The sequence below is a fragment of the Mesorhizobium sp. P2_D5 genome, assembly GCF_056404355.1.
The window spans coordinates 1,066,106-1,122,359 of record NZ_JBFUEE010000001.1 but is presented as its reverse complement, the minus strand read 5'-3'; the positions used below and the strand labels follow the sequence as shown (position 1 = coordinate 1,122,359).

The window sequence follows — 56,254 nt, the reverse complement described above, 5'->3', positions numbered from 1 at the left end:
ACGGTGGCCAGCGACACCGGCACGCCGGCCGCGACCGCCTCCTCGTGCAGTTCCTCGGCCGACAGATGGCGGTCGCCCTTGGCGAAAAGCAGATCGGCCAGCGCAATGCGCTGGCGCGTCGGCCTCAGGCCGGCTTCACGGACCCGCTTGTCCACAGCGACATTTTCCTTCCGACCGTCCAGGCCCATCTTCTCGTCGAACCCCACAGTTCCGCCCTAAGACACGCCCAGAATGGCAAAAAAATGAATGTCTGCCGAAACCGGACCCCTGCTGACATATATTCTGTCGCCTGAAAGCGATCAATAGCGCGCATTGACCCGAGCAGACGAGCAGGTTAAGCGCAAACGCCGGTTTCCGGCCTGAAACAGATTGTGTTAGGAAACCAACGACAAGGGCGCCCGATAGCCCGGAACGATGTGGGGACGAAATTGATGGCGGGTTCGAAATCCAGCTACGACTACGACGAATTGCTGGCCTGCGCCCGCGGCGAACTTTTCGGACCGGGCAATGCCCAGCTTCCCTATCCGCCCATGCTGATGTTCGACCGCATCACCGAGATCAGCCAGACAGGCGGCGCCTTCGACAAGGGCTTCATCCGCGCGGAATTCGACATCAAGCCGGACCTGTGGTTCTTTGCCTGCCATTTCATCGGCAATCCGATCATGCCCGGATGCCTCGGCCTCGACGCGATGTGGCAATTGACGGGCTTCTATCTCGGCTGGCTCGGCGAACCCGGCAAGGGAATGGCGTTGTCGACAGGCGAGGTAAAATTCAAGGGCATGGTGACGCCCTCGGTGAAAAAGGTCGAGTACGGGATCGACTTCAAGCGCGTGATGCGCGGCCGGCTGGTACTCGGCATCGCCGATGGCTGGCTGAAGGCGGATGGCGAACCCATATACGCGGCAACGGATTTGAAGGTCGGTCTGTCCAAGCAGTCGGCGGTCGGCTGACCGGCATCACCGGCTGACCCCTGGAAGGAGTTGCGAATGAGACGTGTCGTAGTCACAGGCCTCGGCATCGTGTCGTCGATCGGCAACAATGCCAACGAGGTTCAGACCTCGCTGCATGACGCCAGATCCGGCATCAGCTTCTCCGATTCCTTCGCCGAGCATGGTTTTCGCTGCCATGTCTGGGGAGCGCCGACGCTCGATCCATCCGCCATGATCGATCGTCGTGCAATGCGCTTCCTGTCGAAGGGTGCCGCCTGGAACCACGTCGCCATGGATCAGGCGATCGCGGATGCCGGCCTCAGCGAGAGCGACATCACCAATGAGCGCACCGGCATCGTCATGGGATCGGGCGGACCATCCACCAGCACCATCGTCGAGGCGGCGGAGATCACGCTGAAGAACGGCAGCCCCAAGCGCATCGGTCCGTTCGCGGTGCCGAAAGCGATGTCGTCGACCGCATCGGCAACGCTTGCCACCTGGTTCAAGATCCACGGCGTCAACTACTCGATCTCGTCGGCCTGCTCGACCTCGGCGCATTGCATCGGCAATGGCTACGAACTGATCCAGTGGGGCAAGCAGGACATGGTCTTTGCCGGCGGCCACGAGGACCTCGACTGGACGATGTCCGACCTGTTCGACGCCATGGGCGCCATGTCGTCGAAATTCAACGACCGTGCATCCGCCGCCTCGCGCGCCTATGACGCCAATCGCGACGGCTTCGTCATCGCCGGCGGCGCCGGCGTGCTGGTGCTGGAAGAGCTGGAACATGCCAAGGCGCGCGGCGCCAAGATCTATGCCGAGATCGTCGGTTACGGCGCGACCTCGGACGGCTTCGACATGGTGGCGCCATCCGGCGAAGGCGCGGTCCGCTGCATGCGCCAGGCAATGGCGACGGTTTCCACACCGGTCGACTACATCAACACCCATGGCACGTCGACGCCGGTGGGAGATTCCAAGGAAATGGCCGCGATCCGCGAGGTTTTCGGCCAAGAGATGCCATACATCACGTCGACGAAATCGTTGACCGGCCATTCGCTGGGCGCGGCCGGCGTGCAGGAGTCCATCTACTCGATCCTGATGATGCAGGGCGGTTTTATCGGCGAAAGCGCCCATATCGAGACCCTCGACCCCGAATTCGAGGGCATGCCAATCGTGCGAAAGCGCATCGACAACGCCAAGATCGACACTGTTTTGTCAAATTCGTTCGGCTTCGGTGGCACCAACGCAACGCTCATTTTCCAGCGCTATTCCGCATAAGGCCAGCGTTGTTTTCATAAGGATTGGCGGCCATGGACGGATTGATGAAGGGCAAGCGCGGGCTCGTCATGGGTGTCGCCAACGATCATTCGATCGCCTGGGGCATCGCTCGGAAATTGTCCGAACATGGAGCGGACCTTGCCTTCACCTATCAGGGTGACGCCTTCGGGCGCCGGGTCAAGCCACTCGCCGACAAGCTCGGCGCCTCGCTGGTCGTGCCGTGCGACGTCGAGGACAGCGCTTCGGTCGCCGCCACGTTCGAGACCCTGGGCAATACCTGGGGCGGGCTTGATTTCGTCGTCCACGCCATCGGCTTTTCCGACAAGAACGAACTGAAGGGCCTCTACGCCGACACCAGCCGGGACAATTTCGTCCGCACCATGGTGATCTCCTGCTATTCCTTCACCGAGATCGCCCGCCATGCAGCCGCCTTGATGAAGGACGGCGGATCGATGATCACGCTGACCTATGCGGGCTCGGTCCGTGTCATGCCGAACTACAATGTCATGGGCGTCGCTAAGGCCGGACTTGAGGCCAGTGTGCGTTACCTCGCCAACGACTACGGTCCGCGCGGCATCCGGGTGAACGGCATATCGGCTGGACCGGTGCGCACGCTCGCCGGCGCCGGGATTTCCGATGCGCGCCACATGTTCTCCTACCAGCAGCGCAACTCGCCGCTGCGCCGCACCGTGACCATCGACGAGGTCGGCGGTTCCGCGCTCTACCTGTTGTCCGATTTGTCTTCTGGCGTTACCGGCGAAATCCACTATGTCGATTCCGGCTATCACATCGTTTCAATGCCGACGCTCGATGAATTGAAGCAGACCGATGGCGGGCGAGATTAATACCTAGCTCCCAAAAGTGCGCAGCGGTTTTGGGACGGCGACGCGTATAAAACAAAAGCTTAAGATGCGCCGACGAAATCCGTTTCAACGCGACGCGCTTTAGTCCGCACATGAAATACTTCCGGTCCAATAAAATTGGACGCATTCGCGGAAACTCATTTTAAGGACATATCCGCTAGAAAGCCCTGTACTCTGGGGACCTTTCAATGTCGGCCGTCAGCAACCCGAAGCGAACACCTGTGTTCCGGCTGCTCACCATAGCAAGCTCGGGTATCGGCAGTTTTGTCCTCGGACTCTGGGGCCTGAAGCATGGTCTCAGCGATAGTTTTGCCGGGATATCGGCGGACATGATGGTCGCGATGATGGCCGCCCTGTGCGCACTGGCGGCGTCGGTGGCCGCGATGTCCTTCTTCGCCGGCGTCGATGAATCAGCGGATTTCGTCTTCGAGGAGACCCATTTCGACAAGTTGACCGGCCTGCTGGCACGTCCGGCGATGGTCGGCAAGATCGCCGAGGCGGCATGCGCGACGAGCCGGACCGGCGAGCCGGTGTTCCTCATCGACATCGACATCGATCGGTTCAAGCAGATCAACGACGCCATCGGCTACAGCCAGGGCGACGAGTTGATCCGTGAGTTCACCAAGCGATTGAAGACTTGCCTGCCGCAACGCGCGGTGATCGGACGTATCGGCGCCGGTGAATTCGCAATCCTCCTCCCCGACAATCAGGTGTCAGGGTCACTGGAAAGTGCCATCGAGAGGCTCATCGACGAGATGATGGAGCCCTATGAGCTCAGCACGCACATGCAATCGGTCAGCCTGTCGGTGGGCATCGTGGCGATGCCAAAGGACGGTGTCGATCCCGTCCTCATCCTGCGCCGCTCCAATCTGGCACTGCAGAATGCGCGCGCCAGCGGCCTCGGCAACTGGTCGGTCTTCCACGCAGAAATGGGCAGGGTCGCCGACCATCGCCAGTGGGTCGAATCCGAGTTGAACGTTGCCTTCGAGCGGGGCGACTTCGACCTTCACTACCAGCCGCAGCTCGATCTCCCGACCGGCCGCATCGTCGGCTATGAAGCGCTGATCCGCTGGCGGCATCCCGAACGCGGCATGATCCCGCCGATGGAGTTCATTCCGATCGCCGAGGAAACCGGCATGATCGGTCCGATCGGAGAATGGGTGCTGCGCAAGGCCTGCAGCGACGCGCGCCATCTGCCCGAAGACTGCTTCGTCGCCGTCAACATCTCGCCCGTGCAGTTCATGACCAAGGACTTCGTCGGTATCGTGCGCGACACCATGACCAGCACCGGCATCAAGCCGTCGCGGCTGGAACTGGAAGTGACTGAGACGGCGATGATGCAGGACCGCGACCGCGCCGCCACCATCCTGAAGGAGTTGGCGGACATGGGCATCTCGGTTGCGGTCGACGATTTCGGCACCGGTTATTCCAATCTGAGCTACCTGATCGACTTCTCGTTCGGCAAGCTGAAGATCGATCGCTCGTTCGTCAGCCGCCTCGACACGGACTCCAGCTCCGGCGCAGTCGTTTCGACCATCGTCGGGCTTTCGCGCGCACTTGGCGTCAGCATCATCGCCGAAGGCGTCGAAACCGAAAGCCAGGCGACGCTGCTTAGGGCAGCCGGCTGCGAAGTGGTGCAAGGCTACCTGTTCGGCAGGCCGGCGCCACTCAGGTTCAGGGTCGGTGACGCTCACGTTACCGACGAGACGCGGCGCGTCGCCAATCTGCATTGAACGCGGCGCCGCATCTGCTCTCTCGAGCATGATCTTTTTCGAAAACCGGTTCCCACTTTTCGGGATCAAGCTTTAACGACGCGCGACAAGCACCTTGAACATGCCGTCGCGGGCGAGCTCTGCATGGCTCGAAAAAGCAGCCGACAGCACCAGCTCATAGGGAAGCTGGCGGTTGGCAACCATCAACAGCCGCCCGCCGGGCTTCAGGGCCTTGGCCGCGGCGCGGATCATGCCGGCGCCGATCTCCGGCTCGGCCGCGCGGCTGCGGTGAAAGGGCGGGTTCATGGCGATCGCGTCATAGCGCTTCTCGACCGGCTCCTTCAGCAGATCAGTCCAGAAGAATTCCCTGGTGATCGACTGGCCAACCCCTGCCAGATTGAGCTTTGCGGCTTCGAGCGAGGCGAAGTCCGCCTCATAGAGGTCGAGCGCCGAGATGCCCGGCGCCCGGGCGGCCATCTCGGCAGCCACATATCCCCAACCGGCGCAGAAATCGGCAACGCTCCCACGCAGGTCATCGGGCAGGTTCTCGACCAGCAATCTCGAGCCTGTATCGATCCGGTCGAACGAAAACATGCCGGGCGCGGTGCGAAACCGGCCTTCAACCAGCAGAGCGGGATTGGCGGCGCGCAGGTTTTGCGCAGCGGCCAAATCGGCAGGACGGCGAAACCAGAAGGCAATGCCGTGATACTTCGGCAGATGCCCCTTGAGCGGCACCAGTTCGCCGACGCGCTTGCGCAGGCTGGCGATACCGTCGTCCTTGCCGCCCGCAACGACGATAGTGCCGCCAGGCGCCACCCGCTCGAGCGCCTCGGCGAGGCGCAATTCGTTCAGGCCGCGATGCCGGCCGGCAAGCACAAGTGCCATGTCGAAGCCACCACCTTCGGCCTGCGCGGTGACGATGAGCCCAGACGCCTGCAACGCGCGAAAATGCGGCCGGAAGCCCTGTACCAGGCGAAGCTCGGCCTCGAAGCCTTCGGGGCAGCGAAAGCCCGGTTCAGCGCCGAGAAACAAGGCGCGATCGCCCTTTCCCGGCAAAGGAACAGCCTCGGCCTCGAAGGGATGAAAAAGCGTCTTCAGCGGCTCGGCGGACATTGTTCGATCTCGAAACGAGGCCTGTCTTGACAATCTGAGGATGAAAAGACGGGCTGAGAATGAAAAGACGGGCTGAAAATGAAAACGGGCGCGACATAAGCCGCGCCCGCTTCGATTTACGATTTCAGGCCAATCAGGCGGCGTTTTCTTCGCCTTCGGTCTTCTTGTCGCGGGCGAGTTCCTTGCCGGTGGCCTGGTCGACGACCTTCATCGACAGGCGGACCTTGCCGCGCTCGTCGAAGCCCATCAGCTTGACCCAGACCTTGTCGCCTTCCTTGACGACGTCCGAGGTCTTGGCGACCCGGTCGTTGGCAAGCTGCGAGATGTGGACGAGACCGTCACGCGGACCGAAGAAGTTGACGAAAGCGCCGAAGTCGGCGGTCTTGACGACCGTACCTTCGTAGATCTCGCCGACTTCCGGCTCCGCGACGATGGTGTGAATCCACTTCTTCGCCGCCTCGATCTCCTTGGCGTTCGACGAAGCGATCTTGACCGTGCCGTCGTCCTCGATGTTGATCTTGGCGCCGGTCTTTTCGACGATCTCGCGGATGACCTTGCCGCCCGAGCCGATAACGTCGCGGATCTTGTCGGTCGGGATGTGCATGACTTCGATGCGCGGCGCGAACTCACCGAGTTCCGAACGAGCGCCGGAGAGCGCGTGGCCCATTTCGCCGAGGATATGCAGGCGGCCGTCCTTGGCCTGGCCAAGCGCGATCTGCATGATCTCCTCGGTGATGCCGTCGATCTTGATGTCCATCTGCAGCGAGGTGATGCCGTTGGCGGTGCCGGCGACCTTGAAGTCCATGTCGCCGAGGTGATCCTCGTCGCCAAGGATGTCGGAGAGAACGGCGAAACGCTCGCCTTCCTTGATCAGGCCCATCGCGATACCGGCAACTGGCTTGGCCAGCGGCACGCCGGCATCCATCAGCGCCAGCGAGGTGCCGCAGACGGTCGCCATCGACGACGAGCCGTTGGACTCGGTGATCTCCGAAACGACGCGCAGCGTGTAGGGGAACTGGTCAGCGCTCGGTAGCATCGGGCGGATGGCGCGCCAGGCGAGCTTGCCATGGCCGATCTCGCGGCGGCCCGGCGAACCCATGCGGCCGGTTTCACCGACGGAGTAGGGAGGGAAGTTGTAGTGAAGGAGGAACTTCTCCTTGTACATGCCGGTCAGCGAATCGACATACTGCTCGTCCTCGCCGGTGCCGAGCGTGGCAACGACCAGCGCCTGGGTCTCGCCGCGGGTGAACAGCGCCGAACCGTGGGTGCGCGGCAGGACGCCGACTTCGGAGACGATCTTGCGGACCGTCTTGAGGTCGCGGCCATCGATGCGCGAGCCGGTGTCGAGGATGTTCCAGCGCACGACCTTGGCCTGGAGTTCCTTGAACACGGCGCCGATCTGCTCGGACGTGTACTTGGCGTCTTCGCCTTCAGCCGGAGCAAACGCGGCCTTGACCTTCGCCTTGACGGCGTCGACGGCGGCGTAGCGCTTCTGCTTGTCGATGTTCTTGTAGGCATCGCGAAGCTCGCCTTCGACGATCTTCAGCATTTCGGCTTCGAGCGCGGAATAGTCCGGCGCGGTGAAGTCGCGCGGCTCCTTGGCGGCGACTTCGGCCAGCTTGATGATGGCGTCGATGACCGGCTGGAAGCCCTTGTGGCCGAACATGACGGCGCCGAGCATCAGCTCTTCGCCAAGTTCCTTGGCTTCGGACTCGACCATCAGAACGGCGTCGGTGGTGCCGGCGACGACGAGGTCGAGCTTGGATTCCTGCATCTCGTCGACATGCGGGTTGAGCACGTATTCGCCGTTGATGTAGCCGACGCGAGCGCCGCCGATCGGACCCATGAAGGGAACGCCCGAAAGGGTCAGGGCCGCCGAGGTGGCGACGATCGACAGAATGTCGGGATCGTTCTCGAGATCATGCTGGACGACGGTGACGACGATCTGGGTGTCGTTCTTGTAGCCGGCGGCGAAAAGCGGGCGGATCGGGCGGTCGATGAGGCGGGAAACCAGCGTTTCTTTTTCGCTCGGACGGCCTTCGCGCTTGAAATAGCCGCCTGGGATCTTGCCGGCGGCGTAGGTCTTTTCCTGGTAGTTGACGGTCAGCGGGAAGAAATCGAGACCTGGCTTCGGCTCCTTCATCGAAACGACGGTGGCGAGAACCTTGGTCTCGCCGTATGTCGCGAGCACCGCGCCGTCGGCCTGGCGCGCGATCTTGCCGGTTTCGAGGATGAGCGGACGACCGCCCCATTCGATTTCCACTTTGTGGTGATTGAACATATCTTGTCCTTAATAAGCGGAAAGGGCCGCGCCGTTTCACGGTGCGCGGATGCCCTTTCCCTGGCTTCCTTTCTCGGGCAGCCACGGGCAAGACAACGGGAAGCTCGGGTGATTTCAGCGCGGCGAGCGCGCGAGCGTCCTGCAATCCTGCCCCATGACCGTCCATGGGCGGTTTCGAGTGGCCCTCTGCACGCTCGAAACCGGGTCTGGCCAGTCGATACGACTGGCAGAATGCGCGACCGGCGGGCCCTCCGAAGAAAGCCCGCCGGTCAATTCGTCAACGGCGCAGACCGAGCTTCTCGATCAGCGTCTGGTAGCGCGCGTCGTCCTTGCGCTTGAGATAATCAAGCAGGCTGCGGCGCTGGGAGACGAGAGCGAGCAGACCACGGCGGGAATGGTTATCCTTCTTGTGGTCTTTGAAATGGTCGGTCAGGTTCTTGATGCGCTCGGAAAGGATGGCCACCTGGACTTCCGGAGACCCGGTATCGCCCTTGGCGGTTGCGAATTCACCCATCAATTCCTGTTTGCGCTCGGCAGTAATCGACATCGTGTTTTTCCTTATCTGTTTGAGGAAACGGGTCGCCCTCAGCCGGGATGTCGTCCAGCAGGGGCCGGTGCAAGCAAAGCGTCATAGCGCTATGCTGCGGCGCGTATAGTGCAATTCCCGAGAAAACACCAGCCCAATTCACAAGCCGGCTTTTCAGCCCAAAATGACAGGTTTTATCCTTGTTATAGCCATTTCTTCCATTTGAAGAAGGCGATCAGCCCAAACGCGACAAGCGCCATGAACAGCAACGATGCCGGATAGCCATAATAGGCTTTCAGCTCCGGCATGTTCCAGGGCGAAGACTCCGGATCGAAATTCATGCCCCAGATGCCGACCAGGAAGGTGAGCGGCATGAAGATGACCGAGACGATGGTGAGGTAGCTGATGACGTCGTTGGTGCGCGCCTGGCTCAGCGACAGATGCATCTCGATCAGGCCGGTCAGCATGTCGCGCTGGGTTTCGACCAGTTCGATCAGCCTGAGCGAATGGTCGAGCGTGTCGTTGAGAAAGATCTTGGTCTCAGCCTTCACATAGGGCACGTCGTTGCGGATCAGCGTTGCCAGCGCATCGCGCATCGGCCACAGCACCCCCTTCAGCACATTGGCATCGCGCCGCAATTCATGCAGCTGCCGCATCTGATGCTTGTGCGTCGTGTGCAGCATTTCGTCCTCGATGCCGTCGACCATGTCGCCTGCGGCCTCGATCGGCGGGAAATAGCTGTCGACGACAGCGTCGATCAGCGCGTAGGCGAGGTAGTCGGCGCCGCGCGCGCGCAACCGGTTGGGCGCCGAGCTCTCGATGCGCTTGCGCACCGGATTGAACGGATCGCCTTCACGCTCCTGGAAGGTGACGACGAAGTTGTTGCCGAAGAAGACGGCGATCTGCTCGTAGCGGTGCGACGTGACATCATCAATCATCCTGACGACGACGAAGGCATGATCCTCGAAGAAGTCGACCTTCGGCCGCTGGCCGGTGTTGACGACGTCCTCCAACGCCAGCGGATGCAGGCTGAAAATGCGGCCGATCTCCTCAATCAGCGGAATGTTGGCGAGGCCGGTGCAGTCGAGCCAGATGACCGGCCATTTGTCGCAATGGGTGTTCAGGTCGTCGATGCTGGCATTTTCGATGGTCTTGAATTTCTGCGGCGAGATGAGGGTCAGCCGCAGTTCCGAGCGCCGCGCCGCCGGATCGGCGATCAGCGTGCCAGGCGACGCCCCGACCGGCGGCCGCCGCGTCTTCACCGGCGCCCGCTTTTTCACCGCCTCGGCCTTTTCCATATGCCCCTCGAGCGTAAAGTCGACCTGAAGTTAGAACCTCGTTTTGTCGCAATTCCGGACGGAAAACCGCTCTCGCTTTTCCTGGAATAACCTTGGCCGTCAGCCGGCAAAGACCCGCTTGGGCTTGAACATGCCTTGCTCGATGGCACCGATGGCGACCAGCTTGCCGCGCGCCGTCGCGCAGGCTTCTTCGGCTTCCACCGGTGCGTCGCGGCCGCGGATGATGACCGGATTGCCGAGGCGGATTTTCGTCGCCGCGTCGTCGCTGATGGCGACCTGCGGCAGGCAGTCAAGGGCAGCGGATGTATCCACCAGAAGGGCGTCGATGGCGTCGAAGTCGATCGGCGCTGCCACCTCGTCAGCGGCTTCAACCGTGTCAGCGGCATCTGTCGCGTCCGGGTCGTCTTCACCCGGCACGCCGAAACGGGCGGCCTCCAGTTCTGCGATGGTGACGAAGTCCTCCGGCGTGAACGGCTCGACCTCGACCCGGCGCAGTTCGGAAATATGGCCGAAACAGCCGAGATCGCGGCCCATATCGCGGGCCAGCGAGCGCACATAGGTGCCCTTGCCGCATTCGACTTCGAAAACAGTATGGTCGGCATCGTGCTCGACAATATCGAGCCGGCCGATCTCGACCTCTCGTGCGGGTATGTCGACCGTCGCGCCGTCACGGGCCAGATCATAGGCGCGCTCGCCTGATATCTTGATGGCCGAGAATTGCGGCGGCGTCTGCATGATGACGCCGGTGTATTTCGGCAGCAGCGCAAGCACCTCGGCTTCCGCCGGACGCAGGTCCGAGTTCTTCGTCACCGGACCCTCGAGATCATCGGTCGAACGCTCCTGCCCCCAGGCAACGGTGAAGCGATAGATCTTGGCGCCGTCCTGCACGTAAGGCACGGTCTTGGTGGCTTCGCCAAGCGCGATCGGCAGCATGCCGGACGCTAGCGGATCGAGCGTGCCGGCGTGGCCGGCCTTTTCCGCCTGGAACAGCCATTTGATCTTGGAGACGGCTTCGGTCGAACCCATGCCGACCGGCTTGTCCAGGACCAGCCAGCCCGAGATCGGCCGGCCCTTCTTCTTTCCGCGACGCGCCACTATTCGGTGTCCTTGTTGTCGTCTTTGTCCTGGCCTTCGGAACCCAGATCGCGCGCCACTTCGGGCGACTTCAAGAGATCGTTGATCCTGGCGAAATTGTCGAAGGAGGTGTCGAGCTTGAAACGGAACTCCGGCATAAACTTCATCTGCCGCAGCGCGCCGGAGACACGGCCACGCACGAACTTCGCATGCTTGTTCAGCGCCTCCACCACCGCATCGGTATCTTTGGCGCCGAGCGGCGAGACGAAAGCGGTAGCGACCTTCAGGTCGGGCGACATGCGCACTTCCGAAACCGAAACCACGGTGTTCTCGATCAGCGGATCGATGATCTCGCCGCGCTGCAAGGTTTCGGACAAGGCATGGCGCACTTGTTCGGCGACGCGCAGCATGCGCTGGGATGGGCTGGATGTGGTTGGACGGGGCATTTTTCTCGATCCTGAAAGCGTGAGGCGCGGGATGGAACCGTGCCGCATGTCTCATATGGTCATTCTCAATAGGACCTGCTCAATAGACTTGGGGGCGGCGGTCTTTCGACCACCGCCCGGTATCGACAAGTCACTCGAACTCAGAGCGTACGGGTCACCATCTCGACGCGGAAGCACTCGATGATGTCGCCGACGCGCATGTCCTCGTAGTTCTGGAAGGCCATGCCGCACTCCTGGCCGCCGGGAACTTCCGCAACCTCGTCCTTGAAGCGCTTCAGGGTCTTCAGCGTGCCTTCGTGGATGACGACGTTGTCGCGGATCAGACGCACGCCCGCACCACGCTCGACCTTGCCTTCGGTGACACGGCAGCCGGCGATCTTGCCGACCTTGGTGATGTCGAAGATTTCGAGGATCTGCGCATTGCCGATGAAGGTCTCGCGACGCTCCGGCGACAGCAGACCCGACAGAGCCGCCTTCACGTCATCCACAAGGTTGTAGATGATCGAGTAATAGCGGATTTCGATGCCCGCGGCAGCGGCGGCAGCACGTGCCTGGACGTTGGCACGAACGTTGAAGCCGATGATCGCCGCACCCGAAGTCTCCGCCAGCGACACGTCGCTTTCGGTGATGGCACCGGCGCCGGCATGGACGATGCGCGCACGCACTTCGTCGGTGCCGAGCTTGTCGAGCGCCGCGTTGATCGCTTCGATCGAGCCCTGCACGTCGCCCTTGATGACCAACGGGAATTCCTTCAGCCCGCTCGTCTGCAACTGCGACATCATCTGCTCGAGCGAACCGCGCTGACCGGCATGCTTGGCAACCGCCTTCTCGCGCGCCAGACGCTGGCGATATTCGGTGATCTCGCGGGCACGGGCTTCGTTGTTGACCACGGCGAAGCGGTCGCCGGCCTGCGGGGTTCCCTGCAGGCCAAGCACTTCGACGGGCATCGCCGGCGGTGCTTCCTTGATCTGCCCGCCACGATCGTTGACCAGCGCGCGCACCCGGCCCCATTCGTTGCCGGCGACAAGGATGTCGCCCGGCATCAGCGTACCGGTCTGCACCAGCACGGTGGCGACGGGGCCACGGCCCTTGTCGAGTTGGGCCTCGATGACAACACCCTCGGCGGTACGGTCCGGATTGGCCTTGAGGTCGAGGATTTCGGCCTGCAGCAGGATCGCCTCGAGCAGCTTGTCGAGATTGGTGCCCTTGGTCGCCGACACTTCGACGTCCAGCACTTCACCGCCCATGGATTCGACGAAGACCTCATGGCGCAGCAGTTCGGAGCGCACCTTCTGCGGATCGGCATCATGCTTGTCGATCTTGTTGATCGCCACGATGATCGGAACGCCGGCCGCCTTGGCGTGGCTGATCGATTCGATCGTCTGCGGCATGACGCTGTCGTCGGCCGCAACCACCAGGATGGCGATGTCGGTCGCCTGGGCGCCACGAGCACGCATCGCCGTGAAGGCGGCGTGGCCGGGCGTGTCGATGAACGTGATCTTGTGACCGTTCTTCTCGACCTGGTAGGCGCCGATATGCTGGGTGATGCCACCGGCTTCGCCGGAGACGACATTGGCATTGCGGATGGCGTCGAGCAGCGAGGTCTTGCCGTGATCGACGTGGCCCATGATCGTCACGACGGGCGGACGCGTCACCAGGTCCTCGGCATTGTCGGCGATGTTGAACAGGCCTTCCTCGATGTCGGACTCGGCGACGCGGCGGACGGTGTGGCCGAATTCGGTGGCAACCAGCTCCGCCGTATCGGCGTCGATGACGTCGCCCGGCTTCAGGATCTGGCCCTGCTTCATGAAGAACTTGACCAGATCGACCGCACGCTCGGACATGCGTTGCGCAAGTTCCTGGATGGTGATGGTCTCTGGCAAGATCACTTCGCGCATAACTTTCTCGCGCGGCTCATTGTGCATCGCGCGCTTGAATTTTTCCTGGCGGCGGCGCATCGACGACAGCGAACGGGCCCGCGCGTCCTCATCGGACAATGCGGAATTCAGCGTCAGCTTGCCACGACGGCGATCTTCCTCGGCCTTGGTCGGCTTGGCCGGACGCGCCACTTCAGGCGTGACCGGACGGCGCACCGGCGCGCCAGCGCCAATCCGCTTCGGCTTGACCTCTTCCTCGTCGTCGACCGTTGCCAGTTCCGCGGCCAGCGGCGCGCGGCGACGTGCCTCTTCCTCGGCGCGACGGCGGGACTCTGCCTCAGTCTGCAACCGCGCCTCTTCCTCAGCCTGGCGGCGCGCGGATTCTTCGCGTTCGCGCTTGCGGCGCTCTTCGTCCTCGGCGCGGCGCTTGGCGTCCTCGGCAGCGCGCTGTCGGTCCTCGACCTCGCGTACCTTCGAGCCTTCGAGCGCCCTGCGGCGCGCTTCCATTTCACTGCGCGACAGTTCGTTCAGCACCATGCCGCTGCGCTCGACCGGAGGCGGCGGTGGCGCCTTCGGCGCTTCCTGTACGACGGGTGCGGCCACAACCGCCGGCTTCGGTATGAAGACGGGGGCGGCAACCGGCTCCGGCTTGTCGCCGGGCATCGAGAACTTGCGCTTCTTGGTTTCGACGACGACCTGCTTGGTGCGGCCGTGCGAGAAGTTCTGGCGCACAGTGCCCTGTTCCATACCGGGGCGCTTTAGCGTCAAGGTCTTCTTCGGCGTCACACTCAGCGTATTGTCGTCACCCGATTTCGTATCGCTCATTCCATATCCTCTGCGGCATCATCTTCGTCAGCAACAGCCGCAAGCATTGCCAGATCGTCCGGGGAACCGCCCCGATACCGGTCGAGCGCAACCATGCGCTTCTGGACCGCCCTGCCCGCGTCTCCCGCGAGAACGGCAGCATGTATCACATTTGTACCCCCCAATGCCAAGCTCAACTCGGCCTCGGAGAAAAGTTTGTAGGCAAGGATAGCCGGCCCGCCGAGATGGACTGTCGCCCGTCGCGCCTGGCTGATCTTGCGCACGCCGTCGTCGGACGCCTCGGTCGCATGGAGCACGAAAAGCGCCAATCCGCCGCGCACCGCGCTCTCGACCTTGGTGGCTCCAAGAGAAATCGCGCCTGCCTTGCGAGCAAGCCCAAGCATGCCCAGAGCGGATTTGGAAAGCAGCCCGTCGACCATGCCGCCAAGATCGGGCGGCACGACCACCTGTGCCTTGAAGGCGCGGGCAAAAAGGTTCTTTGCCGCCGCCTTGTCGATATGTAGGCGGTCGGCGGTCACCCAGCAACCACGGCCGGGCAGATTTCTCTTGATGTCGGGAACGACGGCCGAATCCGGGCCGACGACGAACCGGATCAATTCATCCGGTTCGGCCTGCCTGCGGGTGACGATGCAGGTGCGATCGTTCATCTCGTCCAAGGGCGGGTTCGGTGCGATGCGGTTTCACCTCACGCACCAACGGCTTCGTCAGCCGTTTCTTCTTCGGCTGCAAGCTCGTCTTCGGTGATCCAACCAGCCTTCAGGCGGGCGGCCAGAACCATCTGTTCGGCATCGGCGCGTGTCACGCCATGACTGGCCAGCACGCCCGGATACACTTTCGTCTCGCCGTCCTTGCGTTCCTTCCAGCCGGTCAGGTCGTCGGCGGCATAGCCGGCGAAATCCTCGATCGTCTTCACGCCGTCCTCGCCAAGCGTCACCATCATGGCGGTGGTGACGCCGGGGATTTCGCGCAATTCGTCGGAGACGCCGAGCGCCTTGCGCTTGTCGTCGTGCTCGGCTTCGATCTTCTCCAGATACTCGCGGGCGCGGGTCTGGATTTCCGAAGCGGTGTCTTCGTCGAAGCCATCGATCGAGGCGATTTCGCCGGAATCGACATAGGCGACTTCCTCGACGCTGGTGAAGCCTTCGGAGGCCAGCACCTGGCCGACCATCTCGTCGACGTCGAGGGCTTCCATGAACAGCGACGAACGCTCGACGAATTCCTTCTGGCGACGCTCGGATTCTTCGGCCTCGGTCAGGATGTCGATGTCCCAGCCGGTCAACTGCGAAGCGAGCCGCACGTTCTGGCCGCGGCGGCCGATGGCCAGCGACAGCTGGTCGTCGGGAACCACGACTTCGATGCGTTCGGCATCCTCGTCGAGCACGACCTTGGCGACTTCCGCCGGCTGCAGCGCGTTGACGATGAAGGACGCGGCCGAAGGCGACCACGGAATGATGTCGATCTTCTCGCCCTGCAATTCGCCAACGACGGCCTGGACGCGGCTGCCGCGCATGCCGACGCAGGCGCCGACCGGATCGATCGAAGAATCACGCGAGATGACGGCGATCTTGGCGCGAGAACCGGGGTCGCGGGCGACCGACTTGATTTCGATGATGCCGTCATAGATTTCCGGCACTTCCATGGTGAAGAGCTTGGCCATGAACTGCGGATGGGTGCGCGACAGGAATATCTGCGGGCCGCGCTGCTCGCGGCGCACGTCGTAGACATAGGCGCGGACGCGGTCGCCATATTTGTAGTTTTCGCGCGGGATCAGTTCGTCGCGACGGATGATCGCCTCGCCACGGCCGAGATCGACGATGACGTTGCCATATTCGACACGCTTGACGGTGCCGTTGACGATTTCGCCGATGCGGTCCTTGTATTCATCATACTGGCGGTCGCGTTCGGCCTCACGCACCTTCTGCACGATGACCTGCTTGGCCGACTGGGCGGCAATGCGGCCGAAATCCATCGGCGGCAGCTGTTCGGCGATGAAGTCGCCGAGCTGGGCGTCGGGGTTGCGCTCGCGCGCCGAGGAAATGGCGATCTGGGTGGCGTAGTCGTCGACCTTCTCGACCACTTCCATCAGCCGCTGCAGCTTCATCTCGCCGGTGTTCGGGTTGATGTCGGCGCGGATGTTGGTCTCCTGGCCGTAACGCGAACGCGCCGCCTTCTGGATCGCATCGGCCATGGCGGCGATGACGATTGACTTGTCGATCGACTTTTCGCGCGCGACCGCATCGGCGATCTGCAGCAGTTCAAGCCTGTTGGCGCTTACAACCATCGTTTTTCTCCCGAGCCTGTTCGCCGGACCTTTGCGCCCGGCAGCTCAATCATAGTTCCTGTTCGGTTTCGTTTTCCGCGCCGGCATCCGCACCCTCGGGCGCATCATCGTCCGGTTCGCCGCGGCGTTTCTTGGCTTCCTTGCGCGCCCTGTTGTCTTTCGACAGGGCATCGCGAATGAGATCGTCGGTCAGGATCAGGCGCGTTTCGGAAATCGCGTCATAGGGGACCCGCACCGTCGGCTCCTCGCCATAGGCGGCCTTTTCGCGCTCGATCAGCACATCGTTGTCACCGGCCTCGACGATCTTGCCCTTGAACCGCTTGCGGTCGGCGACGATGATCGACGTCTCCATCTTGACCAGATGGCCGGTCCAGGTCGCGAAATCCGATTTGCGGACCAGCGGCCGGTCGATGCCGGGCGAAGAGACTTCGAGGTGATAGGCCTTTTCGATCGGATCATCGACGTCGAGGGCCGGCGACACCGCGCGGCTGACCTCTTCGCAGTCCTCGACGGTCATGGTGCCGTCCTCGCGCTCGGCCATGATCTGCAGCGTCAGCCCGTTCTGGCCCGACAGATGCACCCGCACGAGGCGGAAGCCGATGCCGCGCAGAACCGGCTGGACGATCAGCGCGATGCGCGCATCGATGCCGCTTTCGCGGATGATGCGGTCGTCGCCTTCGCTTGCCGTTGCAGTCATTCGATCCCTGTCGTTCTACCCGAAGCTACCGGCAGGTAATAAAAAAGAGCGGGACCGGGTGGACCCACTCTTCGTCATACCGACCAAGAATTTGAGGCTGATATAACCGATCATGGCCGCTGTTTCAAGCCCGCCGTATCGGCACGGACAAAAGCCGTGGCAACGACAGTGTTGCGCCAGACGCATGGCCTCCATGCGGCAGTACCCCTGTGAGCCTCAACGCTGCATCACCATCTATGTTGCATCGCACAAAGATGACGACACGTCACAGCAGCGAAAGGATACGACCATGACCAACCGCAAGATTCTATCCGCCATAGGCCATCTCTTCACGACATTTGGCAGTGCAGTCGCTGCGTCGCGTTCCGTGGAAGCCGGCCGCAGGCCACGCGCGGACGACCTGCGCAAGCTCGGCATGGATCCGGCTGTCTTCAACAGGATCGGCCGTTTCTAAGGGTTTGGCGGGCTGACGACGCACGCGCTTGCCGCCGGCGAACCCCGGAGGCCGCGTGCGATCGGCCTGCTTACCTCCTGATGAAGGTAAGATAGGCGGGCCGCCGGCCCTCACGAACAGCCTTCGCCTCGTAACGGGTACCCGGCCAGCCATCGTAGGGCCGATGCCAATCCGCCGCCTCCGAAGCCTGCCACGCGAATGCACCATGCGCCCGACAGTGCAGCAAGGTCCAGTTCACATAGGTGTCGATATCGGAGGCAAAGCGGAATTTTGAACCCGGCTTCAGCACGCGCGCGAAACGGTCGAGATTGATCGGGCTGACGAAACGGCGCTTCCAGTGCTTCTTCTTCGGCCACGGATCCGGATAGAGAAGGTCGATGCCGGCGAGCGAGGCTTGCGGCAGCCAGTCGAGCAGCCGGGTGGCGTCGTCGTCATAGACCTTGAGATTGGCAAGCGGCTTTTCCCTCACCGCCATCATCATCTTGGCCATGCCGTTGACGAAGGGCTCGACGCCGATAAAGCCAATCGATGGCGCCTCGGTGGCGCGATGCAGGAGGTGCTCGCCGCCGCCGAAGCCGATTTCGAGACGAACCACCGAAACATCCGCTTCAAACAGGGTGCTGAGATCTGCCGGAGGTTCACCCGTCAGATCGAGCCGATATGTGCCAAAGCCGCTTTCCAGTGCGGCCGCCTGCTGCGGACGCATGGTCTTGCCGCGCCGGCGACCGAAGAAGGCTTCGGTCGCGCGGCTTGGTCTGTCCTTCGGGTCCATGGCAGGACTTTGCGGCGCCGCTGTCAGGCGGCGACCGCGTCCTTGAGCGCCTTGGCGAGATCGGTCTTCTCCCAGGAGAAGGACCCATCGCGGCCGGCCTTGCGGCCGAAATGGCCGTAGGACGACGTCTTGGCGTAGATCGGCTTGTTGAGATCGAGATGGCGGCGGATGCCTGACGGCGACAGATCCATCACCGTGCGCAGCGCCTCTTCAAGCTTGGCCTCGTCGACCTTGCCGGTGCCGTGCAGGTCGACATAGACCGACAGTGGCTGGGCGACGCCGATGGCGTAGGAAAGCTGAATGGTGCAGCGGTCGGCGAGTTTCGCCGCCACGACGTTCTTGGCGAGGTAGCGCGCCGCATAGGCAGCCGAACGATCGACCTTGGTGGTGTCCTTGCCCGAGAAAGCGCCGCCGCCATGCGGTGCGGCACCGCCATAGGTGTCGACGATGATCTTGCGGCCAGTCAGCCCGGCGTCGCCATCCGGCCCGCCAATGACGAACTTACCGGTCGGGTTGATGTACCACATGCAGTTGTCGGCGATCTTGAGCTCGCCCAGCGCCTCGCGGATATAGGGTTCGACGACCTTGCGGACCTTCTTCGAATCCCAACTCGCATCGAGATGCTGTGTCGACAACACGATTTGCGTCGCCTCGGCGGCCTTGCCGTCGACATAGCGGACAGTGACCTGGCTCTTGGCGTCAGGACCGAGCTTGCCGGCCTCGCCGCTGCCTTCGTGGCGGGCGGCGGCCAGCAGTTCGAGGATCTTGTGGCTGTAGTAGATCGGCGCCGGCATCAGATCCGGCGTCTCGCGGCAGGCATAGCCAAACATGATACCCTGATCGCCGGCACCTTCCTCGCCCTGACGGTCGGACGCGTTGTCGACACCCTGGCCAATATCGGGCGACTGGCCGTGCAGCAGGACCTCGATCTTCGCGTTCTTCCAGTGGAAGCCGGCCTGCTCATAGCCGATTTCACGGATCGCCTTGCGGGCTACCGACTTGAACTTCGCCGGATTGACCACCGGGTGGCCGGCGGCATCCTTGAGGATGTTGCCTTCCTTGTCCTTCTTCAGCAGCGTCTCGGGGACGCGCACCTCACCGGCGATGACGACGCGGTTGGTGGTGGCCAGCGTCTCGCAGGCGACACGGACTTTCCATGGGTCCATGCCGGCCTTCTTGGCTTCGCGATAGACCAGATCGACGATCTCGTCGGAGATCCGGTCGCAGACTTTGTCGGGATGGCCCTCGGCAACGGATTCCGAGGTAAAGAAGTAATTCTGCCGCGTCACGGGTGTCCCCTCTTGAAAAAACGATCGGCAGGCTGCCGATTTTGGCGCGCCACGTGTTAGCGGGGTGGAGCGCCGCTCGTCAAGCGGTGCTGCCGTTCTGGCATGAATGTCGATGCAGTTATCTTGTGCCACCGGCGGCAGGCTGCCGCCGGTCCAAACGGGATTGCGGATCAGTCGAGATCGTCCGTGGAGAGCGATTTGACCAGGTCAATGATCCTGCGGCGCACCTTGGCATCGGCAATCTTGACAAAGGCGCGGTTGAGCTGAAGGCCTTCGGGACTGCCGCAGAATTCGACGGCGAAAGCCATCGACGTATCTTCTGCAAAGCCACGGCCGGGCGCGGCCTCCTGGCCGGGCGCATCTTCGAAAAAGAAGGCGACTGGCACGCCGAGAATCGACGCGATCGCCTGCAGGCGGCTGGCGCCGACGCGATTGGTGCCCTTTTCATATTTCTGAATCTGTTGAAATGTGATGCCGAGATTCTCGCCCAGTTTTTCCTGGCTCATTCCCAGCATATTGCGGCGAAGCCGGATGCGACTGCCAACATGGATGTCGATCGGATTCGGTTTCTTCTTGTTGTCTTCTGTCATTTTTTCCTCGCCGAATTTTTTCGGCTTTCTCTATTTTTTTTCTTGCCCAAACGACGCCGGCGGCAACTGCCCCAACAGAACGATCCACCGACTTCGAGAAATTTTCAGGCACTTACAGTATGAGTTTCTAATGTGTGGGCTGTCAATTCACCCGTAGCCTTTGCCTTACGTTCAACAATGCGGCGGCGATGGCAAACAGCAACATGATCAGCATTCCGTTAATGCGCCTTTGGCCAGCGGATATGACCGCCTGCCCGGAAATCGGCACGCGCGCATCGATGGCGCCGCGCGCGTCGATCGCCAGCGCATCGACGACGCGCCCGCGGGGATCGACGACGGCCGAGATACCGTTGTTGGCAGCACGCAACAATGGCAATCCATTCTCCACCGCACGGATCTGGGCCTGCCTGAAATGCTGATACGGACCCGGCGTGTCACCGAACCACGCATCATTGGTAACGTTCACAATAAGCTGCGCTGACGTAGCGTCAACTGCCACCAGATCGGGAAAGATCACCTCATAACAGATAAATGGCAGCGCACGGATGCCGTCAGGCAAAGTGATGGCGTGCCGCTCGTTGCCGGCCGCAAATGTCATCGGCCCGGCAACCAGCTGCTCGATGCCGAAACGCTCAAGCAGATCGGCGAAAGGCAGATATTCGCCGAACGGCACCAGATGAACCTTGTCGACGGCGTCGGCGATTTCACCCTTGTCGTCGATCGCCACCACGGAGTTGTAGTAGCGACTGTCGGCATTCGCGGCTGAGCCGCCTTCCTCGCGGACGACGCCGGCGATCAGCATCTGGCCGGGTCCGAGCATGTCGCCCAGCGCCGTCAACGCGTCCGGACGCTCGGTAAAGAGGAACGGCACCGAGGTCTCGGGCCACAGGATCAGTTGCGGCTTTTCATGACCAGGATCCGGCGCCTTGGCCGACAGCCCCATCAAAGTTGCGAAGATGCGGTCGCGCACCGAGGCATCCCACTTTTCCGACAGATCCACGGCCGGCTGGACGATGCGGACATCCAGGCTGTGCGTCGCCGGCTTTTCGGGAGTGGCAAGCCTGACATAGCCGAAACCGATATGGGCGGCGGCGAGGACGGCAAACAGTGCCGCGCCGAGGCGCAGGTGTCGGCGCGCCACCAGCAGCGCCGGCAATGCGAAGACGAACACAGCGAGCGCGTTCATGCCGATCATGCCGGTCACCGAGACGCTCTGCATCAGCAAGGGCAGGGGCATGGCCGCATAGCCGATCGCATTCCAGGGAAAACCGGTGAACAGGAAGTCGCGCAGCCACTCCGCCAGCCCAAAACCGAAGGCAAGGGCGGCGATGCGGCCGATATCGCTGCTCCACAGCAGTCGAGCAACCATTGCCGCAAAGCCGTAGAAAAAAGCGAGTGCGAAGGGAATGCCGACCACCGCGAAGGGAAGCGCCCAGGCAAAACTGTCAGCCTCGACCAGCAGTGCCGAGCCAATCCACCAGAGGCCGGCAAGGAAATAGCCGAAGCCGAACCACCAGCCGACGGCGAAGGCAGGCCGCAGGCGACGAAACAGGCTGCCGGAGGCTTCGCCGGTGGCGCCATCGATCAGCCAGACCAGCAAGGGAAACGAGATGAAACAGGCAGCGAAGAAATCGTAAGGGGCCTGGCCAAGCACGGCAAAAGCCCCGGCGAGAAACGCCACCAGCGCGCGCCGCCAACCCCAAAGCAGAATTATCCGGCCGGCCAGGCGCTCCATGCAAACTTCCGAGTCGCGCGAATCAGGAAGCAAGATTTAACAGGCCGCGGTCCGCGCTCCAAACGCAGGATGGCTGGCTGCAATGCAAGCCCCCGCCTACCGGTGCCAGCCGTCGATGCGCACGCCGCTCAGCCGTTCGGCCTCTTCACGCGAAACAGCACGAATGGTCTGGGTGAAGGTCCAGACATGGCCTTCGGGATCACGTGCCCGATACTGCCGTTCGCCGTAGAACTGGTCGGCAGGCTCCTGGATGATCTCGGCGCCGTTTGCCCTGGCGTGCTCACAATGGGCGTCCAGGCCGTCCTTCAGCCGCACATAGACTGATTGGGTGTTCTTGCCGGAGACGGAAGCGGGGCTGGCGACGTAATCGGTCCATTCGGAATCGACGACGACGTAGCCGTCGCCGAACCGCATCTCGGAGTGGACGAGCCTTCCATCGGCGTCGCTGATCACCAGGCTGCGCTCGAAGCCGAAGGCCGTTTCCAGCCAGTCCAGCGCGGCGCGAGGGTCCCTGTAGAACACCCCGGACCCCAAGGTGGAATGCTTGAAGGGGTCTTCGACCGTCATCAGCGGGCGCTTAGGTCCTTGTTTAGTCGCATGATGTTTATCATCCTGCTTAAGCCTGCTCGGTGCGTGCGGCGCGCCGGCGCCGCTCGCCCTTCTGGCTCTGCACGATGCGCACGCGCTTGACGCGGCGCGGATCGGCATCAAGGACGTGGAATTCGAAGCCGGGGATGGCCTGCACCACCTCGCCGCGCGCCGGCACGCGGCCAAGCGTGTTGAAGATCATGCCGCCGATGGTATCGACATACTCACCATGTTCGCCGGCGGCGAAATCCTCGCCGATCATTTTGGCGACATCGTCGATCTCGGCCTTGCCGTCGACGATGAACACGCCGTCGCCGCTCTGGGTGATCATCGGCTCATCGTCGTCATGCTCGTCCTCGATGTCGCCGACCACCATCTCGACAATGTCTTCCAGCGAGGCAAGGCCATCGGTGCCGCCATACTCGTCGATGACCAGCGCCATCTGCGTGCGTGTCGTCTGCATGCGGCCCATCAGGTCGGAGGCAAGCATCGACGGCGGCACGAACAGCACCTGGCGGATCAGGTTGAGGTCGCCAATGGTGCGCGCGAGGTCGACCTGCGTGAGGTCGAGAACCGTGGCGGCAGGGGTTTTCCGTGTCGAGCGGCCCTTCTTGACGCGCGCGATCTTGGTGATGTGGGCCAGCACGTCGCGAATGTGCACCATGCCGCGCGGATCATCGAGCGTCTCGGAATAGACCGGCATGCGCGAATGGCCGGACTGCTCGAAGGTGCCCAGCAGATCGCCGAGCGTCGTCGTGATCTCGACCGCCTCGATGTCGGCGCGCGGCACCATGACGTCCTCGACGCGCACCTCGCGCAAACGCAGGATGTTGTTGAGCATGGCGCGTTCGCCGGGCGAGAAGGCGCCGGCGTCGCTCGCCGTTTCGGCAAGCGCCCCGGCGATTTCCTCACGCAGGCTGGTCCCGTTGCGCTGCCGGAACAGGCCCAGCACGCGGTCGAATAGGGAGGGACCGGCTGGCGATGTTTCGCTGGCAACGCTGCCGGTAACGGTACTCGGACTTGATCCCTCTTCCGACGTATCGGAAGCCTTGTTCGCACTGCCGGCGTCGGGGCGGGCGGCAGTCTCTGGTTTGTCGTTCATCGTCGTCCGGTCAATTGGTCAGACGTAGTTACGCGTAGGGATCGGGAATGGCAAGCCTTGCGAGCGCTGCGCGCTCGATGGCCTCCATCGCCTCGGCCTCGGCGTCGGTCTCGTGGTCATAGCCCAAAAGGTGCAGCAGGCCATGGATCACGAGATGAGTGATATGGTTCTCGACAGGCTTGTCTTCCAGTGCCGCCTCACGCGCGACCGTCTCGGCGGCGAGCACGATGTCACCCAGCATTGGCGGCAATGGAGCGCCTTGCACAAGCGGAAAAGCTGGGAAAGACAAGACGTTGGTCGGTTTGTCCTTGCCGCGCCAGCCGGCGTTGAGGGTCCGGATATGGGCGTCGTCGGAAAAAACGAGGCTGAGTTCGGAACGGCCCGACACGCCGGTTTCGGCAAAAGCAGCCGCGACAGCGCGATCGACCAGCCGTGTCAGGCTTGCCTCATCGGGCCAATTGCCCGCCTCGACTGATATATCAATTTCGACGGGGACCGGACGTGCCCCGTCGCCGGATATGTCGTCCTCAGGCATGAGGCCGCATCGTCACATCAATTCTCGGCGCCGAGGCCGCGCGCCAGTTTGGCATCCCGGTCATACGCCCTGACGATTTCCGCCACCAACGGATGGCGGACGACGTCGCCATCGTTGAAGCGCACGGTTACCGCGCCGGCCACGCCATCCAGCACGCGCAAGGCTTCGACCAGGCCCGATTTGGTGTTCGAGGGCAGGTCGATCTGGGTCGGATCGCCAGTGACGATCATGCGCGAGTTCTCGCCGAGACGGGTCAGGAACATCTTCATCTGCATCGGCGTGGTGTTCTGCGCTTCGTCAAGGATGACGGCGGCATGCGCCAGCGTGCGGCCGCGCATGAAGGCGAGCGGCGCGATCTCGATCACCTCCGCGGCAATGGCGCGCTCGACCTTGTCGGCGGGCATCATGTCGTAAAGCGCATCATAGAGAGGGCGCAGATAGGGATCGACCTTCTCCTTCATGTCGCCCGGCAGGAAGCCCAGCCGTTCGCCGGCCTCCACGGCCGGCCGCGACAGGATGATGCGTTCGACCATGCCGCGCTCAAGCAGCATCGCGGCATGCGCCACCGCCAGATAGGTCTTGCCGGTCCCGGCCGGGCCGATGCCGAACACCAGTTCCGACCGCTCCAGCGCGCGCATATAGGCGTCCTGGTTGAGCGAGCGGGCATAGATTGTCTTCTTGCGGGTGGCGATCTGGGCGGCGGAGACCTTCCCCTTGCGTTCCAACGTCGGCAAGGTCAGCTGATCGTCGGCGGCAATCGCCATGCGCACGGCGCCGTCGACGTCGGACTGGCCGATGTCGACGCCCTTCTGGAGAATGCCGTAGAGATTGTCCAAAGCCCGGCGGGCCTGCTCGGCGGCCGACGCCGAGCCCTTGATCGTCAGCTGGTTGCCGCGCGAGCGGATGTCGACGCCGAGCTTCTGCTCAAGCCTGGCCAGGTTCTCGTCGAACTGACCGTAAAGGGCGCTGGCAAGCTTGTTGTTGTCGAAAGTCAGAACGATGTGCGCCATGTCAGAAGCCCCAGACGCCGGTGCCGGGGGCAGGCTCTTCACTTCTGCAGCGCTCAACCGTCTCTCCTCATCTGCCGAGACCCTCAGGCCAATTCGGCGAACAGGCTGTTGTAGCCCGTCTTCGTGATTCGCACCTGGATAATGTCACCGATTTCGCCGGCCTTTTCATCAACAATAACGGGCTGCAGCCAAGGTGAGCGGCCGACCTTCTGGCCGGCCTGGCGGCCGGGCTTCTCGATCAGCGTGTCGATGGTGCTGCCGACGAGGCTTGCGCCGAAATCCTTCTGCTGCTTCAGAAGTAAGGCCTGCAGCCGCTGCAGGCGCTCATCCTTGACCGTTTCCGGCACATGGTCGGCCATCTCGGCGCCCGGCGTGCCGGGACGCGGCGAGTATTTGAACGAGAAAGCCGAGGCATAGTTCACCTGGCGCACCAGTTCCATGGTCGCCTCGAAATCCGCCTCGGTCTCGCCGGGGAAGCCGACGATGAAGTCGCCGGAAAGCGCGATATCCGGTCGCGCGGCACGAATGCGGTCGAGCAGCGTCAGATAATCCTTCGCGGTGTGCCTGCGGTTCATCGCCTTGAGGATGCGGTTGGACCCGGATTGCACCGGCAGATGCAGATAGGGCATCAACGCAGGCAGATCACGATGGGCTGATATCAGTTCATCGTCCATGTCGCGCGGGTGGCTGGTGGTGTAGCGCAGCCGCGCCAGCCCTGGGATTTCGGCCAGCCTGAACAGCAGGCGGCCAAGGCCCCATTCCTCGCCGTTTTCGCCCTGGCCATGCCAGGCATTGACGTTCTGGCCAAGCAGCGTCACCTCGCGCACGCCGGCTTCGGCCAGACGTTGCGCCTCGGCAACGATCTGCGCCACCGGCCGCGACACTTCGGAGCCCCTGGTGTAAGGCACGACGCAGAAGGTGCAGAACTTGTCGCAGCCTTCCTGGACGGTGAGGAACGCGGTGATGCCGCGCTTGATGACCTCGGCGCGTTTGGGCTGCGGCAGATGCTCGAACTTGTCCTCGATGGCGTAGTCGGTCTCGACGATCTTTTCGCCGCCGCGCACCCGCGCCAACACGTCGGGCAGCCGGTGATAGGTCTGCGGGCCGATGACCAGATCGACGGCCGGCGAACGGCGGATGATCTCGGCCCCTTCGGCCTGCGCCACACAGCCGGCGACGCCGACCAGCATCTCGCGGCCTGCCACGGCCCGTTCTGCCTTCATATCGCGGATACGGCCGAGTTCGGAATAGACCTTTTCGGCCGCCTTCTCCCGGATATGGCAGGTGTTGAGCAGCACCAGATCGGCCTCGCCGATGGCATCGGTGGCGGTATAGCCGTCGGCGGCCAGCGCATCGGCCATGCGCTGTGAATCATAGACGTTCATCTGGCAGCCATAGGTCTTGATGAAGACCTTTCTGGTGGCTGCCGCCGGCACGGCCATCGCTTCGGCCGCGGCGTCGATGTCGTCACGCTCTATCGTGTTCAAGTCCATCCGGCGGCTTCTAACGCCTTTCGATGACAAAAAACAGACGATTCTCCGCCACGGCCGTCACGCACACTGGCGCACCCGTCAACTGTCTATCGGCTCGGGCGCGGATCGGCGAGTGCCGCCTGCATCATCGCGCGCACCTGGCTTTCCATCAGCTTCGACGTTTCCTTGCGGTTCGAGCCTTTGGAAAAGGCGATCGGTTCGCCGAAATGCACCTCGACGTCGAGTGCCCCCTCCTTCAGCAACACCTTGAGATGCGGCATCAGGTCTTCATCGCCGATCCAGGCGGCAAGCGGCCGGTGCCGACGGCCGAGCGGCACGCCGTGCAGGCGCGTGTAGGCGATCGCCACCGGCTGGATGAAGACCTGTTCGGCCGCGCCTTCTGAAATCGCCATCGAGGCGGCGCCAAACAGCGTGCTCTTGAAGGGCAGGACGATGTTGCCGTCGCCGGTCGATCCCTCGGCGAACAGCACCATGGCGTCGCCGTTGGCCATGCGGCTGGCGATCTCGCTTGCCTGGTCGCCGGACGATCGCTTGCGCTCGCGCTCGATGAAAACGGTGCGCTGCAGCTTCGACAGCATGCCGATCAGCGGCCAGCCTTCCATATCGGCTCTGGCGATGAACTTCACATCGACCATGGAGCCGAGCACCATGATGTCGGTCCAGGAGACGTGGTTGGACGCGACCAGCAGTGGACGTTTGTCGGACAGCGCGCCATTGACATGGATGCGCATGCCCAGCGCCCGGATGATCAGCCTGTGCCAGATTTTCAGGATGAAGGTTTCCGGCCACCAGCCGGTCTTCATCGACAGGATCTGCAACGGCACCAGGACCAGCGAACCGGCGGTGACGAGGCCCAGCGACAGGAAAATTCTGATTTTTGCGATCATACAGTCCCGGCCCTGCCGTTACAGCGCCGCGCGTCCTTTTTGGAAGCGCCGGGGACACTATAACCCTTGGATTTGGCGCTTCTGGCTAGCGAAGATCGCGGCGCATGACAAGCGCCCCGGTCGGTCCGTGCTCGGACGACCTGTAGTAATTGGGGCGTTTGCCGACTTCGCGGAAGCCCAGTCGCCGGTAGAGGGCGATCGCCGCGACATTGGTCTCGTCGACCTCGAGGAACAGCGCTTCGGCGCGCTGAGCGTGCAGTTCGCGCAGCACCGCGTCCATCAACTGCCAGCCCAGCCCCTGCCGGCGGTGCGAGCGCGCCACCGCGACGGTCAGGATCTCGCCCTCGCCGGCAGCCAGCCTGGCCAGCACGAAGCCGACCGGCGGCTTAGCGCCCTGCCCGGTTTCGCGCGCGGCATAGCCGAAGACGGTGTCCTGTTCGAGCAAGGCGGCGAATTCGCCGTCGGTCCAGGGGCGGACAAAATCCTCGCGATGCAGCAGCGAGACCGCCGGGCTGTCGGTGATCCTCAGCGGCTCGAGCGCATAGTCCCGGCGGCGTGGTTTGAGAAAAGGTATGCGCATTAGTTTTGTTGCCTTGATAGTATGAACCCAGCCTGCGACTTGGCGTCCGCACCACGCAAATAAAGCGGTTTCGGCCTTTCGCCCCCGCCCTTCCCGGCCGCCAGGCGAGCGTAGGTGAGAATGTCGGCGGTGGCCGTCTCGGGGCCGATATCGAAGGCGCGCCCTGCTGAGGCAGCGATTTGCGCAGCCGCGGTGCCGGCTAGCACCGAAGTGCTTTCCGTCGCCATGGCCACGGCACTCGCCAGTGTGGTCACAGCCGGACCGTAAGTCAAAACTGACATTTGATCGAAAAGGGCGGCATGGAGTTCCTCGCGGCCGGCGTCGAGCGCCGCCAGCACGGCGCGGCCAGGAAATGTCCCGGCTGCCTCGGCAGCCAGCGCCTCCAGCGTCGTCACCCCAATCGCCGGAACCTTCAGCGCCAGCGCCAGGCCGCGTGCGGTCGACACGCCGACGCGCAGGCCGGTGAAGGAGCCGGGACCGACAGAGACGGCGATGGCGTCGAGACCGGCATAGTTGGTCGCGCCTGCCTTCAGCGCTTCAGCGATGGCGGCCATCAGGTGCTCGGCATGGCCCTTGCCGAGATCGAGCACCGAACGGCCAAGCTCCTGCTTCGCCCCGGTGTCATAGACGCAAGCGGCGCAGAGGTTGGCGGCACAGTCGATGGCAAGCAATTTCATGAAACGACCGGTTCGAGAAACAATTCCCTGTGCCCGCCACTGCCCGCCACCGCAAGGGGATAGTGCATAATTTGTTAAGCGGCTTCGTTTCGGCTTGGCCGGAAAAGTAGCTACGCGGCCCGTTCGATGCGCAGCATATGGTTGTCCCAGACATAGTCCGGTTCGGAGCGTGTCGCACCGCTGCCCTCGATGATTTCGCCGGCGCCTGTGGTCGCCATGAAGCTGGTTCCGTCGGGCGCCACGCCGCAGACCTCGACCAGCGCGCTGTTCGAGACGATCCGGCCGCTCGCCGCGTCGATCACCACCAGCGAATTGCCTTCCGGCGAAGAGACGGCGACTGTGCCGGCAACCGGATTGGCGGCGACCGAGCCGATGTAGTTGCGGAAACCGGACAGGACGTCCTGCGGCATGTCGAGCAGCTGCAACTCCTTGCCACGCGCGGCGCGGCCGACCAGCAGCGGTCGATCGGTGCCCGGCCCCCTGTACTGACAGCCGAACCAGACGGTGCCGGACCGGTCGGTGTCCATATGGCGGATCGACAGCTGGTGCAGTGCCGCCGGCAGCTCGTGCTTCTCGATGAGGTCTCCGGTGACGCGGTCGATCAGCACATAGGACGGCTTCATGGTTGCGATGTTGAGCTCGGCGCGGCCATAGTCCGGATGGGTCTCGATGCCGCCATTGGCAACCGCAATCGTCTTGCCGTCGCCCAGGAGCAGAAGCTCGTGCGGACCGATGCCATAGGTCGGGAATTCGCCGATGCGGCTGAATTTCGCCCGCGCATCGTAGATACCGACCACACCGGCGGCATTGTCGAAATCATTCTCGGTGGCATAGAGCAAAGCGCCGTCGGGCGAGAACACACCATGGCCGAAGAAATGCCGGCCGGTGATGCTGGTGATGGTCAGCGGCTTCTCGCGGCCCGAATGATCGAAGACCATGGCGAAAGTGCCCGGCTGGCGAGCGAAGACCACGGAGCGCTTCGAGACCGGATCGAAAGTGACGTCGTGGCCGCGATCGGGCAGGTCGATCGCATGCAGGAGCTTGCCGGCCTCGGAGAGCACGGCCGCGCCATAACTGCCGTCGCGCTTGACAAAGGCGGTAGCGAAGACGGCGTCGGCCGCCAGTGTCGTTGCCCAAGCCGACGGCGCCATTGCGGCGGCAAAACCAATGCCTGCTGCCCGGAGGAAATCGCGGCGGTCGATCAGCGGCGTGCGCATGCTCAGTCTCCGTCGAGCGACGAGAAGCCGGCGGTCAGGCCGAATTCGGCGGTCAGCCTGGTGCCGATCAGAGTCGACAGGCTGGAGGTGATCAGCGCGAAATGATCGAGCTTTTCGCGCAGTGTCGGATCGGCAAGCGCCTTGTCGATCGGACCGCTGACCGCCTTGGCGGTGGCGACACCGTTGACCAGCTGGATGTGGATCGATTCCGCCATCCAGCGCGCGTTGGGCGGCAGTGCGTCGCCGAGCTTCGAGGCCTGGAACAGATCGTCTATTCCCGACAGATTGGCGGCCAGCGAATTGGTGGTGTTCTGCGACCGCCAGTAGATTGCTTGCCTGGGCTTGTCCGCATCCGGCTTGCCGCCGAAAAAGCCCTTCAGGCGCACGTCGCGCACCATTTCCAGTTCATTGATGAAAACACCGACCAGTTCGGTCACCGCTTCGTTGCCGTCGCGATAAAGCGCATTCTGCGGCCCCGGATTGGCCCAAAGGGCGGCAAAACCGTCAGGCTTGTTCCAGGCGGCGCTGACCTCGCCAGCCATGGTTTCGATGTTGCCGGCAACCGCGGCGCCATAGGCACAGCGATAGGGATCGGCCTTGCCCGTCAACGCCTCGGCGCCATCGCCGTAGAGGACGAATTCCAGCGCGCCCAAGCCCTGCATTGCGACGCTCTTGCCGGCCAGCTGTGCCGGATCGGTTGCTGTCGGGTCCTTGTCGGACAGCGCCGCCTGCACCTGCTTCAGGCCGATGCTCTTGCGGTCCGGCCAGAACAGCATGCGCTCCAGCCGGTTGTTCTCCTTGATCGGCCCGAACCCGATGATCTCGGCTGACGACCAGGCATCGACCGTCGCCGAAAACTGGGCACGAGCCGCATCGAGGTCTTCTTGCGAGGGCCCGGTGCAGAGCGTGTGCATCGCCTTGGTCAAATGGCCGGTGTGGTCGTGCAGGCTGGCATAGGCCGGGCGGACAAAGCCGTCGACCGCCCGCTGGATGATTTCGGAGGCTTTCACAGCCGCCGACGCCGGGGCGACGCCCAGCAGAGCCAGCGGCAGAACGAGAACCAGTGCAGAGCGCTTGAGCATCACAGTGACTCCAGAAATTTGAGCAGTGCATCGCGGTCGGCCGCGCTGGCGGCGGCAAAGCGGTCGCGCGTCTTCTGGGCCTCGCCACCATGCCACAGGATCGCCTCGGTCAGGGTGCGCGCGCGGCCGTCATGAAGGAAGAAAGAATTGCCGTTGACTGTTTCGGTGAGACCGATGCCCCACAGTGGCGGGGTACGCCACTCATTGCCTGTCGCTTCGCCCACGGCCTGGCCGTCGGCCAGATCCGGCCCCATGTCGTGCAGCAGGAAGTCGGAATAAGGCCAGATCAACTGGAAGGCCTGCGCCTTGTTCGGGGTATCGCGACGGGTGACGAATTTTGGCGTATGACAGGCAATGCAGCCTATCTCGTAGAAGATCTTCTTGCCGGCGAGCACTTGCTGCGCGTCGAGGTCGCGGCGTGCCGGCACCGCCAGGTTCTGCGAATAGAAGGTGACGAGATCCATCACCGGCGCCGGCGCCTCGACCGGGCCGAGGCGCTGATGCACGCCATTCGGCATGGTCAGGCATTTTTCCTGTGCGGTGGTGCAGTCGCCCCAATGTTTCGGCTCTTCCGGCGTCGAGATGCCGATGTCGCCGGCAAAGGCATCCGCCGCCTGCTGGCGGATCGACGCTGTCTGCGCCTTCCAGCCGAAACGGCCAAGCGTCAGCTCTCCACCCTGGCCGTCGCGCACGATGTTGGGCCTGCCGGAAATGCCGTCACCGTTCCGGTCGTCCGGGTCGGCATTGGCAAGGATATCCGCCGGTGCGATCTCCTCGATCAGGCCAAGGCCGATCATCGGCGGCGTCAGGCGCGGCGATAGCGTGGTGCGCGGATCAAGCGGCCCATAGCCGGAATCGATGACCGAATAGCTGGGTTTGCGCAGCGAAATCACCGTGCCGTCCGCCAGCGTCACCGGCCGTTCCTGATAGTCGACATGCATCCTGCCTTCGCCGCGCAGGCCTGGCACGGCCAGCTCCTGTAATTGCGAGCCGTAGACAGGGTCGGGAAGGTTAGGCAGCCGGTGATCGGCAAGCGCTGCCTTTTCTTCCGCGCTGCTCGCCTCGCGGGCCAGCCGCAGGAACATCGAGGTGGTGCCTACGTCGCCTTGCGGCGGACGGCCGCGGCCATCCTTCAGATGGCAATTCTGGCAGGCGCGTTCATTGAACAGCGGACCGAGCCCGTCCGAAGCCTGTGTCGAGGATGGCGACGACACCCAGTTCTTGCGGAACAGGGCGTTGCCGAGCTTGAATGTGCCCTCTTCCTCGAAGGTGATGTTGGCTGAGGATTGGGAGAAGGAATCGCGGCTGACGTCCTTCCTGGACGTGCCGGCGCCGCCTTGCATCCGTTCGAACTGCTCGGGCTTGGAAAAATCCGACGTCGGCCTGGTGGTGGCTGTGACGCGCGCCTGATCCTTCGGATTGAGGTCGGTGCGCGTGGTGCCGAGGCCGGCGGGCTGAAGGTCGCCGGCAATCGCTGAAGAGGTGAGCGCCACCACGAGGACGACACAGCGCCCACGCGCCGATCCGGCTGGCGTTTTGTGACGAGGCGGCGAGCCATTGGCCCGCCGCAAGCGGCGCACGAATTCTAGCAGGCGCCGCATTCCCGCATGTCCTTAGTCCGCCTCGTCCGCCGATGCGGCGTTGAGCTGGCCGTATTTTTCCTCGCCGATCGAAGCAAGCAGGTCGAGCTGCGTCTCGAGGAAGTCGATGTGACCTTCCTCGTCGGACAGCAATTCCTCAAACAGCTTCATCGACACGTAATCGCCCGCTTCCTCGCAGATCTCACGCGAGCGCTTGTAGGCGGTACGCGCGTCATATTCGCCGGCAAGGTCGGATTCGAGCACTTCCTTGACGTTCTGCCCGATGCGCAACGGCGCCACGGACTGCAGGTTCGGATGGCCTTCGAGGAAGATGATGCGGGCCACGAGCCGGTCGGCATGGTGCATCTCCTCGATCGATTCCGCCCGCTCCTTCTTTGCCAGTTTGGCGTATCCCCAGTCCTCCAGCAGACGGAAATGTACCCAATACTGGTTGACGGCTCCCAGCTCCAGAAAAAGAGCCTCGTTAAGCCGCTCGATGATCTGCGGTTCGCCTTTCATGGATCCTGCTCCCATATTGGACGCGCAGGCCTCTGACGCGGTCCAGGTGTGAAACGATGTCGACGCCGCTCGCCTCCGAGCGGGCGTGGTAATTTTCGGTGACCCGAATGATCGTTTCGACCACATTTGGGAAGCAGCCGCAACAGCGGCCGCGCTTCTGCATGGTGTGATAGACCTTCGCCGGCACGATCAATTGCCAGGGATCCTGATCCAGCAGCCCGATGATCGTCTGCTCGATTTCCCTCTCGGTGATGATGTTGCAATGGCATATCAGCATTTGGCGGCTCAGATGGCTGACGGCGCCTCCCGCGCCGTGTGGCTTGATTTCTTACCATGGCCTATTTCGAAGCCGGGTGTCAGGCTTCGGATCAGGCCATGGCCTGTCGGCGGTTACTTGAACACCTTGTCCGGCGCGTCGAGACTGTCGGAACCCTCGAAGGCGATGGCATTGAGCTTCAGGGTGCCGACGGCGCGTTCGATCGACTTGGTCTGGTCGATCAGCGCGTCGATCGCCGCCTGCACGGTGGCGTTGCCTTCGGTGTTTCCCTCGGCGATCTGCTGGTCGTAGGCCTCGCCGGCCAGTGCCCGCGCCTTGATCGCCTCCATCTTGGCAACGGTGACATCGAGCTTGCCCGACAGCTCCTTGTCGATCGCCGGATCGGCCGCCTTCACCATATCGGCCACCGAAGGTCCCGAAACGACGGTTCCGTCGAGCCTGGTATAGCTGGCATGGTAGGCGGCGCGAATGCCGATGGCGTCGTAGAGATGGGAGTTGTAGGTGTTGTCGGAAAAGCAGTCATGCTCCTCCTCGGGATCATGCAGCAGCAGGCCGAGCTTCATGCGTTCGCCGGCCAGTTCACCGTAGGACAGCGAGCCCATGCCGGTGAAGATGATCGAGATGGCGGTGTTCGGCTCGCCGTCGACGAGGTTCTTGCGGGCGGCACCGTCTTCCTTCCAGTCGTTGACCATCTTCTGCAGGTCGGAGACCAGAAGGTCGCTCGCCGACTTCAGATATTGCGCTCGGCGGTCGCAATTGCCGCCGGTGCAGTTTTTGAGGTCATAGTCGGTGTACGGGCGCTCGCCGGCCCCCGGGCCGGTGCCGTGCAGGTCCTGGCCCCAGAGCAGGAACTCGATGGCGTGATAGCCGGTGGCGACATTGGCCTCGATGCCGCCGGCCTGCTGCAGCGTGCCGGAGAGGAATTCCGGCGTCAGGTTCGTGGCATCGACCTTCTTGCCGTTGATCTCGATCTCCTTGTTGGCGATCACATTGGCGGTATAGAGCGAATTTGCGTCCGATTCCGTGCCATAGCTCTTGGCGACATAGTCGATCAGCCCTTCGTCGAGCGGCCAGGAATTCACCTCGCCTTCCCAATCATCGACGATCTTGTTGCCGAACCGGTAGACTTCTGTCTGCTGGTAGGGAACGCGCGCTGCCTTCCAGGCGTCACGGGCGGCGTTGAGGGTTTCCACCGATGGTTTGGCAAGCAGGGCGTCGACCGCCTTGTCGAGCGCCTGCGCGGTGGTCAGCGAATCCTCGTATTTGGCGAGCCCGATATCGGCATAGGTCTTGATGACCGCCTTCGCGTCGGTTTCGGCCTTGGCCGGCAGCACGAACACAGCCGCCGTCAGCAGGGCGGTGGCGCCGATCGCGGCGAGCCTGCTGCCATACCGTGCCGATATCATCGCTCTCATGACTGTCATCTCCTCAGGAATTCACTGAAATATGGGCGCGGCAACAGGCGGCCTGCACAAGTCGGGCAGGGTAACGCCATCCGGCAAAAAAATGGCCACGACAAGACGTGGTCTGCGGAAGAAAGACACCGAAATGCCTCCAATCGAAAGGGTTCAAGGCCCAGACATCAAAGGGATGCGCCATTGCGCGAGCCCCCATAAAGCTTCGACGTTGGTGGAAGTCAATGAAAATCGACAGGAAAAGCCAATTGAAACAATAGTTTAGAATTATTCTAAACTATGACAGTCAACTTTATGCCCGGGTCTTGCCGATGAACGCTGCGATTGACAGCCGCCATTCCGGGTGCGACCCGCAAAAGCTCTCTTGCGGCGGTGCCAGACAATTGCCACCTGGCGGGACATCCTAGAATTGGACAGGGATTGGAATGCGATGAAGAACGGTGTGGTCATTGTCGGCGCGGGTCATGCGGGCGTGCAAGCGGCCGCAAGTCTGCGCGAGGAGGGTTATGACGGACCGGTGATCCTCGTCAGTGACGAGAACGAATTGCCGTACCACAAGCCGCCGCTGTCGAAGACCTTCATCAAGGACGCCGAGGCCAAGCCGCAGCCGCTGCGCGGCGAGGCCTTCTACACCGGCAGCGCCATTGACTACCGGCCCGGGGTCAGGATCGAGAGTATCGACGCTCCCCGTCGTAGCCTGGACGTTGCCGGTGGTGGCGCGCTTGCCTTCGATCACCTCATCCTGGCGACCGGCTCGCGCCCGCGCACCCTGCCGCTGGCCGGTTCAGAGCTTTCCGGCGTGCTGTCGCTGCGCTCGCTGGCTGATGCGCGGCTGATCCGCGAGTTGAGCGCACAGAGCGACGATGTCGTTATCCTCGGCGGCGGCTTCATCGGTCTGGAGATCGCCGCCACGCTGCGGGCGGCCGGCCGCACGGTGACGGTGGTCGAAGCGGTCGACCGGCTGCTCGGCCGCGCCGTGGCGCCGGTCGTGGCGAGCCATGTCCGCCAAAGGCTGGAAGCGATCGGTGTGCGCATCCTCACCGGCACCTCGATTGCAAGGCTCGAAGGCGAAAACGGCCATGTCTCGGCCGCGATCACCTCAACCGGTGAAAGGCTGCCAGCACGCATGGTCATCGTCGGCATCGGCGCCGTGCCGAATGTCGAGCTGGCGCAGGAAGCCGGCCTCGCTGTCGCCAACGGCATCCGCGTCGATCACCAGATGCGCAGCTCGGCGCCAGAAATCCTCGCCATTGGCGATGCCGCCTCTTACCGGCACTGGTTCACCGGCGGCGACGTGCGACTGGAATCGGTGCAGAACGCCACCGACCAGGCGCGGCTCGCCGCACGCACCGTTACCGGCCATGCGGACGCCTATTCGGCGGTGCCGTGGTTCTGGTCCGACATCGGCGACATGAAGCTGCAGATGGTCGGCCTGACCGCCGGCGGCGACAGCCATGTCGTGCTGGGCGACCTGCCCGACAACAAGTTCTCGATCTACCACTATGCCGGAGACCGGCTGCTCGGCATCGAATCGGTCAACCGGCCCGGCGACCACATGCTTGGCCGCAAAATGCTCGGCGCCGGCTTCTCGCCGACGCCGCAGACAATTGCGGCAGGCCCCGAAGGCCTGAAGGCGGCGCTGGCCGCCTTCCTTGAGGGTGAACCAGCCAGAGCGGCTGGATAATTCCGGCCCTTCAGGCCGACGCGCCGTCGATCAGGCAGCGCAGACTTCGCGGATCGAGCTTTCCAGAATGTCAAGCGCCTCGTTCATGACGCCGTCCTGGATGGTGATCGGCGCCAGGAAGCGGATGACGTTGCCATAGACGCCGCACGTCAGCAGGATCAGCCCCTTGTCGAGCGCCTTCAGCCTGATCGCGTTGGCGATCTCGGCCGACGGCAGGCCTTTCTTGACGTCGTTGAACTCGACGGCGTTCATGAAACCGAGGCCTCTGATATCGACGATCTCGGGCACGTCGTCACGGATCGACTGCAGCCGCTGCTTCAACCGTGCACCCAGCGTGTTGGCACGGTCGCAAAGCTTCTCGTCTTCGATCACGTCGAGCACGGCATGCGCGGCGGCGACACCGATCGGGCTGCCGCCATAGGTGCCGCCGAGCCCGCCGGGGCCGGGTGCATCCATGATCTCTGCACGGCCGGTGACCGCGGCCAGCGGGAAGCCGCCGGCCAGGCTTTTAGCCATGGTGGTGATGTCGGCCGCCACCTCATGGTGATCCATGGCAAACATCTTGCCGGTCCGGGCAAAGCCGGTCTGCACTTCGTCGGCAATCAAAAGCATGCCGTGCTGGTCGCAGACCTTGCGCAGCGCGGTCAGGAACTCACGCGGCGCGTCGTAGAAGCCACCCTCGCCCTGCACCGGCTCGATGATGATGGCGGCGACGCGGGCCGGATCGACATCGGCCTTGAACAACCGGTCGAGTGCGGCCAGCGAATCGGCGATCGACACGCCATGAAGCGGCACCGGGAACGGCGCGTGGTAGACATCGCCCGGCATGGCGCCGAAGCCGACCTTGTAGGGCACGACCTTGCCGGTCAGCGCCATGCCCATGAAGGTGCGGCCGTGGAAGCCGCCGGCGAAGGCGATGACCGCCTGGCGGCCGGTGGCGTTGCGGGCGATCTTGATGGCGTTCTCGACCGCCTCGGCGCCGGTGGTGACGAAGATCGTCTTCTTCTCGAACTTGCCGGGCAGCATGCCGTTCAGCCGTTCGGCCAAGCGCACATAGCTCTCATAGGGCACCACCTGGTGGCAGGTGTGGGTGAAGCGGTCGAGCTGCGCCTTGACCGCCTCGATCACCTTCGGATGGCGATGACCGGTGTTGACGACGGCGATGCCCGACGAGAAGTCGATGTAGCGGCGGCCCTCGACATCCCAGATCTCCGAGTTTTCAGCCCGGTCCGCGTAGATTTGCGTGGTCATGCCGACGCCGCGCGAGATGGACTGGTTCTTGCGTTCGGAAATGGCTGAATTCTTCATGGGATCCCTCATCGGGCCGGCGCCCGTTCTTGTTTGATGTCGCTGACACGTCTTCTGACCTTATTTCACGTTTTCCTCAAGTCGGCACCGTCGACAGGCGATTGGGCCTGCCGCCGGGCGCCGCCTTGACCAGTCGACCGATGCGCGTACGAGAGAGGTTCCCTTTTCATCGGGATCGATTATCTTTGGACGGCCCGCGAGGCTCCGCGGAGGGAGCGTCCTACGCAGGCAGGGGAAGCCATGAGCAGGAACGCGAAATCGTCCGCCTTGCAACCATTGCTCCCAAGCCCTTTGCCGTACCGAAACACCTCAATCCTTGCCTGCGCGATGGCGAGCCTGCTGCTGGCCGGCTGCCAGAAGCAGGAGGCAGCCGAACACAGGCTGCCGGTGATGGTGCGCACCGAGACAGTTGCGATCGCAGACTTTTCGCCAAGGACCTCGCTGACCGGCGTGATCGCGGCGCGCACGCTGAACAATCTGTCGTTCCGGGTGGGTGGCCGCGTCGCCGAGCGGCTGGTCGATGTCGGCCAGCATGTCGATCAAGGTGCTGTGCTCGCCCGCATCGATCCGCAGGAGCAGGAATCCGATTTGCGCTCGGCACAGGCCGATCTTGACGCCGCGCAGGCACAGCTGACCCAGTCCGCCGCCGCCTTCGAGCGGCAGAAGACGCTGCTTGCCCAGGGTTTTACGACCAGGCGCGACTATGACGCCGCCGATCAGGCGCTGAAGGTGGCGCAAGGTAGTGTCGATGCCGCACGGAGCGCACTCACCAACGCCCAGCAGAACCTGTCCTACACCGAGCTCAAGGCGGGTGCCGCCGGCGTCATCACCGCCCGCCAGGTCGAAACCGGACAGGTGGTGCAGGCGGCGCAGACCGTCTTCACCGTCGCCGAGGACGGCGATCGCGACGCGGTGTTCAATGTCCAGGAAACATTGGTTGCCAAAACACCGCCATCGCCGACGGTGACGATCACGCTGTTGTCCGACCCGCAGGTGAAGGCCGTGGGCAAGGTGCGCGAAGTCTCGCCAGCGGTGGATCCGGCTTCGGGCTCGATCCGGGTCAAGGTCGCCATTCCCGACACGCCCGCCGGTATGCCACTGGGCGCGGCTGTCATCGGCTCGGTCAGCGCCAGTCCGACGAAGGCTATCCTGTTGCCCTGGCAGGCGCTGACCTCCACTGCCGGCAAACCGGCTGTCTGGATCGTCGACCCCTCGACCAAGGCGGTTGTGACGGCGCCGGTCGAGGTGCTGGCATTCGAATCGGGCACGGTCGTCATCGCCAGCGGGCTGAACGCAGGCCAAAGTGTCGTTACGGCAGGCGGGCAGTTGCTCAGTCCCGGGCAAACGGTCGAGATATCGGGAGCGGGCCAATGAGAAGGCTGCCGCACCTCATGCTTGGCCTGTTTGCACTTGGCACGCTCGTGTCCTGCTCGAAGTCCGAGGAAAAGCCGCCCGAGATCATCCGGCCGGTGCTGTCGATAGTCATCGAGCCGCGCACCACCCAGACCTTCGGCTTTGCCGGCTCGGTCGAGCCGCAGGTCAGTGCCGACCTCGCCTTCCGCCTGCTTGGCCGGGTTGTGTCGCGCGACGTCAATGTCGGCGACATCGTCAGCAAGGGCACGACGATCGCCGCGCTCGACCCGACCGCACTGGAGCTGGCCGTCCAGGCCGCCAAGGCGGAACTCTCCAATACCGAGGCGCAGTTCGCCAACGCCGCAGGCAGCGAGGAACGCCAGCGCCAGCTGCTTGCCGCCGCCAACACCACGCAGGCGGCCTTCGATGCGGCGGAGCAGGCGAGGAAAGCGGCGGAGGCCGGCGTCGAACGGGCCAAGGCCTCACTTGCCAAATCGCAGGAGCAGCTTGGCTACGCGCGGCTGTTCTCGGATTTCGACGGCGTTGTCACCGCCACCGGCGCCGAGGTCGGCCAGACGGTCTCGCCTGGCCAGACGGTCGTCACGGTGGCGCGCTCGGACCTGCGCGAGGCGGTGGTCGACATTCCCGACCAGTTGATCGGTGACCTCACGGCCGGCACGCCATTCCAGGTCATCCTGCAATCGCAGCCGACGATCCAGACCGAGGCCAAGCTGCGCGAGATCGCGCCGCAGGCCGAAGGCTCGACCCGCACGCGGCGCGTGCGGCTGACGCTCACCGATCCGCCGCGAGCCTTCCGACTCGGCTCGACAGTGACGGCGACCCGCGTAACCAAGGTTACGCCGACGATAGAATTGCCCATGTCAGCACTGTTTGAAGGCGACGGCGTCGACAAGGTCTGGATCGTCGATGCGCAGACATCGAGCGTTAACGCCAAAGAAATCAAGGTCGCCGCAAAGGGCGCCGCTACCTTCACCGTCGCCGAAGGGCTGGAAGCCGGTATGCGCGTCGTCACAGCCGGCGTCCACAGCCTGAGCGAAGGCCAGAAGGTCAGAGTGCCAGAGGGCGGCGTCTGATGAAGGGCTTCAATCTCTCCGACTGGGCGCTCAGCCACCGCTCCATGGTCTGGTACTTCATGCTGGTGTTCGTGGTGGCCGGCATCTTCTCCTACCTCAATCTCGGTCGTGAGGAAGATCCCAACTTCACCATCAAGACGATGATCATCCAGGCCAACTGGCCCGGCGCGTCGGTCAAGGAGACCGGGCAGCAGGTGACCGACCGCATAGAGAAGAAGCTCGAGGAGCTCGACAGCCTCGATTTCACCAGATCCGTCACCACCGCCGGCCAGACCGTCATCTTCGTCAACCTGAAGGACACCACCAAGGCGCGCGATGTCGTGCCGAACTGGATTCAGGTCCGCAACATGGTCAACGACATCCGGACGCAGTTTCCGCAAGGCGTGCAGGGGCCGTTCTTCAACGACCGCTTTGGCGATGTCTTCGGAAACATCTACGCCTTCACGTCGGACGGGCTGACGCCGCGCCAGCTGCGCGACTATGTCGAGGACGTCCGCACCAAAATCCTGACCGTGCCGAATGCCGGCAAGGTCGATCTCGTCGGCGCGCAGGACGAGGCGATCTATCTCGAATTCTCGACCCGCCAGATCGCCGCCCTTGGCCTCAACCAGCAAGCGATCATTGCCAGCCTGCAAGCGCAGAACGCGATCACGCCGTCCGGTGTCATCGAGTCCGGACCGGAGCGCATCAGCGTGCGCGTCGGTGGCCAGTTCACGTCCGAAGAAAGTCTGCGTGCCATCAATCTGCGCGTCAACGACCGCTTCTTCCGGCTCAGCGATGTGGCGACGATCACGCGCGGCTATGTCGATCCGCCGACGGCGCTGTTCCGCTTCAATGGCCAGGACGCTATCGCGCTCGCCATCGGCATGAAGCCCAACGCCAATCTGCTGCAGTTCGGCGAGGCGCTGCACACGGAGATGAACAGGGTGCTGGCCGACCTGCCTGTCGGCGTCGGTGTGCATCTGGTCGCGGACCAGCCGGTCATCGTCGAGGAGGCCGTCTCGGGCTTCACGCGCGCGCTGTTCGAGGCGGTCGCCATCGTGCTGGCGGTGTCCTTCATCAGCCTCGGCATGCGCGCCGGCTTCGTCGTGGCGCTGTCGATCCCGCTGGTGCTGGCCATCACCTTCACGGTCATGGCCTATCTCGGCATCTCGCTGCAGCGCATCTCGCTGGGGGCGCTGATCATCGCGCTCGGTCTCCTGGTCGACGACGCGATGATCGCGGTCGAAATGATGGTGGCGCGGCTTGAGGTCGGCGACAATCTGCGCAAAGCGGCGACTTACGTCTACACATCGACTGCCTTCCCAATGCTGACCGGTACGCTGGTGACGGTCGCCGGCTTTATCCCGATCGGCCTCAACAACAGCGCCGCCGGCGAATACACCTTCACCCTGTTCGTCGTCATCGCGGTATCGCTTCTGGTATCATGGATCGTAGCCGTGCTGTTTGCACCTCTACTCGGCGTCACAATTCTTCCGGCGACGATGAAGACGAAGCACCACGACCAGCCGGGTCGCTTCACGTCACTGTTCCGGCGCGTGCTTATCGGCTCTGTGCGGTATCACTGGCTGACCATCATCGCCACGGTGCTGTTGTTTGCCGGCTCGATAGCCGGCTTCGGCCTAGTCCAGCAGCAGTTCTTTCCGCCTTCCGACCGGCCGGAGCTGATCGTCGACTGGAACCTGCCGCAAAACTCGTCGATCACAGAGACCCGGGACCAGATCGAGCGTTTCGAAGGGCGCGCGCTGGCCGGCAACCCCGACATCGATCATTTCAGCTCCTATATCGGCCAGGGCGCGGTGCGCTTCCTGCTCGCCTTCGACGTGCAACCGGCCAATCCGTACTTCGGCCAGACCGTCATCGTCACCAAGAGCATCGAGGCGCGCAACCGGCTGAAGCCGCAACTGGAGAAGCTGCTGCGCGAGGAGTTCGTCGGCACCGATGCCTTCGTCAAGCCGCTCGAACTGGGGCCGCCGGTCGGCCGCCCGGTGCAGTACCGCGTCGGCGGTCCCGACATCCAGACGGTGCGCGGCTTGGCGCAGCAATTCGCCGGCCTCATCTCGACCAATCCGAAGCTTGCCGCGCCAACCTTCGACTGGAACGAGCCCCAGCGTGTGCTGAGGGTCGACGTGCTGCAGGACAAGGCGCGCCAGCTCGGCATCACCTCCTCCGATATCGCCAGCGCACTGAACAGCACGGTCGGCGGCGACACCATCACGCAGGTGCGCGACGCCACCTATCTGATCAACGTCGTGGCGCGCTCACGCGATGCCGAACGCGGCTCGATCAGCACGTTGCAGAACATGCAGTTGCCGACCGGCACCGGCGAGGCGATCCCGCTCGCGGCGGTGGCCAACTTCCGCTACGAGCTGGAGCAGCCGACGGTGTGGCGGCGTAACCGCATTCCGACGATCACCGTGCGCGCCGGATTGGTCGGCGACACGCTGCCGGCGACCGTGGTCAACGAACTGAGGCCAGCCGTCGATACCTTTATCGCCAAGCTGCCGCCGGGCTATTCGGTCGAGACCGCAGGCTCGGTCGAGGAAAGCGCTAAAAGTCAGGGACCGATCGCCGCGGTCGTGCCGCTGATGCTGTTCGTCATGGCGACCATCCTGATGGTGCAGCTGCAGAGCTTCCAGCGCCTGTTCTTGGTCGTTGCTGTCGCCCCGCTCGGCCTGATCGGCGTGGTGGCCGCACTGGTGCCGAGCGGCGCGCCGCTCGGCTTCGTCGCCATCCTCGGCGTGCTGGCGCTGATCGGCATCCTGATCCGCAACTCGGTCATCCTGATCGTGCAGATCGAGGATCTTGTCATTGAAGGCAAGGACCGCTGGGCGGCGGTGATCGAGGCGACGGAGCATCGCATGCGGCCGATTGCCCTGACGGCAGCGGCCGCGAGTCTCGCTCTGATTCCGATTGCACGTGAGGTGTTCTGGGGACCGATGGCCTATGCCATGATGGGCGGCATCATCGCCGGCACCGCGATCACGCTGTTGTTCCTGCCGGCGCTCTACGTGGCGTGGTTCAGGATCAAGGAGCCGAAGCGGGGATTGGGGAGCGAGGACGCGCACGGGGACGCGGTGCCGGAAGGCGGGGCAGCCTGAGAAGGAAATTTCGAGTCGCGCCGCGATAGAAACTACACCCTCACGAACCCTTCGCTCGCCCTAAGCAGATTGCGCGTATAATCCTTCGTCACACGCCGCTCGACAAGGTCGTCCGCGCTCAGATTCTCCACCGCCTCGCCACTTTGCATCACCATCAGCCGCCGGCACATATGGGTGATGATGGCGAGGTCGTGGCTGACCATCAGGAAGGTCAGCTTGCGCCGCCGGCGGACCTCTTCCAAAAGGTTGAGCACTTCCGCCTGTACCGAGGCATCGAGTGCCGAGGTCGGCTCGTCGAGCAGCAGGATCGACGGTTCGAGGATGAGCGCACGCGCGATCGCCACGCGCTGACGCTGGCCGCCCGACAATTGATGCGAGTAGCGGAAGCGAAAACCATTACCGAGGCCAACCTCGTCGAGCGCTCGTTGGATGCGCTTTTCGCCGTCGGCAAAACCATGGATGGCGAGCGGTTCCTGCAGCAGGCGATCGACGGTTTGGCGCGGGTGCAGCGACCCGTACGGATCCTGGAAGACCATCTGCACTTCGCGGTAAAAGGCCTTGTCGCGGCGAGTACCAAGTTTCTTGCCGTTGACGGCGATGCTCCCCGACGCAACCGGCGCTAGGCCGGCGATGGCTCGCAGCAGCGTCGATTTGCCGGAGCCCGATTCTCCGACCAGGCCGAAGGATTCGCCCGGCTGCACGTCGAGGCTGACGCCTTTCAGCGCGTGAAAGCGGTCGAAGATCACTCCCAGCCGGTCGACGGCAATCGCTGCTGTCATGCCGCCCACTCCGGCTTGCGGTCGAGCACCGGCAGCGGGTGACGGTCAGCGCCGATCTTGGGCATGCAGTTGAGCAGGCCGCGCGTATAGGGATGCTCGGCGCGGCCGAGTTCGGACGCCTTGAGCTGTTCGACCACCTTGCCGGCATACATGACGATGACACGGTCGCAGAAGGACGAAACCAGGCGCAAATCGTGCGAGATAAAGATCAGCCCCATGCCGCGCTCGCTGACCAGCCGGTCGAGGATGCCGAGCACATCGAGCTGCACGGTGACGTCGAGCGCTGAGGTCGGCTCGTCGGCGATCATCATTTCCGGTCCGGCGATCAGCATCATGGCGATCATGGCGCGCTGGCCCATGCCGCCGGACACTTCATGCGGATGCAGGTCGAAGACGCGGGCCGGGTCGCGGATCTGCACCGCTTCCAGCATCGCCAGGGCGCGGTCGCGCGCCTCGGCCTTGCCGACCTTTTCATGGGTGCGCAGCGTCTCGACGATCTGGCGGCCGATGCTCATCACCGGATCGAGCGAATATTTCGGATCCTGTAGGATCATGGCGATGCGTTTTCCGCGCAACGCGCGGCGTTCGCGTGGCGAGACGCTGAGCAGGTCGATGCCGTCGAAGGCAAGCTTGTTCGCCGATATCCGGGCCTGCGGCGGCGTGAGCCCCATGATGGCGCGGCCGGTCTGCGACTTGCCGGAGCCGGACTCGCCGACAATGCCGAGCCGTTCGCGGCCAAGCGAGAAGGTGACGCCACGCACCGCCTCGACCAGCCCGGTGCGGGTCGGGAAGGTGACGCGCAGGTCCTCGACGTCGAGAAGCGTGCTCATTGGTCACCACTGCGCGGATCGAGCGCGTCGCGAAGGCCATCGCCAAGCAGGTTGAAGCCAAGGCTGACGATCAGGATGGCAAAGCCCGGCGCACCGGCCACCCACCACTGGTCGAGCACGAAGCGGCGGCCCGACGCGATCATGGTGCCCCATTCGGGCAGCGGCGGCTGCGCGCCGAGGCCAAGGAAGCCGAGACCGGCGGCGGTCAGGATGATGCCGGCCATATCGAGCGTCACCCGGATGATCAGCGAGGAGATGCAGAGCGGCATGATGTGGCGCAGCACGATGCGGAAGGGCGAGGCGCCCATCAATTGCACCGCCTTGATGTAATCGGAATTGCGCACGGTCAGCGTTTCCGCGCGGGCAATTCGAGCGTAGGGCGGCCAGGAGGTGATGGCGATGGCGAGCACCGCATTCTCGATGCCGGGGCCCAGGGCCGCGACAAAGGCCAACGCCAGAATCAGCTTGGGGAAAGCGAGGAAGATGTCGGTGATGCGCATCAGGATCGCATCGGTCCAGCCGCCGGCATAGCCGGCGATGGTGCCGACCAAGAGGCCGATGGGTGCGGCGATGATGGCGACCAGGATGACCACGTAGAGCGTCCAGCGCGAGCCGTAGAGAATGCGCGAGAGGATATCGCGGCCGAGATCGTCGGTCCCGAACCAGTGCTCGGCGCTCGGCGGCAGCAGGCGCGAGCCCTTGAGGTCGCCGAATGTCGGCGAATAGGGCGCCAGCACGCCGGCAGTGGCGGCAACGACCAGCAAGGCAATGATGATGAGCAGGCCGAGAAATGCCAGCCGGTTGGCGGAAAAGCGCCGCCACGCCACATAGGCGCGGCCGAGCCTTGCCTGCATGCGCGACGCCGGGCGCTCGCTGAGCAGCCAGTCGCGACGGGTCTGGATGGCGTCGGCGCTCATGCGGACTTCGTCCTCGGATCGAGCACGCGATAGAGCAGGTCGGAGAGCAGGTTGATGCCGATGAAGACCGAGCCGATGACGATGGTGCCGCCGAGCACTGCATTCATGTCGGCGTTCTGCAGCGAGTTGGTGATGTAGAGGCCGATGCCCGGCCACGAGAACACGGTCTCGGTCAGCACCGAGCCTTCGAGCAGCCCGGCATAAGAGAGCGCAATCACCGTCACCATCGGCACCGCCGCGTTGCGCAGCGCATGGCCCCAGATGATGCGGGTTTCCGACAGGCCCTTGGCGCGCGCCGCGACGATGTATTCCTGGGCGAGCTCGTTGAGCATGAACGAGCGTGTCATGCGGCTGATATAGGCGAGCGAGAAGTAGCCGAGCAGCGAGGCCGGCAGGATGATGTGGCGAAAGGCGTCATAGAAAACATCCCACTGCCCCTGCCACAGGGAATCCAGGAGATAGAAGCCGGTGATCGGCGTGAAGGTGTATTCGTAGACGACGTCGAGCCGGGCCGGGAAGGCGACCCATTGCAGCTTGGCGTAGAACAGCACGAGCGCCAGCAGCCCAAGCCAGAAGATCGGCACGGAATAACCGATCAGGCCGATAATGCGCACGATCTGGTCGATGAGACTGCCACGCCTGACCGCGGCCAGCACGCCAAGCGGCACGCCGAACAATGCACCGATCAGCGTTCCCAATGTCGCCAGTTCCGTCGTTGCCGGAAGGGCGCGGCGAATGTCGGTCATGACCGGATTGGTGGTCAGCACCGAGGTGCCGAAATCACCATGCACCGCACTTTTCACATAGATGTAGAACTGCTCGACCAGCGGCAGGTCGAGGCCCATCTCGCGGCGCGTGCGCTCGACGACATTGGCCGGCGCCCGATCGCCGAGCACCGCCAGCACCGGGTCGATCGGGATGACACGGCCGATGAAGAAGGTCACCGCGAGCAGACCAAGATAGGTCGTGATCGCGATGACCAGGAAACGGCCGAGCGATGATGCAAGGGCGACGGCGCGGGCGCTGCGGCGCCCGCCCTCGTTTTCAATCGCGCTCATGCGGCGCGTCCGTCGGCGTTATTCCTTGGAAACCGGCCCGACGAAGTTGCTGTCGAAGCTCGGGCCGAGTGCGAAGCCCTTGAGGTTCTTGCGCAGGCCGGCCACTTCCAGCTGCTGATGGATAACGACGAAGGGGCTGGTGTCGAGGATCTTCTTCTCGAGATCCTGGTACATCGCCGCGCGCTTGCCCGCGTCCTTCTCAAGCAGGGCCGCTTCCGTCTGCTTGGTCAGGTCCGGAATGTCCCAGGCGTTGCGCCAGGCGAGCGTCTTGGTCTTGCCTGCATCCGAATTGTCCGGGTTCGAGGCAAAGGTCTGGGCGTTGGAGTTCGGATCGAAATAATCCTGGCCCCACTGGCCGATATAGATGTCGTGGTTGCGGGCGCGGTATTTGGTCAGCGTCTGCTTGCCGTCGCCGGGAATGATCTCCAGCTTGATGCCGGCCTGGCCGAGCGTCTGCTGGATCGATTCCGCCATGCCGGTGGTCGGCTGACCAGTGCGTACATCCATGGTTACGCTGAAGCCGTCGGCCAGACCGGCCTTGGCCAGCAATTCCTTGGCCTTGGCAACATCGAGCTTGAACGGATTCTCATCGAGTTCACCCAGCACGCCCTTCGGCAGGAAGGTCTGGTGGATCTCGCCGATGCCCTTGAGGATGGTCGAGCCCAAAGCATCATAGTCGACAAGATACTTGAACGCCTGTCGCACCTCGGGTTTGGCGAGGTTCGGATTCTTCTGGTTGAGGCTGATGTAATAGACCGTGCCCTTCGGCGCACTGGTGGTGGTCAAATCGGCCTTCTTGGCGATGGCGTCGAGGTCGTTGGGCTCGAGGTTGCGGGCAACGTCGATGTCGCCGGCTTCGAGCGCCAGCCGCTGGGCCGAGCTTTCCTTCATGTTGCGGTAGATGACGCGGGCAAGCTTGGCCTTTTCGCCGAAGTAATTGTCGTTGCGCTCCATGACGACGGCTTCGTTGGCGCGCCATTCGCGCAGCTTGAAGACGCCGGAGCCGGCGTAGCCGGTTTTCAGCCAGGCATTGCCGAAATCATTGTCCCATTTGTAGTCGGCACTCGGCGTGACCGCGGCGACATGTTCCTTGACCAGCTTGGCATCGACCACCGAAGCAACGGTTGCCGACAGGCAGTTCAAGACGAAGCTCGGTGCATAGGCCTTGTCGACTACGAACTGGAAGGTGGTGTCGTCGACCGCCTTGGCCTTCTCGGTGACGTTGTCGCCACTGATGCCGAACTGGTCGATGATGAAGGCCGGGCTCTTGTCCAGCTTTACGGCGCGCTCGAAGGAATAGGCGACATCGGCCGCGGTGATCGGATTGCCCGACGCGAATTTCAGGCCGGGCTTGAGCTTGAACGTGTAGGTCAGGCCGTCGTCGGAAACGGTCCAGCTTTCGGCGAGGTCGCCCTTGACCTTCGAGGTGTCGCTGAGGTCGAGACGGACGAGCAGATCATAGGTGTTGCCGGTGACCTCGGCGGTCGACAACTCGAACGCCTCGCCCGGATCCATGGAGATGATGTCGTCGATCGCGAAACCTTCGACCAGGGTGTCGGCGGGGGTGACCGCGCCCGCTGGCGCGCCGGCCAGGAGCAGCGCGGACATGGCGGCACCCGCGAGCAGGATGCGCGAGCGTAGAGCAAACTTTTCCATCATCATTGTGATTGTTCCCTGTTTTGTTGACCTGAGTTCCCGGCTCAGGATTGCAGTATTCTTTTCGGGGCCGACAATGGCCCTCTGCCCACTTACCGTCGTGGTTTTTGTCCAATTGGTCAACACCATATCCGGCGGCATTCTGGCCCGCAACGAGCATTTGCAAGACAGCGTATTGGACCAGAATGGGCTGGGGCGAGTCGATGCACGCGCCGGCTAATTGATGCCGACAATCGGGAAAAATCTGCTAAATATCGGAGCTACTTCAGCGCCGCGACCAGATCGGCATCGGGAAAACAGGTAGCGGCGCGGCCATTCTTGGCCTGCCACTTGCCGATCGACCGGCGGGTCTTGAAGCCGGGCAGCCCGTCGGCGCTGCCGACGTCATAGCCCTTGGCCTCCAGCGCCCGCTGCAAGGCGGCGATGTCCGACCGATAGAGCCCGCCGACCGCGCCCCAGCTGCCGGCAAAATTGGCGTCGCCATGGGCGATGCGATCGGCGCCGTGGCCGATGAACAGCGCGTAGAGGTCGCTGGTGTTGTATTCCTTCAGCACGTAGAAATTGGGTGTGGCGATGAAGGCCGGCCCGCTGCGCCCAGCCGGCATCAGCAGGAAGCCTTCGGCTTTCAGCTCGCTCGCCGGAAACGGCTTGCCGCCAACGCGCTTGATGCCCATGTCGGCCCATTGCGAAATTGTCTTGCCCTGGTCCGGACCTTCCAGCGAACAGGAGACCGTCTCCGGGACGGTCACCTCAAAACCCCAGCCTCGCCCTCTCACCCAGCCATAGTGGACGAGGTAGTTGGCGATCGAGGCCAGCACGTCCGGCGTCGAGCTCCAGATGTCGACACGGCCATCGCCGTCGAAATCGACGGCATGCTTCAGGAACGAAGTCGGCATGAATTGCGGCTGGCCGAGCGCGCCGGCCCAGGATGACTTCATTGCGCCGACCGGGGCCAGGCCGCGCTCGACGATTTCCAGTGCGGCCAAAAGCTCTGTGCGAAAGAAATCCTTCTTGGTCGACATGAACGCCTTGGTGCCCAGCACCTCGAAGGCATCGTAGGGCATTTTCGCCGCGCCGAAGCCGGTTTCACGGCCCCAGATCGCCAGCGGCACTTCGCCCGGCACGCCATAGCGCTTTTCGATGGCGGCCAGCGTGCGGGCATTGGTCGCTTCGCGCGCCCGACCGCCGGCCGTCACCGCACCAATGGTCTTCTCGGCGAAATAGGCGCCGGGTGAGCCGAATTCGGCCTGATGCTGTTTCTGCGGCGTGGTCGCCTTTTCGCCCGGCTTGACCAGGTCGGGCAGCTTCAGATTGGGCTTGATGCCATCGAAAGCGGCGTCGAAGGTTTTTTTGGAAATGCCTTTCGCCTTCGCTTCCGGCCACAGGTCGTTCTGCAGCCAGGCGCGGAATTGGTCGTCGATTTTTGCAGCGGAGGCGGGGGATGAAGCGCCCAACGCCATAAGGATTGCGAGGAAAATCGTGACGAGTCGTTCATAGAGGCTGCGGTCCTTCCCACCCCCCTCTGTCCTGCCGGACATCTCCCCCGCAAGGGGGGAGATTGGCAGTTGCGACCGCATCGCCAACCTTGCAACGTCGCAGATTGGCGAAAGCAAACGTGACATCCGATCTCCCCCCTTGCGGGGGAGATGTCCGGCAGGACAGAGGGGGGTGGGACGGAGTGCAATCGCTTGGAGAAAACCGCCCATCACAGATCCTTCTCCGCCAATTGCGTCAAAACGCCGTCCGCGAGCGAAGTGCGGCAGCCAGCGTGCCCTCGTCGAGATAGTCGAGCTCGCCGCCGACCGGTACGCCATGCGCAAGGCGTGTCACCTTGATGTCGAAGCCGGACAGCTGATCTGTGAGGTAGTGCGCGGTGGTCTGGCCCTCGACCGTCGCGTTGACGGCGAGGATGATCTCCTTGACCTCGCCGCCGGCGACGCGGTCGATCAGCGAGCGGATGTTGAGCTGGTCGGGGCCGATACCGTCGAGCGGCGACAGCGTGCCGCCGAGCACGTGGTAGCGCACATTCATCGCTGCCGCCCGCTCCAGCGCCCATAGGTCGGAAACGTCCTCGACGACGATGATGGTGCCGGCGTCACGGCGCGGATCGGTGCAGATCATGCATGGGTCCGACGTATCGACATTGCCGCAGGTCGAGCAGATGCGCACCTTGTCGGCAGCCTCGGCCATGGCTGCGGCGAGCGGCGACAACAGCTGCTCCTTCTTCTTGATCAGATGCAGTGCCGCACGCCTGGCCGAACGGGGCCCCAGCCCCGGCACCTTGGCCAGGAGCTGGATCAGGCGTTCGATCTCCGGACCGGCGATTCGCTTGGACATCGCTCTGATCTAGGATTTTTCAGTGCGCTTTGGAACATCCCGCGTCTGCATGACCCGCCATATTGTCCTGGCGGGCCATGGAGTACGGATCAGTTGACCTCGAGCGGGCGGCTCTGGCTGGCGATCATCGCGCCGATGGCGTCAGTGTTCTCCGGTGTCGACTGGAATCCCATCGACGCCTCTTGCGGCGCGTTCGCAACCGAGGAAATGACCGGCTTGGCCAGAGTTCCGCCAAAACGGGCGGCATCCGGTTCCTCCATCGGTTCTTGCATCGCCACCACCGTCGGCTCGGCCGAGGTGCGCAGGGGTTTCGCGGTCGGAACCGCCGCGGCGGTCACATAGGTCTGCTGGGCAGGCGCGGATCGGACGGTTGCCGGCTTGGCCGGACGCACCGGCTCGGCGGAAGCGACAAGCGTCACTGGTGCTGCCGGCTTCACGGGCGCCGCCGAGGCGATGGCGACCTGCGGCTCATCCGGCAGCGGCTGCCAATTGCGGCCACGCTTCTCGTAGAAGGCATTGCCGCCGGCAACCATGGTGTAATGCATGTTCTTGTAAGGGAAACGCAGCCCGGCGGTGTGGAAATACATCGTGTTCTTCAGCTTGCCCTTGCGCTCACCCTTGAGCACGGCGTCGGCGGCTTCCTCGACATCGGGCATCGCCCGCGAATTCATCGGCCGGGTCATGACGCCGGGCGCGAACTGCCCGGGCTCGCCCACCACCTCGCAGATGGTGCTGCCGTGGTTGCCGGAGCGCAGCCGGTTCATGACCACCGTGCCGACCGCGATCATGCCGTCGCGGCTCGACCGGTTGGACTCGAAGAACATCGCCCGTTCCAGGCATTCCCTGTCCTTTGGCGTGTGACTGTAAGATCGGGAACTCAGGAAACTCGGGGTGATGGCGTCGGTCAGGCTGGCGACGGACATGCCGTGCGAGGTGGTCTGGCTGCAGGCAGCCAAAAACAAGGGTGAAATGACGGCGCCGAGCAACAGCGGCGTCTTCCATCGCATGGAAATCAAAAGGTAACCCTCACTTCGATGCCCGCCCCCAGGCTGCGGCAAGAATGAGACACTTTCAGGCAAAATGATGGCTAAAACGTTATTAGCGAGGCACTGTTGCCAAACTGGCACAGTTGCATGGCTTTATTCTGTCAACGCGCCGCAGCCATCGAGACCGGCTGACCAGGTTCGACCTCTTCGACTTTCTCCGAAAACAGGCCGCGCCTGAGGAACAGCGCCAGTGCCTCCCTGGCCGTCGGCGCGATCTTTCCCGGCCAGTCGCTTTCGATGAATTCGGCCTTGGTGAAGTCTGGATTTGTCTCGCAGGCCGCCTCCAGGAATTCGGCGATCTCGAGCACGACCACACGCTCGTCCTTCGACAGTGCCGACGTGCCCGCCTCGATAGACGGGCGATGCACGTAATCCTCGAACAGGTCGAAGTAGCCCCTGATGCCGACAAGATCGACGCCGGCGTCGCAATCGGCCAGGATTTCCAGGATCTCGTAGATCCTGCTGCGAACACGCTGCTCGATCAGTCTTTCGGAGGGCTCTTCGATCATGGGCGTACCGCCACCGAACGTTAGAAGGGCAGTTTCATTCCTGGCGGGATCGGCAGGCCGGCGGTCAGCGCCTTGGTCTTTTCCTGCATGATCTGCTCGACCTTGGTCTTGGCGTCGTTGTGGGCGGCGAGCACCAGGTCCTCCAGGATCTCGACATCATCCTCCTTGAACAGGGAGCGATCGATCTTCAGCGACTTCATCTCGAATTTTCCGGTCAGCGTCACGTTGACCAGGCCGCCGCCGGCCTGGCCGGACGCTTCCAGCGTGGCGATCTCGTCCTGCATGGCCTGGAACTTGGCCTGCATTTCCTTCGCCTTGCCCATCAGGCCCAGAAGATCTTTCATGGTCGCGTCCTTTGCGGATTCATGGCTGTGGTCAGGTTTCGTCGTCGTCCGCTGGCGGCTCGACCGGCACTTCGGCCTCGGTCGTATCGGTTTCCGGCGAGTCGGGAATGCGCACGTCGATGATCTTGGCGCCGGGGAACCGCGCCAGAATGGCAGCGACGGTAGGATCGCTCTTGGCATCGAGGAAGGCGGTCTCGCGCTTGGTCGATTCCATTTCGGCGAGCGTCTGGCCGCCCTCTTCCTTCGACAGCGAGACCAGCCAGCTGCGGCCGGTCCAGGCGCGCAGTTTCGTCGTCAGGTCGTTGAGCAGCATCTTGGGCGCATCAGCGGTCAGACCGACATCGATGCGGCCGGGCTCGATGCGCACAAGACGGATACAGCTCTTGACCAGCACCTTGAAAGCGATGTCACGCTGCGCGTCGGCAAGGGCAATGATGTCGGCCAGCGATTTCAACGGAACCTGCGGCGTCTCCAGCACCGGTTGCGGGGGCGCGACGAAAGCGGCTGGCGCGGGCGTGGCCTCGACCAACCGCATGGTCTGCGCGCCGCCTGGCCCGGATGGCATGCGGGTCTGTGCAACCGCGCTGGCGCCGCCACCATTGCCGGAACCCGTGGGCGCGCCGTTGGGGCGCGACACGCCATTTGGAACCGGCGCTGCGCCCTCAAGCGATCTCAACGCCTCGTCCAGCGTCGGCAGGTCGGCGGCGTGGGCCAGCCGGATCAGCACCATCTCGGCGGCGCTCACCGGCCGGTTGGAGGACTGCACCTCGGGGATGCCCTTGAGCAGCATCTGCCATGTCCGCGACAGCACCCTGACCGACAGTGTCCTGGCGAAATCCGCGCCGCGTTGCCGCTCGTCCTGCGACAGCGCAGCGTCGTCGACTGCCGACGGCACGAAACGCAGCCGGGTGACGAGATGGTTGAACTCGGCAAGATCGGTCAGCACGGCAGCCGGATCGGCGCCGGTGTCGTACTGTGCGCGGAATTCCCCGAGAGCGGCGGCCACATCGCCCTTCATCACATGTTCGAACAGGTCGACGATGCGGGCACGGTCGGCCAGCCCCAGCATCGCCCGCACCGCGTCGGCGCTGACGGAGCCCGCGCCATGGGCGATCGCCTGGTCAAGGATGGAGAGCGAATCACGGGCAGACCCTTCGGCGGCGCGGGCTATCATTGCCAGCGCTTCGTCGTCGACCGAAATGCCTTCCTTGACTGAGATCGAGGAGAGGTGCGCGACCAGCGCGCCGGCATCGATGCGCCTGAGGTCGAAGCGCTGGCAGCGCGACAGGACGGTGATCGGAACCTTGCGGATTTCGGTGGTGGCGAAGATGAATTTGACGTGCGGCGGCGGCTCTTCCAGCGTCTTCAGCAGGCCGTTGAAGGCCTGCGTGGAAAGCATGTGCACTTCGTCGATGATGTAGACCTTGTAGCGGGCCGAGACCGGCGCATAGCGCACGCGCTCGATGATATCCCTGATGTCGTCGATGCCGGTGTGCGAAGCGGCATCCATCTCGATGACGTCGACATGGCGGCCTTCCATGATCGCCTGGCAATGCTCGCCCAGCACGGCAAGGTCAACCGAAGGCTGGTCGACGGTCGGAGTTTTATAGTTCAGGGCCCGCGCCAGTATGCGCGCCGTCGTGGTCTTGCCGACACCGCGCACGCCCGTCAGCATCCAGGCCTGGGCAATGCGGCCGGTGGCAAAGGCGTTGGTGAGGGTGCGCACCATCGGCTCCTGGCCGACCAGCTCGGAGAAGTTCGAAGGACGGTACTTGCGCGCCAGCACCCGATAGGCAGCGGCCTTGTCCGTTCCCGAATTTCCGGCTTCGCTCATTCGCCCGTAAAGCTCCAAAGGGCCACGCCCGAAGGCGGCCTATTTCTGCGCATAGTCTCGCCCGCGCAGCAATGCGTCGTCAATGTCGCGAGAGGAGCCGATGAGGTGGGAGGCTGGAACAATGACCCGTTCCGGGCTCGTTAGGGCTGCTTCCTTCCGGACCTGACCCGGTTGGCGAGTGGATCGTCCACCACCAACCTCCCGCTGTCCATATCGGCAATTCGGCGATGAAATGCAAGTGCGCAGGCGAATCGGCATCACGAACCGCTGGGGATCAATGATTCGCTTGCAGCCCTGTTGCAGCCGCTCTAGCGTTTATGAGTTTGAGGAAACCAAGAAAAGCAAGGGAAACGCCGATGCTGCCGGGCCTTAAGGCCGGATTCACGCTGGATGCCCGGCTGGAGGCGGACAGCGAACAGTTGATGTGGCTTGGGCTGTGCGAATTGCGGGTGATGAACGACCGGCGCTGGCCATGGCTGCTGCTGGTGCCGCAGCGGCCGGGCGCGGAAGAAATCCACGACATGACGCCGCTCGACCAGGCAATGCTGACCTTCGAGACCAATATGGTGGCGCAGGCGCTGAAGAAGGCCACCGGCTGCACCAAGATCAACACCGGCGCGCTCGGCAACATCGTGCGCCAACTGCACATCCATGTCGTCGCGCGTTCAGAGGGCGATCCCGGCTGGCCAGGCCCGGTGTGGGGACACGGCCTGCGCGAGCCCTATCAGCGTTCCGACCTGCGCCGGTTTGCCCAAACGATAAGGGCGGCGCTATAAGCCTTCCCCGTGTCCATCCCAAAGCATCAGAGTCCGCATGAGCTTCCGCCTGTTTGACGCGCCGCTGCGCGAGCCGAGCCAGTTCGTCGGCTTTGCCGGCAACATCATCGACCGGCAATCCGAAAACCGCGCCGACGATTCCGTCGACAAGGCGCTGGCCGATCCGACGACGCGGCTGCTTCTGATGAATGGCGGCCGACTCTACCTGAAGCTCGGCGATGGTGACGGCCTCGACCCCTGGTTTCGCGCCGCCGAGAGCGAGCCGTTCAAGGTTTCTTTCGCCCACGGCGTCCTGCTCGGCTTTTCCGACCTGGGACCCATCTTGGCGGTACCAGCCGGCGTCGAGGCCGAACACTTGCCCGAGACCGTCAAGGCGATCGACTATCGCTCGGTCTACATGCAAGGGCTGATCGATGAGGCGGCCGCCGGCGCGATGGCGCAAGGCGCTGCCCTGCTCGCCTGGCATGCAAGCCATCGCTTCTGCAGCAAATGCGGCACCGAATCACAGATGCGGGCCGGCGGCTACAAACGGCATTGCCCAAATTGCGGCACCGAGCATTTTCCGCGCACCGACCCGGTGGCGATCATGCTGACGGCGACGCGGGACAAATGCCTGCTCGGGCGCG

Annotated in this window: 53 protein-coding genes and 1 other RNA gene (2 of these 54 cut by a window edge); 12 read left to right on the top strand and 42 right to left on the bottom strand. The window is 63.4% G+C overall.

All coding sequences use genetic code 11. From position 1 onward, the window contains the following. Positions 1-188, bottom strand: the 5' end (the start) of a protein-coding gene (irrA, locus tag AC1DYW_RS05355) for an iron response transcriptional regulator IrrA (protein WP_167458528.1). 244 nt of this gene lie to the left of the window's left edge; only the first 188 of its 432 coding nucleotides appear in the window; the start codon lies at positions 186-188; its stop codon lies off the left edge, out of view. Positions 189-431: 243 nt separating this feature from the next. Here irrA and fabA point away from each other — a divergent pair, with 243 nt between their 5' ends. The 4 genes from fabA to AC1DYW_RS05335 all read left to right on the top strand — a co-directional run bounded on the left by fabA (position 432) and on the right by AC1DYW_RS05335 (position 4,803). Further along, positions 432-950, top strand: a complete 519-nt coding sequence (gene fabA / locus AC1DYW_RS05350) for a 3-hydroxyacyl-[acyl-carrier-protein] dehydratase FabA (RefSeq protein ID WP_095082399.1) — start codon at positions 432-434, stop codon at positions 948-950. Between the two features lie 36 nt (positions 951-986). Beyond that, positions 987-2,207: a beta-ketoacyl-ACP synthase I gene (gene fabB, locus AC1DYW_RS05345; RefSeq protein WP_457153191.1), complete on the top strand. Its 1,221-nt coding sequence runs from the start codon at positions 987-989 to the stop codon at positions 2,205-2,207. Between the two features lie 32 nt (positions 2,208-2,239). Next, positions 2,240-3,052 carry an enoyl-ACP reductase FabI gene (fabI, locus tag AC1DYW_RS05340; protein ID WP_457153192.1) on the top strand — a complete coding sequence of 271 codons (813 nt, stop codon included), beginning with the start codon at positions 2,240-2,242 and terminating at the stop codon, positions 3,050-3,052. A 206-nt stretch (positions 3,053-3,258) separates the two neighbouring features. Next, the gene (locus AC1DYW_RS05335; protein ID WP_457153193.1) at positions 3,259-4,803 is read left to right on the top strand and encodes a putative bifunctional diguanylate cyclase/phosphodiesterase; all 1,545 of its coding nucleotides are present in this window, start codon (positions 3,259-3,261) and stop codon (positions 4,801-4,803) included. Between the two features lie 72 nt (positions 4,804-4,875). On the opposite strand, the gene AC1DYW_RS05330 is transcribed toward AC1DYW_RS05335, so the two are convergent. The 10 genes from AC1DYW_RS05330 to rimP form a co-directional block, all read right to left on the bottom strand. After that, positions 4,876-5,895 carry a class I SAM-dependent methyltransferase gene (locus AC1DYW_RS05330; RefSeq protein WP_457153194.1) on the bottom strand — a complete coding sequence of 340 codons (1,020 nt, stop codon included), beginning with the start codon at positions 5,893-5,895 and terminating at the stop codon, positions 4,876-4,878. 133 nt (positions 5,896-6,028) lie between these two features. Continuing rightward, positions 6,029-8,176 carry a polyribonucleotide nucleotidyltransferase gene (gene pnp / locus AC1DYW_RS05325; protein WP_095082409.1) on the bottom strand — a complete coding sequence of 716 codons (2,148 nt, stop codon included), beginning with the start codon at positions 8,174-8,176 and terminating at the stop codon, positions 6,029-6,031. A gap of 277 nt (positions 8,177-8,453) precedes the next feature. Continuing rightward, complete coding sequence (rpsO, locus tag AC1DYW_RS05320) at positions 8,454-8,765, bottom strand: 30S ribosomal protein S15 (RefSeq protein WP_269470859.1); 312 nt, start codon at positions 8,763-8,765, stop codon at positions 8,454-8,456. Between the two features lie 140 nt (positions 8,766-8,905). Beyond that, positions 8,906-10,000, bottom strand: coding sequence for a magnesium/cobalt transporter CorA (gene corA / locus AC1DYW_RS05315; protein ID WP_095082411.1), 1,095 nt, complete (start codon positions 9,998-10,000; stop codon positions 8,906-8,908). Between the two features lie 99 nt (positions 10,001-10,099). Beyond that, positions 10,100-11,095: a tRNA pseudouridine(55) synthase TruB gene (truB, locus tag AC1DYW_RS05310; RefSeq protein ID WP_457151728.1), complete on the bottom strand. Its 996-nt coding sequence runs from the start codon at positions 11,093-11,095 to the stop codon at positions 10,100-10,102. Beyond that, positions 11,095-11,520, bottom strand: a complete 426-nt coding sequence (rbfA, locus tag AC1DYW_RS05305; protein ID WP_095082415.1) for a 30S ribosome-binding factor RbfA — start codon at positions 11,518-11,520, stop codon at positions 11,095-11,097. Before rbfA ends, truB begins: the two co-directional genes overlap by 1 nt. A 140-nt stretch (positions 11,521-11,660) precedes the next feature. Continuing rightward, a complete protein-coding gene (infB, locus tag AC1DYW_RS05300; protein WP_477225339.1) occupies positions 11,661-14,222 on the bottom strand; it encodes a translation initiation factor IF-2 in 2,562 nt (853 codons plus the stop codon). After that, entirely contained in the window at positions 14,219-14,869 is a 651-nt protein-coding gene (locus AC1DYW_RS05295) for an RNA-binding protein (protein WP_457151726.1), read from the bottom strand. The genes infB and AC1DYW_RS05295 overlap by 4 nt, the downstream gene beginning before the upstream one ends. A 38-nt stretch (positions 14,870-14,907) precedes the next feature. Continuing rightward, positions 14,908-16,503 carry a transcription termination factor NusA gene (gene nusA / locus AC1DYW_RS05290; RefSeq protein ID WP_095082421.1) on the bottom strand — a complete coding sequence of 532 codons (1,596 nt, stop codon included), beginning with the start codon at positions 16,501-16,503 and terminating at the stop codon, positions 14,908-14,910. A gap of 49 nt (positions 16,504-16,552) precedes the next feature. Continuing rightward, entirely contained in the window at positions 16,553-17,200 is a 648-nt protein-coding gene (rimP, locus tag AC1DYW_RS05285; RefSeq protein ID WP_095082423.1) for a ribosome maturation factor RimP, read from the bottom strand. Between the two features lie 289 nt (positions 17,201-17,489). On the opposite strand from rimP, the gene AC1DYW_RS05280 reads away from it, so the two are divergent. Then, complete coding sequence (locus tag AC1DYW_RS05280) at positions 17,490-17,654, top strand: hypothetical protein (protein WP_477225338.1); 165 nt, start codon at positions 17,490-17,492, stop codon at positions 17,652-17,654. Positions 17,655-17,724: 70 nt separating this feature from the next. On the opposite strand, the gene trmB is transcribed toward AC1DYW_RS05280, so the two are convergent. The 18 genes from trmB to AC1DYW_RS05190 form a co-directional block, all read right to left on the bottom strand. Continuing rightward, the gene (gene trmB / locus AC1DYW_RS05275) at positions 17,725-18,426 is read right to left on the bottom strand and encodes a tRNA (guanine(46)-N(7))-methyltransferase TrmB (RefSeq protein WP_477225337.1); all 702 of its coding nucleotides are present in this window, start codon (positions 18,424-18,426) and stop codon (positions 17,725-17,727) included. A 23-nt stretch (positions 18,427-18,449) separates the two neighbouring features. Then, entirely contained in the window at positions 18,450-19,715 is a 1,266-nt protein-coding gene (metK, locus tag AC1DYW_RS05270; protein ID WP_477225336.1) for a methionine adenosyltransferase, read from the bottom strand. 170 nt (positions 19,716-19,885) lie between these two features. After that, positions 19,886-20,305 carry a helix-turn-helix domain-containing protein gene (locus AC1DYW_RS05265; RefSeq protein ID WP_095082429.1) on the bottom strand — a complete coding sequence of 140 codons (420 nt, stop codon included), beginning with the start codon at positions 20,303-20,305 and terminating at the stop codon, positions 19,886-19,888. 142 nt (positions 20,306-20,447) lie between these two features. After that, positions 20,448-22,040, bottom strand: a complete 1,593-nt coding sequence (lnt, locus tag AC1DYW_RS05260; protein ID WP_477225335.1) for an apolipoprotein N-acyltransferase — start codon at positions 22,038-22,040, stop codon at positions 20,448-20,450. A 96-nt stretch (positions 22,041-22,136) separates the two neighbouring features. Beyond that, the gene (locus tag AC1DYW_RS05255; protein WP_477225334.1) at positions 22,137-22,607 is read right to left on the bottom strand and encodes a VOC family protein; all 471 of its coding nucleotides are present in this window, start codon (positions 22,605-22,607) and stop codon (positions 22,137-22,139) included. Positions 22,608-22,656: 49 nt separating this feature from the next. Next, positions 22,657-23,730 (bottom strand): hemolysin family protein, encoded by a 1,074-nt coding sequence (locus AC1DYW_RS05250; protein ID WP_095082435.1) that lies wholly within the window; start codon positions 23,728-23,730, stop codon positions 22,657-22,659. Between the two features lie 28 nt (positions 23,731-23,758). Beyond that, on the bottom strand, positions 23,759-24,265 hold the full coding sequence (ybeY, locus tag AC1DYW_RS05245) for an rRNA maturation RNase YbeY (RefSeq protein ID WP_477225333.1): 507 nt from the start codon (positions 24,263-24,265) through the stop codon (positions 23,759-23,761). Between the two features lie 17 nt (positions 24,266-24,282). Next, complete coding sequence (locus AC1DYW_RS05240; RefSeq protein ID WP_023758127.1) at positions 24,283-25,275, bottom strand: PhoH family protein; 993 nt, start codon at positions 25,273-25,275, stop codon at positions 24,283-24,285. 83 nt (positions 25,276-25,358) lie between these two features. Continuing rightward, complete coding sequence (gene miaB / locus AC1DYW_RS05235) at positions 25,359-26,768, bottom strand: tRNA (N6-isopentenyl adenosine(37)-C2)-methylthiotransferase MiaB (protein WP_477225332.1); 1,410 nt, start codon at positions 26,766-26,768, stop codon at positions 25,359-25,361. Positions 26,769-26,854: 86 nt separating this feature from the next. Next, positions 26,855-27,655 carry a lyso-ornithine lipid O-acyltransferase gene (olsA, locus tag AC1DYW_RS05230; RefSeq protein ID WP_477225331.1) on the bottom strand — a complete coding sequence of 267 codons (801 nt, stop codon included), beginning with the start codon at positions 27,653-27,655 and terminating at the stop codon, positions 26,855-26,857. A gap of 85 nt (positions 27,656-27,740) precedes the next feature. After that, positions 27,741-28,235: a ribosomal protein S18-alanine N-acetyltransferase gene (gene rimI, locus AC1DYW_RS05225; protein ID WP_477225330.1), complete on the bottom strand. Its 495-nt coding sequence runs from the start codon at positions 28,233-28,235 to the stop codon at positions 27,741-27,743. Then, positions 28,235-28,912, bottom strand: coding sequence for a tRNA (adenosine(37)-N6)-threonylcarbamoyltransferase complex dimerization subunit type 1 TsaB (gene tsaB / locus AC1DYW_RS05220; protein ID WP_477225329.1), 678 nt, complete (start codon positions 28,910-28,912; stop codon positions 28,235-28,237). Before tsaB ends, rimI begins: the two co-directional genes overlap by 1 nt. A 110-nt stretch (positions 28,913-29,022) precedes the next feature. Further along, complete coding sequence (locus AC1DYW_RS05215) at positions 29,023-30,129, bottom strand: DUF1513 domain-containing protein (protein ID WP_477225328.1); 1,107 nt, start codon at positions 30,127-30,129, stop codon at positions 29,023-29,025. Positions 30,130-30,131: 2 nt separating this feature from the next. Continuing rightward, positions 30,132-31,211, bottom strand: coding sequence for an imelysin family protein (locus AC1DYW_RS05210; protein WP_477225327.1), 1,080 nt, complete (start codon positions 31,209-31,211; stop codon positions 30,132-30,134). Beyond that, on the bottom strand, positions 31,211-32,812 hold the full coding sequence (locus AC1DYW_RS05205) for a di-heme oxidoreductase family protein (protein ID WP_477225326.1): 1,602 nt from the start codon (positions 32,810-32,812) through the stop codon (positions 31,211-31,213). Before AC1DYW_RS05205 ends, AC1DYW_RS05210 begins: the two co-directional genes overlap by 1 nt. Before the next feature lie 12 nt (positions 32,813-32,824). Further along, positions 32,825-33,310 (bottom strand): bacterioferritin, encoded by a 486-nt coding sequence (gene bfr, locus AC1DYW_RS05200; protein WP_095082450.1) that lies wholly within the window; start codon positions 33,308-33,310, stop codon positions 32,825-32,827. Continuing rightward, positions 33,276-33,587 (bottom strand): (2Fe-2S)-binding protein, encoded by a 312-nt coding sequence (locus tag AC1DYW_RS05195; protein WP_457152880.1) that lies wholly within the window; start codon positions 33,585-33,587, stop codon positions 33,276-33,278. The genes bfr and AC1DYW_RS05195 overlap by 35 nt, the downstream gene beginning before the upstream one ends. A gap of 113 nt (positions 33,588-33,700) precedes the next feature. Beyond that, entirely contained in the window at positions 33,701-34,993 is a 1,293-nt protein-coding gene (locus AC1DYW_RS05190; RefSeq protein ID WP_477225580.1) for an imelysin family protein, read from the bottom strand. A 439-nt stretch (positions 34,994-35,432) separates the two neighbouring features. Between AC1DYW_RS05190 and AC1DYW_RS05185 the strand changes: the two genes are divergently transcribed. Next, positions 35,433-36,686, top strand: a complete 1,254-nt coding sequence (locus AC1DYW_RS05185) for an NAD(P)/FAD-dependent oxidoreductase (RefSeq protein ID WP_457151576.1) — start codon at positions 35,433-35,435, stop codon at positions 36,684-36,686. 30 nt (positions 36,687-36,716) lie between these two features. Here AC1DYW_RS05185 and AC1DYW_RS05180 read toward each other — a convergent pair whose 3' ends face one another. Next, positions 36,717-37,994 carry a 4-aminobutyrate--2-oxoglutarate transaminase gene (locus AC1DYW_RS05180; protein ID WP_457151577.1) on the bottom strand — a complete coding sequence of 426 codons (1,278 nt, stop codon included), beginning with the start codon at positions 37,992-37,994 and terminating at the stop codon, positions 36,717-36,719. Positions 37,995-38,321: 327 nt separating this feature from the next. Here AC1DYW_RS05180 and AC1DYW_RS05175 point away from each other — a divergent pair, with 327 nt between their 5' ends. Genes AC1DYW_RS05175 through AC1DYW_RS05165 form a run of 3 tightly spaced genes read left to right on the top strand, consistent with a single transcriptional unit; the run spans position 38,322 to position 43,542 of the window. Beyond that, complete coding sequence (locus AC1DYW_RS05175) at positions 38,322-39,368, top strand: efflux RND transporter periplasmic adaptor subunit (RefSeq protein ID WP_457151578.1); 1,047 nt, start codon at positions 38,322-38,324, stop codon at positions 39,366-39,368. Next, entirely contained in the window at positions 39,365-40,441 is a 1,077-nt protein-coding gene (locus AC1DYW_RS05170) for an efflux RND transporter periplasmic adaptor subunit (RefSeq protein ID WP_457151579.1), read from the top strand. The genes AC1DYW_RS05175 and AC1DYW_RS05170 overlap by 4 nt, the downstream gene beginning before the upstream one ends. Beyond that, positions 40,441-43,542 carry an efflux RND transporter permease subunit gene (locus AC1DYW_RS05165; protein ID WP_477225325.1) on the top strand — a complete coding sequence of 1,034 codons (3,102 nt, stop codon included), beginning with the start codon at positions 40,441-40,443 and terminating at the stop codon, positions 43,540-43,542. The genes AC1DYW_RS05170 and AC1DYW_RS05165 overlap by 1 nt, the downstream gene beginning before the upstream one ends. A 32-nt stretch (positions 43,543-43,574) precedes the next feature. On the opposite strand, the gene AC1DYW_RS05160 is transcribed toward AC1DYW_RS05165, so the two are convergent. The 5 genes from AC1DYW_RS05160 to AC1DYW_RS05140 are packed head-to-tail and all read right to left on the bottom strand — an operon-like array spanning position 43,575 to position 48,788. Then, positions 43,575-44,321, bottom strand: a complete 747-nt coding sequence (locus tag AC1DYW_RS05160; protein WP_477225324.1) for an ABC transporter ATP-binding protein — start codon at positions 44,319-44,321, stop codon at positions 43,575-43,577. Then, positions 44,318-45,151, bottom strand: coding sequence for an ABC transporter ATP-binding protein (locus AC1DYW_RS05155; protein WP_477225323.1), 834 nt, complete (start codon positions 45,149-45,151; stop codon positions 44,318-44,320). The genes AC1DYW_RS05160 and AC1DYW_RS05155 overlap by 4 nt, the downstream gene beginning before the upstream one ends. Further along, positions 45,148-46,068, bottom strand: coding sequence for a nickel transporter permease (nikC, locus tag AC1DYW_RS05150; RefSeq protein WP_477225322.1), 921 nt, complete (start codon positions 46,066-46,068; stop codon positions 45,148-45,150). The genes AC1DYW_RS05155 and nikC overlap by 4 nt, the downstream gene beginning before the upstream one ends. Further along, positions 46,065-47,126, bottom strand: a complete 1,062-nt coding sequence (locus AC1DYW_RS05145; RefSeq protein WP_477225321.1) for an ABC transporter permease — start codon at positions 47,124-47,126, stop codon at positions 46,065-46,067. The genes nikC and AC1DYW_RS05145 overlap by 4 nt, the downstream gene beginning before the upstream one ends. Positions 47,127-47,144: 18 nt before the next feature. After that, the gene (locus tag AC1DYW_RS05140) at positions 47,145-48,788 is read right to left on the bottom strand and encodes an ABC transporter substrate-binding protein (RefSeq protein WP_477225320.1); all 1,644 of its coding nucleotides are present in this window, start codon (positions 48,786-48,788) and stop codon (positions 47,145-47,147) included. Here AC1DYW_RS05140 and AC1DYW_RS05135 point away from each other — a divergent pair. Continuing rightward, positions 48,733-49,002 (top strand): hypothetical protein, encoded by a 270-nt coding sequence (locus tag AC1DYW_RS05135; RefSeq protein ID WP_477225590.1) that lies wholly within the window; start codon positions 48,733-48,735, stop codon positions 49,000-49,002. The genes AC1DYW_RS05140 and AC1DYW_RS05135 overlap by 56 nt on opposite strands. A 40-nt stretch (positions 49,003-49,042) precedes the next feature. On the opposite strand, the gene AC1DYW_RS05130 is transcribed toward AC1DYW_RS05135, so the two are convergent. From AC1DYW_RS05130 to ffs, 7 genes are all read right to left on the bottom strand, one after another. Continuing rightward, the gene (locus AC1DYW_RS05130) at positions 49,043-50,320 is read right to left on the bottom strand and encodes a lytic murein transglycosylase (RefSeq protein WP_477225319.1); all 1,278 of its coding nucleotides are present in this window, start codon (positions 50,318-50,320) and stop codon (positions 49,043-49,045) included. Between the two features lie 193 nt (positions 50,321-50,513). Next, positions 50,514-51,119: a recombination mediator RecR gene (gene recR, locus AC1DYW_RS05125; RefSeq protein ID WP_184877477.1), complete on the bottom strand. Its 606-nt coding sequence runs from the start codon at positions 51,117-51,119 to the stop codon at positions 50,514-50,516. A gap of 89 nt (positions 51,120-51,208) precedes the next feature. After that, the gene (locus AC1DYW_RS05120; protein WP_477225318.1) at positions 51,209-52,135 is read right to left on the bottom strand and encodes a cell wall hydrolase; all 927 of its coding nucleotides are present in this window, start codon (positions 52,133-52,135) and stop codon (positions 51,209-51,211) included. Between the two features lie 131 nt (positions 52,136-52,266). Further along, positions 52,267-52,674 (bottom strand): hypothetical protein, encoded by a 408-nt coding sequence (locus AC1DYW_RS05115; RefSeq protein ID WP_477225317.1) that lies wholly within the window; start codon positions 52,672-52,674, stop codon positions 52,267-52,269. 20 nt (positions 52,675-52,694) lie between these two features. After that, positions 52,695-53,018 (bottom strand): YbaB/EbfC family nucleoid-associated protein, encoded by a 324-nt coding sequence (locus tag AC1DYW_RS05110; RefSeq protein WP_477225316.1) that lies wholly within the window; start codon positions 53,016-53,018, stop codon positions 52,695-52,697. Positions 53,019-53,049: 31 nt separating this feature from the next. Continuing rightward, positions 53,050-54,852, bottom strand: coding sequence for a DNA polymerase III subunit gamma/tau (locus AC1DYW_RS05105; RefSeq protein WP_477225315.1), 1,803 nt, complete (start codon positions 54,850-54,852; stop codon positions 53,050-53,052). Between the two features lie 105 nt (positions 54,853-54,957). Next, positions 54,958-55,054, bottom strand: an RNA gene (gene ffs / locus AC1DYW_RS05100) — signal recognition particle sRNA small type. Positions 55,055-55,208: 154 nt separating this feature from the next. Here ffs and AC1DYW_RS05095 point away from each other — a divergent pair. Beyond that, positions 55,209-55,628, top strand: coding sequence for an HIT family protein (locus tag AC1DYW_RS05095; protein WP_184877469.1), 420 nt, complete (start codon positions 55,209-55,211; stop codon positions 55,626-55,628). A gap of 37 nt (positions 55,629-55,665) precedes the next feature. After that, a protein-coding gene (gene nudC, locus AC1DYW_RS05090; protein WP_477225314.1) for an NAD(+) diphosphatase crosses the window boundary here: on the top strand, positions 55,666-56,254 show its 5' portion. The gene runs 356 nt beyond the window's last position; the window shows 589 of its 945 coding nt (coding positions 1-589); its start codon is at positions 55,666-55,668; its stop codon lies beyond the right edge, outside the window.

What these genes read in the sequence shown, in the direction of transcription:
- AC1DYW_RS05170 (WP_457151579.1), top strand. Translation starts at nt 39,365, where the DNA reads ATGAGAAGGCTGCCGCACCTCATGCTTGGCCTGTTTGCACTTGGCACG.
- AC1DYW_RS05210 (WP_477225327.1), bottom strand. Translation starts at nt 31,211, where the DNA reads ATGCTCAAGCGCTCTGCACTGGTTCTCGTTCTGCCGCTGGCTCTGCTG.
- lnt (WP_477225335.1), bottom strand. Translation starts at nt 22,040, where the DNA reads ATGGAGCGCCTGGCCGGCCGGATAATTCTGCTTTGGGGTTGGCGGCGC.
- rimI (WP_477225330.1), bottom strand. Translation starts at nt 28,235, where the DNA reads ATGCGCATACCTTTTCTCAAACCACGCCGCCGGGACTATGCGCTCGAG.
- AC1DYW_RS05250 (WP_095082435.1), bottom strand. Translation starts at nt 23,730, where the DNA reads ATGAACGACAAACCAGAGACTGCCGCCCGCCCCGACGCCGGCAGTGCG.
- AC1DYW_RS05190 (WP_477225580.1), bottom strand. Translation starts at nt 34,993, where the DNA reads ATGATATCGGCACGGTATGGCAGCAGGCTCGCCGCGATCGGCGCCACC.
- nikC (WP_477225322.1), bottom strand. Translation starts at nt 46,068, where the DNA reads ATGAGCGCCGACGCCATCCAGACCCGTCGCGACTGGCTGCTCAGCGAG.
- AC1DYW_RS05115 (WP_477225317.1), bottom strand. Translation starts at nt 52,674, where the DNA reads ATGATCGAAGAGCCCTCCGAAAGACTGATCGAGCAGCGTGTTCGCAGC.
- AC1DYW_RS05105 (WP_477225315.1), bottom strand. Translation starts at nt 54,852, where the DNA reads ATGAGCGAAGCCGGAAATTCGGGAACGGACAAGGCCGCTGCCTATCGG.
- AC1DYW_RS05205 (WP_477225326.1), bottom strand. Translation starts at nt 32,812, where the DNA reads ATGCGGCGCCTGCTAGAATTCGTGCGCCGCTTGCGGCGGGCCAATGGC.
- recR (WP_184877477.1), bottom strand. Translation starts at nt 51,119, where the DNA reads ATGTCCAAGCGAATCGCCGGTCCGGAGATCGAACGCCTGATCCAGCTC.
- AC1DYW_RS05240 (WP_023758127.1), bottom strand. Translation starts at nt 25,275, where the DNA reads ATGGCGCACATCGTTCTGACTTTCGACAACAACAAGCTTGCCAGCGCC.
- fabI (WP_457153192.1), top strand. Translation starts at nt 2,240, where the DNA reads ATGGACGGATTGATGAAGGGCAAGCGCGGGCTCGTCATGGGTGTCGCC.
- corA (WP_095082411.1), bottom strand. Translation starts at nt 10,000, where the DNA reads ATGGAAAAGGCCGAGGCGGTGAAAAAGCGGGCGCCGGTGAAGACGCGG.
- AC1DYW_RS05130 (WP_477225319.1), bottom strand. Translation starts at nt 50,320, where the DNA reads ATGTCCGGCAGGACAGAGGGGGGTGGGAAGGACCGCAGCCTCTATGAA.
- nusA (WP_095082421.1), bottom strand. Translation starts at nt 16,503, where the DNA reads ATGGTTGTAAGCGCCAACAGGCTTGAACTGCTGCAGATCGCCGATGCG.
- miaB (WP_477225332.1), bottom strand. Translation starts at nt 26,768, where the DNA reads ATGGACTTGAACACGATAGAGCGTGACGACATCGACGCCGCGGCCGAA.
- AC1DYW_RS05330 (WP_457153194.1), bottom strand. Translation starts at nt 5,895, where the DNA reads ATGTCCGCCGAGCCGCTGAAGACGCTTTTTCATCCCTTCGAGGCCGAG.
- AC1DYW_RS05155 (WP_477225323.1), bottom strand. Translation starts at nt 45,151, where the DNA reads ATGAGCACGCTTCTCGACGTCGAGGACCTGCGCGTCACCTTCCCGACC.
- tsaB (WP_477225329.1), bottom strand. Translation starts at nt 28,912, where the DNA reads ATGAAATTGCTTGCCATCGACTGTGCCGCCAACCTCTGCGCCGCTTGC.
- ybeY (WP_477225333.1), bottom strand. Translation starts at nt 24,265, where the DNA reads ATGCCTGAGGACGACATATCCGGCGACGGGGCACGTCCGGTCCCCGTC.
- AC1DYW_RS05160 (WP_477225324.1), bottom strand. Translation starts at nt 44,321, where the DNA reads ATGACAGCAGCGATTGCCGTCGACCGGCTGGGAGTGATCTTCGACCGC.
- AC1DYW_RS05165 (WP_477225325.1), top strand. Translation starts at nt 40,441, where the DNA reads ATGAAGGGCTTCAATCTCTCCGACTGGGCGCTCAGCCACCGCTCCATG.
- AC1DYW_RS05140 (WP_477225320.1), bottom strand. Translation starts at nt 48,788, where the DNA reads ATGATGATGGAAAAGTTTGCTCTACGCTCGCGCATCCTGCTCGCGGGT.
- AC1DYW_RS05185 (WP_457151576.1), top strand. Translation starts at nt 35,433, where the DNA reads ATGAAGAACGGTGTGGTCATTGTCGGCGCGGGTCATGCGGGCGTGCAA.
- AC1DYW_RS05110 (WP_477225316.1), bottom strand. Translation starts at nt 53,018, where the DNA reads ATGAAAGATCTTCTGGGCCTGATGGGCAAGGCGAAGGAAATGCAGGCC.
- AC1DYW_RS05335 (WP_457153193.1), top strand. Translation starts at nt 3,259, where the DNA reads ATGTCGGCCGTCAGCAACCCGAAGCGAACACCTGTGTTCCGGCTGCTC.
- AC1DYW_RS05280 (WP_477225338.1), top strand. Translation starts at nt 17,490, where the DNA reads ATGACCAACCGCAAGATTCTATCCGCCATAGGCCATCTCTTCACGACA.
- AC1DYW_RS05145 (WP_477225321.1), bottom strand. Translation starts at nt 47,126, where the DNA reads ATGAGCGCGATTGAAAACGAGGGCGGGCGCCGCAGCGCCCGCGCCGTC.
- AC1DYW_RS05135 (WP_477225590.1), top strand. Translation starts at nt 48,733, where the DNA reads ATGGCGGCACCCGCGAGCAGGATGCGCGAGCGTAGAGCAAACTTTTCC.
- AC1DYW_RS05195 (WP_457152880.1), bottom strand. Translation starts at nt 33,587, where the DNA reads ATGCTGATATGCCATTGCAACATCATCACCGAGAGGGAAATCGAGCAG.
- AC1DYW_RS05175 (WP_457151578.1), top strand. Translation starts at nt 38,322, where the DNA reads ATGGCGAGCCTGCTGCTGGCCGGCTGCCAGAAGCAGGAGGCAGCCGAA.
- AC1DYW_RS05095 (WP_184877469.1), top strand. Translation starts at nt 55,209, where the DNA reads ATGCTGCCGGGCCTTAAGGCCGGATTCACGCTGGATGCCCGGCTGGAG.
- AC1DYW_RS05180 (WP_457151577.1), bottom strand. Translation starts at nt 37,994, where the DNA reads ATGAAGAATTCAGCCATTTCCGAACGCAAGAACCAGTCCATCTCGCGC.
- fabA (WP_095082399.1), top strand. Translation starts at nt 432, where the DNA reads ATGGCGGGTTCGAAATCCAGCTACGACTACGACGAATTGCTGGCCTGC.
- AC1DYW_RS05295 (WP_457151726.1), bottom strand. Translation starts at nt 14,869, where the DNA reads ATGAACGATCGCACCTGCATCGTCACCCGCAGGCAGGCCGAACCGGAT.
- trmB (WP_477225337.1), bottom strand. Translation starts at nt 18,426, where the DNA reads ATGGACCCGAAGGACAGACCAAGCCGCGCGACCGAAGCCTTCTTCGGT.
- rimP (WP_095082423.1), bottom strand. Translation starts at nt 17,200, where the DNA reads ATGACTGCAACGGCAAGCGAAGGCGACGACCGCATCATCCGCGAAAGC.
- AC1DYW_RS05265 (WP_095082429.1), bottom strand. Translation starts at nt 20,305, where the DNA reads ATGACAGAAGACAACAAGAAGAAACCGAATCCGATCGACATCCATGTT.
- bfr (WP_095082450.1), bottom strand. Translation starts at nt 33,310, where the DNA reads ATGAAAGGCGAACCGCAGATCATCGAGCGGCTTAACGAGGCTCTTTTT.
- AC1DYW_RS05255 (WP_477225334.1), bottom strand. Translation starts at nt 22,607, where the DNA reads ATGACGGTCGAAGACCCCTTCAAGCATTCCACCTTGGGGTCCGGGGTG.
- infB (WP_477225339.1), bottom strand. Translation starts at nt 14,222, where the DNA reads ATGAGCGATACGAAATCGGGTGACGACAATACGCTGAGTGTGACGCCG.
- olsA (WP_477225331.1), bottom strand. Translation starts at nt 27,655, where the DNA reads ATGATCGCAAAAATCAGAATTTTCCTGTCGCTGGGCCTCGTCACCGCC.
- AC1DYW_RS05215 (WP_477225328.1), bottom strand. Translation starts at nt 30,129, where the DNA reads ATGCGCACGCCGCTGATCGACCGCCGCGATTTCCTCCGGGCAGCAGGC.
- pnp (WP_095082409.1), bottom strand. Translation starts at nt 8,176, where the DNA reads ATGTTCAATCACCACAAAGTGGAAATCGAATGGGGCGGTCGTCCGCTC.
- fabB (WP_457153191.1), top strand. Translation starts at nt 987, where the DNA reads ATGAGACGTGTCGTAGTCACAGGCCTCGGCATCGTGTCGTCGATCGGC.
- rbfA (WP_095082415.1), bottom strand. Translation starts at nt 11,520, where the DNA reads ATGCCCCGTCCAACCACATCCAGCCCATCCCAGCGCATGCTGCGCGTC.